We start from the raw sequence: 53017 nt of genomic DNA, 5'->3' as shown, positions 1-53017 counted from the left end.
CCTCGCCGCAACCGTCATCTTCTGGCTATGAGTCCTGAGCCTAATGCGGGAATAAGTGGAGTAGGGAATGTCAAAGACGGCTGAAGCACCAACGCAGAACCGGGTGATTGACCTGAAGTCTGGCGCTCACATGATGGTTCTCGATGCGGGAGTTTTCTGCATCTTTCATGCCGCAGGACAGCCAGATCCAGGACCTGCTGGCCTTCCAGGCGTCCGGATTTCCCGGGCTCCAGGCACCCCCCCCGGAATCGTTACCGTCAGCACATTCGAGGAAGATGGATGGATTGGGGGCGCCAATGGCGCAGCTCTGGTGCGTATTACCCGTGGGCCTGCTGCTGTCCTGGTGACCACGTATCAGGAGCCGGGCAGCCAGCACGATGCTCCCAAGCTTCAGGTGGCACAGCTTGCTGGTCCGACATCGGTTAGTCCTGCTTCTGTCGCCGTTGCACAGCCGGCGCAGAAATCTGCTGATCTGCCGACAGGTCCTGCCGAGATTTCTGCTCATGTCCAGCGTGTTGGCGATGTCGCAGCGCCAATCGGTGAATGGATGGGAACGCCGGGAAGCCAGTCCTGGATCGAAGGCTTTGCCATTGCTCCAAAAAACAGCATTCCTGCGTCTGATATCGAATATCAGGCTGTTCTGGGTAAAGGCTGGCTGTCGCCCTGGTCTGAGGGAGGACAGTATTGCGGTTCCCGCGGCATGGCGCTGCCCATTCTCGGTCTGCGTGTCCGTCTGAAGGGCGCCTCGGCAGAAACGCATCACATTCGCCTGTCTTCCACCTTTACAGATGGGTCACGTCTTGGCCCGCTCGACGGAACGGATGCACTGGAAGCAGAGAGCCTTGCTCCGCTCGAAGCCTTCCTGCTTGAAATCATTCCGAACGATGCCGCTGCAGTTCCCGCCGCCAAAAGCGAAAAGGCTCCCCGCGCCAAGTCGACAAAAGCGCCCGCAAAGCGCAAGTCTGCCTCCGCAGACTGATCGTGACGAAAACTGGCTGCCTGAATGGGGAGCCAGTTTTCTCTGACGTTCAAAAACAGGGGAAAGAGAAGCCTCTGCTTTTCCAGCCCTGAATCCAGACCCTCTTTAACGACCGGAATTTGGTGTGCGGTATCTCTTTGTTCATCAGAATTTTCCCGGTCAGTTTCTGCATTTTGTGCGTCACCTCCACGAACAGGGGGGGCACGAAATTGTCTTTATTTCCGAAGCAAACGCTGGAGAAATTCCTGGAGTAAGGCGCGCTATCTATCGCGTGCCGCGACTGCCGTCGTCCGCGACGCATCCACACCTGCGGGAATTCGAATACGGGCTCTTGCGGGCTGAAGCAGTGGCAACGGCTGCCAAGACGCTCAAGGGTCTTGGGTATGTGCCAGATATCATCATCGGCCATCATGGATGGGGCGAACTGCTGAATCTGGTCGATATTTTTCCGGGTTGCCCCATTCTGGGCTACTTCGAATTCTTCTATCACACAGATCGAAACGATGTGGGTTTTGATCCCGAGTTTCCGCCCAGCCCGGATCTGGCAGCTGCCGTACGGGTGAAGAATGCCATAAATCTTCAGGCGCTTTCCTTGCCAAATGGCTATGGTCAAACGCCAACGCAGTTCCAGAAATCTACATATCCCGGCTGGGCGCAGGACAGGATTTCCCTGTTGCGGGAGGGCGTAAATCTTGAGCTATGCCAGCCTGATGCGCAGGCGCGTCGGCGTAATCTGGTCATCAACGGTGTGAAGATTTCCCCGCGGGATGCACTGGTGACTTATGTCGCGCGTAACCTTGAACCTTACCGTGGTTTCCATAGTGTCATGCGTGCTCTTCCACGCATTCTGACCGAACGTAAGGATGCACAGATCATTCTGGTCGGAGGGGATCAGGTCAGTTACGGCGCTCCGCCCCCGGATCGTAGAAGCTGGAAAGACACCATGCTTAAGGAACTGGAGGGGAAGCTTGATCTCAGTCGCGTGCATTTTGTTGGGAAAGTTGCCTACGACGATTTTCGCAGCCTGCTCAAGCGATCAGACGCGCATTTGTATCTGACCTATCCTTTTGTTGCGTCCTGGTCCTTGCGAGAGGCCATGGCGACGGGGTGTCCGATCATCGGAAGTGATACTGCCCCAGTAAGTGAATTTATTACCGATGGCGTTACAGGGCGCTTGGTTCCATTCCTGGAGCCAGACCGGATTGCCGATGTGGTTCTTGAACTGCTGGAAGACCGAAAGCAGGCTCGCCGTCTTGGGCAGGGCGCACGGGGATATGCAGAGGCCGAACTGTCTCTTCAGGACTATCTGCAGCGCTATGATGTCTTGGTAAAGGATGTTGTCAGTAAATACGAATTTTAATGGTAGCTGCCAATAAAGGTATTCGAAAGATTTTTCGATCTACTTAGGATGGAATTTTTTATTTTCAGGGATTATACTTTATATTGAAAATAATCCCTGAAATATTTTACCAATTTTGATAATTTCAGTTTGATTATAGAATTGGAAGCTATGGAAAATTCACTGAAAGCACAGGTTAACGAGACGTCGCAAATGTAGCGGGTGATCGGAAATAAAGCCGACATTCCATGGCTCTGGCAGGTATGGTAACGTCTTTATCATAGAGAATTACAGATATGTCTGCGGCGGGTAAGCAGATGTGACAGGAGTGGTCTAGAATGTCTTTCGAAATGCTTCCTGGCTTGCATGACATCGTACATCGCTGGGTGGTGAAGAAAGATACTTCCCTGATGCCTCAGCGTTTGACCGAAGAGGATATCAATGCTCTTGCAAAAGCAAGCATTGAAACGCTGAAACAGCGTGCTCTTGGAGATCTAACCTTAGAATGGGGCAGTCTTCAGGAACTGACGTCTTCGTGGATTGTGCAGCGTGAAAGAGGCCAGATACCGTTTTCCCTCACGACAGAAGAATTTCGGAGTTTTATAAAACTGGCGCTGGAGGGATTCTTGACGCCCGTCAGGATTCCGCTCGAGTCTCAGGATATTTCTGAGACCATACTTGAGACACGTCCGGAAGCTGAAGCATTGGATGTGGATGCATTTCGGTTTGCCAGAGAACATCTGGCGCGCTGCCTCTGATACAGCAAAAAATTCTTCTCTGAAATGGAGGTAAAAAAACGGGGCAGCATGCTGCCCCGTTTTTTTTAGAGTTCTTGGAGGCAATCGCTAATCAGCTACGCTTGCCGTCATGATCGCCATCACGCATCTGACCTGTTGGCTCCTGCACATGGGCTTCAAGGAACCAGAGATGCTTGTCGAGGCCACGGGATACTTCTGTAAACAGATCAGCTGTGTCGTCGTCGCCAGCTTCATCCGTAATTTTGATGGCCTCGCGAACGTTGTTCGCAACAGTCGCGTACCGGTCAATCAGGGCGGCGATGTGGTCTGCAACGCGGTAGATGTCGGTTGGATAAGGCGTGCAGCTGCTGCTTTTTGCTACAGCCTGCACCGTTCCGTAAGCTGTTCCACCGAGCTGTGTAGCGCGCTCAGCGGTCGTATCAACGAAATCGTCAATGCTGGTACGGAAACCATCCAGCATTTCGTGTACGCCGATGAACTGCGGCCCCTTGAGATTCCAGTGAGCCTGTTTGGTGATCAGGGCGAGATCAATAAGGTCGGCCAGACGGGCGTTAAGCGTCTCGATCGAGACGCTCTTGGTGTTGTCGGCCGTGTTGTTCTGGGTGACATGACGGTTGGACTTGGTAGCCACAATAAGTCTCCTGAAACAAGGTTCGTTATCCAGAAACGCCAAATTCCCAAATGGGTTTCATAGTGTTTCCGGATCCACGAGATCGAAGAACGGCTGGTGGTCCACTGTGAAATAGCGGGGGTAAGCCGGGTCACGTTCGAAAAGTGGGTTGCTGCTCCAACGAGCCAGCATCGTCTGGGTTTCATGAAAGAAGCGGGCTTCATGTTCTGGCCGGTCGTCGCTGCCGCGGGACAGGCTCTCATGGTGGTAAGCCACGATTTCTGCGCAGAAAATGATCCGGTAACCGGCATCACGAATTTTCAGGCACAGATCGACGTCGTTATAGGCGACGGTCAGTTCCTTTTCATCGAAGCCACCGATTTCCCGGAAGACATCCGCACGGACAAGCATGGCGGCGGCCGTGACAGCTGTGACTTCATGGGACAGCATGGTCCGCCCGATAAAGCCATATTCGGAAACCGGATCGCCACGATGGACGTGTGCGCCAATGCCGGCGGGTCCAACGATCACGCCCGCATGCTGGATGGTATCGTTCGGATACAGCAGCTTTGCCCCTACAGCCCCGACATCCGGAGCTGACAGAGCTTCTCCGATGGCGATGTGCAGCCAGTCATCGTGTTCCACGAACACATCGTTGTTCATGAACATCAGGTAGTCGGCATGGGTCTGCTCAACAGCCAGATTGTTGAGGCGCGAGTAGTTGAAAGGCTCCTCGACCGTGAGAACGGAGACCTTTGGATGGGCCTGCATCTCTTCAATGAAGGCAGCCGTCTCGTCTTCCACGGACCAGTTGTTGACGAGAATGATGTCGAAAGCCTTGTAGGCTGTCTTGGTCAGAAGGGCTTCGACGCACTGGCGCGTCGTGTCCACCTGATCCTTGAACGGAATGATGATTGTGACCTTCGGCGTTTTCCGTGTCAGCCACTTGACGCCATAGAGTGTGAGGCCACGGATGGACGAGACTTTTGCTTTGACCCCACGCCGCTTGAGATGGTCATGAACGCAACGGACGCCCGCTTCGATGGCATAGGTCTTGTTTGCGACATTTACTGCCGTGGAGTTCGGGGTCTTGCGCCAGTGGTAAAGAATTTCCGGCACATGGTAGATTTCTGAAGGCTTCAGGATTTCCGTTGCCCGCAGGATGAAGTCGTGATCCTGGGCACCGTCGTAATCGGATTTCAGATGCCCGATGGCGCGCATGGTTTCGGCTTCCACCATGGTCAGGTGGCAGACATAGTTGCAGCCGAGCAGATAGCGATAATTGAAGTCCGGCTTGAGGTTTGGCTCCAGGAAGTAACCGGCCTGATCAATCTTGTCTTCATCGGAATAAAGCAGGCGCGCTCCGGTTTCACGTGCCGCGCGGACCATGACTTCAACAGAGACATCCACGAGAAGATCATCATGATCGAAGAAGACCACGTATTTTCCGCGAGCGGCATCCATGCCCGCATTGGTAGCGCCAGAGATGCCGGCATTTTTCTTTAGAGGCACTGCGCGGATGCGCTTATCTGCCTTGCAGAACTGCTCGATAATGGCCGTTGTCTGTGCGCATTTCCCTGCATCGTCGACGATGATCAGTTCCCAGTTCTGATACGTCTGGGACAGGACAGAGTTGATGGCAGCCTCAAAATCGCTCTTCAGAGGGCGATAGGTCGGGCAAAGGATGGAGACCAGAGGTTCTTCAAGACCCTTACCATCCTCAAGCTGCCGCTGACGGGCAGTCCGTTCGCGCAGAAGGGGATAATACTTCTGAGCCCAGCGGTTGTAATCTCCCAGATTGTAGCCGCGACGCGGAACCAGATCACGCACTTCCTGCCGAAGGGCTGAGAGCTGACGATGCAGTCCGTCAATCACGCCAAGCAGATCGACCAGGCGTGTTTCAAGGGCATCATCTGCAAGAGACGTGACAAACGGACTGCCGTTGAGTTCAGTGCTGTCCGGCAGGGTGACGATCTTGAACTGACGTGGCGTACTGCCGCGAAGATGCTGCGGAATGGGAATTTCGAAGCCGCAGTTGGGGTCACAGCCGAGGACAGCAGCGACGTCTCCCCGATAACGGTCAGCACGGGCCTGGGCAATCCGCACGCCGTCAACCATGACGGAGATCATGCAACCGCCATGCATCTCCGCGCCCGGGCGCTCTGCCTTCAGAAGCCAGCCTCTCAACGCTCCCTGCTTCACGCCATCCACAAAGCTCTGATACTGAGGCTGGAATTTGTGGGTAAATCTGACAACCGGAAGGGGAGTGGCGTCTGGATCTGCCGGATTGGTCAGCGGCAGTACCGAGCGGTCTGGGAGGCGAATGGACAGTTCATGCGGTTTGCCGTCGATGAATTTCTCAGGGATGGCAAATTCAAACCCAACATTTGGAATGGGCAGTCCCAGAGCAGCCTGAACATCGGGGCGGTCTTGCTCGCAGATGATCTGCATGACCTCCTGCTGATCTATCAGAACGTGCAGACGTGCCGGACCAATTCCTCTCGTATCAATAACCCAGCCCCGGGCCTGCCCATCAATGAACTGGTCAAAGTGGCCAATGAAAAGGCTCGCGGAAGCAGGTGGAGAAGGAGGTGTTGGGGCTGTCGTCATTTACTCTATCTCCCGAGCCGCGCCTGTTTCAGTTTCATGACTGGCGCAAAGATTTTCAATAACCTTAAATCAGTTATTTCAACCTGTCTTGGGGGCGTCAGGAGAGAGGAGTAAAAAAAATTATATCGTGACTGACATAAATCTTTCACAGCCCCTATCGCACGCACCGGTTGTTCTTCCTGTTCCGGAAGGCTAATGCACGGAAGTGGCGGCGTGTGCCGTCAGCCTGCACCGTTATCACAGCCAGAGCCTTTGACGCATGACACTTGCCCCAGCCAGGCAGCCCGACAAAGTCTCCGCTCCTGAGTCCAAGGAAAAGCGGAGCAGCGCGGATACCGCATTTCAGGCCATCGTCGGAGGATGCTCACTTATCGTGCTCATCGCTCTCGGCGGTCTGGTTGTTCTGATGGGGGTTGGTGGCCAGGAAGCATTCAGGACTTTTGGGCTTGGCTTTACGTTTCGCGATGTGTGGAACCCGGTTACGAACGATTATGGGGCATGGGCACCTCTTTTTGGCACGATTATCAGCACACTGATCGGTGTGCTGATTGCGATGCCTCTCGCCTTCGGAACGGCCTTCTGGCTCACCGCAATCGCACCGCCCAAGGTCGCGGCTGTTGTGGGAACAGCGGTTCAGCTTCTTGCTGCCGTGCCATCCATCATTTTTGGCATGTGGGGCTTTTTCACAATCGTGCCCTTCATGGCGCGGCATGTTCAGCCCTTTATGATGCACCACTTCCGGCATGTGCCGGGGATCAGTCTGCTGATCCACGGCGCACCATTCGGTACAGGTCTCATGACCGCAGGCATCGTCCTCGCCATGATGATCGCTCCCTTCATGACCGCCGTGATGCGGGACGTTTTTGGGGCCATGCCTGGAATGCTGCGTGAAAGTGCCTACGGACTGGGTGCAACACGCTGGGACGTCATGTGGAAAGTCGTGGTCCCCTGGTCGCGGACAGGAATGATCGGTGCGACCGTTCTGGGAATGGGGCGTGCACTGGGCGAGACCATGGCGGTTACGTTCGTGATCGGTAACGTAACGTCTGTTGGCTGGTCGTTGTTTGCTCCACGAAGCACTGTTGCGTCCCTGATTGCGCTTCAGTTTCCGGAAAGTCCGGCCGGGTCCCTGAGACTGTCTTCCCTTCTGGCTCTTGGGTTCATTCTCATGCTGCTGTCTTTTGCCAGCCTGTCTCTGGCCCGTATGCTGCGGAAGGACGGGAAATGAGCGACATGACGACGTCCTCCAGCGGCTGGGCTCCAAACGCCAACGGCGCGCGTCGCCGTCGAATGGATAAACTGGCAACACTGCTTGGAATGGTTGCGGCTGGCATTCTGGTGCTTGTTCTGACGTCCATTCTTTGGACGTTGCTGTCCCGCGGGATAAGTGGTCTTTCCGCGGCTGCAATCATGAAGCCGATGGGGCCTCCGGGCTCTGGTGGCGGTCTGGCAAATGCCATTCTCGGTAGTCTGATCCAAACCTTTCTGGCTCTTCTGATTGCAACGCCTCTTGGGCTGGGTTGTGGCATCTACCTCTCGGAATATGGAAACCGCCAGAACCGGTTCGCGTCCTGCGTCCGCTTCGTGTCGGACGTCCTGATGTCTGTTCCTTCCATTCTCGTCGGTCTGTTCGTCTATCAGATTCTCGTAGCGCCGTTTGGGCACTTCTCGGCCTTTGCCGGGTCGGTTGCGCTCGCAATTCTTGCCGTCCCCATCATTGTTCGCACGACAGAAGACATGCTTCGGCTTGTGCCGATTGCCATGCGGGAAGCCGGTGCCGCTCTTGGGGCGACACGCTGGCGGGTGACGCTGTTTCTGTGTCTGCGCTCTGCCAAGACGGGTGTTCTGACTGGTATTCTTCTGGCGCTGGCCCGCGTCAGTGGTGAAACGGCACCGCTGCTCTTTACGTCTCTGGGCAATCAGAACTGGTCCTTTAGCCTGAACCGCCCGATGGCCAGCCTGCCCGTGACGATCTATCAGTATGCAGGTGCGTCTTACGAAGACTGGGTTCAGCTCGCATGGGCAGGCGCACTGCTTGTGACCATGGGTGTTCTGGCCATCAATATTGCCGTCCGTCTTTCGGCCCGTCGCGGATGATTTTACAGGATTTCAACATGACCGAGACCAGGCCGCAGGTGGCCCTCGCTGTTCGCAACCTTAATTTCTACTACGGACAGAATCACGCCCTGCACGACATCAGCATCGATTTTCCTGCCCGGAAGGTTACGGCGATGATTGGACCCAGCGGATGTGGCAAGTCCACACTGCTGCGGATCTTCAACCGCATGTACGACCTTTACCCAGGGCAGCGGGCGACCGGAGAAGTCCTGTTCGACGGACGGAACATCCTTGAGACCGGCCTTGATCTGAATATCCTCAGGGCCCGGATCGGTATGGTTTTTCAGAAACCAACACCGTTTCCCATGTCGATCTACGACAACATCGCCTTCGGCGTGCGTTTGCATGAGCGCCTGAACAAGGCTGACATGGACGCCCGTGTGCAGGACGTTCTGACGCGCGTGGCCCTGTGGAACGAAGTGCGGGATCGGTTGAATGCTCCGGCAGCCGGCCTGTCCGGTGGCCAGCAGCAGCGCCTGTGTATTGCGCGTTCCATCGCGACACGTCCTGAGGTTCTTCTGCTCGACGAACCGACTTCCGCTCTGGATCCGATTTCGACGGCGCGTATCGAGGAATTGCTGGACGAACTCAAGGAAGAGTTCACGATCGCGATCGTTACGCACAACATGCAGCAGGCTGCACGGTGTGCGGATCAGGTTGCATTTTTCTATATGGGCCGTCTGATTGAAGTGGATACTGCGGATCGTATCTTCACGAACCCGCGCCAGCAGCAGACCCAGGACTACATCACCGGAAGATTTGGATAATCCGCCATGGCTGACAGATCTCATATCGTCAAAAGCTACGAGCAGGAGCTGGGTCAGCTCCGGTCCATGATGTCCCAGATGGGTGGCATCGTGGAAAACCAGGTGGCTCTCGCGCTTTCGGCTATCGCGGACCGGAACGAGGAGGCCGCCGATGCGGCCGCCCGTCAGGATCCCGATGTGGATGGGCTCGAACGTGACGTTGAAAGCCTCGCTATCCGTCTTCTGGCCCTGCGCAGCCCGATGGCCAGCGATCTTCGCGAAATTGTCGCGGCTCTGAAGATCACGGGCGATCTGGAGCGGATTGGCGATTATGCATCGTCCATTGCGCGCCGTTCCTTGCGGATCCGTGGTTCCGACGGTCAGATTTCGCTTTCGGGTCTGCGCAGCATGGGGCGTCTGGTACAGGACAATCTGCGCCGTTCCATTGATGCCATCACGCAGCAGGATTCCAACCGGGCCATGGAAGTCTGGCATGCGGATCGTGCCGTGGACGAGTACTACACGGCACTGTTCCGTGAACTCGTGACATACATGATGGAAGATCCCCGCAATATCCGGGCCTGTACGGAGCTTCTGTTCATTGCCAAGAACCTTGAGCGGATAGGCGACCACGCTACCAATATCGCCGAGCGGGTTTTCTATGCCGTAACGGGTGACAATCTTCCGGCAGTTCGTCCCCGCGGTGGCCCGACATCCATTGATACTACCGCCGAGCCAGACGACCGGTGAGCGGCACGACGCAGGTTAGAGCAAAGGGCCTCATCCTCGTCGTTGAGGATGATCCGGCCCTGTTGCTCATGATGCGATACAACCTCGAACAGCGAGGATATCGCGTTGAATCCGCCCCCGATGCGGAGACGGCTCTTCAGTTTCTGGAAACGGCTCGTCCGGATGCTGCCGTGCTGGACTGGATGCTGCCGGGTCTTTCCGGTCTGGATCTCTGCCGTCGTATCCGGAGTAATCCGGCGCTGCGGGACCTGCCTGTTCTTCTGCTTACGGCCCGTTCCGGTGAGCAGGACGCTATCCGCGGGCTCGATACAGGCGCAGACGACTATCTGGTCAAGCCCTGTAGCGTGGATACGCTGGATGCGCGTCTGCGTGCTTTGTTGCGACGTCATCAATCGTCTTACGATGTGTTGTCGTTTGCTGACATCACGCTCGATCCTGAAACGCATCGTGTGGAACGTGCGGGACGTCTGCTCTCTCTGGGGCCAACCGAATATCGCCTGCTGGACCTTCTGATCCGCAATCCGCGCAAGGTCTTCTCGCGAGAAGACCTGCTGCGCCGGATCTGGGGGCAGAACATTCATGTGGAAATCCGCACGATTGACGTTCATATCCGCCGCCTCCGCAAGGCCATCAACGGCCCGAACGAGCCGGACCTGGTCCGTACGGTTCGGGCTGCGGGCTATGCTCTGGATGATGGTCCGGTTACGGACGGGCTTTAACGGGTGAGGGCCGACAGTCTGGCAGCCATTCCCTATGATGGGCTGCCTCTGTGGGCTGGCCTTGCCCTGGTAGGCGGTGTCGTTGTCGGATGGGGGGCGGCGATTCTCGCGTTTCGTCGTCGTGCAATCCCACAGCCTGTCATTCCTGAATATCCCGCATTGGGGCTATCGCTTCCGCTGCCGGATGCTCCGCTCCCGATCGAGCTTTTTCCGGGCAGTGTGCTTCTGCTGGACAGGCTCGGGGCTGTGCTTCAGGCCAATGAAGAAGCCCTGACGCAGTTCGGAGACAGTGTCGGTGCGATTTTGCGGCACCCTGCTGCGCGTTCTGCGCTTTCCGCCGCCTTACGGGCTGAGCCTGAGGGAGCGGATGGCCTCCCGCCTGTATGTTCCACAACCTTCACGCTGGATGTTCCCGTCCCACGGACATTGCATCTCTCGTTGAGAGGGCTCCCAGGGGCGCAGGACCGTCATAAGCGTGTTCTGGTTGTGATGTCGGACCGTAGCGAGGCGCAGGTTCTCGACAGGATGCGGATGGATTTCGTTGCTCATGCCAGCCATGAGCTTCGTACGCCCCTTGCATCCCTGAGCGGTTTTATTGATGCGCTCCGGGCGGGAGGCACCAGTATGGATGAGGGAACGCGCCAACAGTTTCTGGATATCATGGGCCAGCAGTCATCACGTCTGAAACGGCTGATTGATCGGCTTCTCTACCTGTCCCGTGTTCAGGCTCACGAGCATCAACGACCGCGTGATGTTGTGGATGTCGCGGATCTGATGGCGATTGTTCTCGGAGAAGTCGCCCCGCGGTTCGATGAGGACGGGTGCACGCTCAATCTCGCCATTGAGGATGATCTGACAATCCGGGCGGATGAAGACGAGATGGTGCAGGTGCTTCTGAACCTGATCGAAAATGCCCTGAAATATGGTCGGGAACGGGATCAGCCTTTTGCTGTGACACTTTTTGCCCGCAGGGCGCCGGCACGGGATGATCGCTGGCCGGAAGACGGTGGCGTTCTTTTGGGGGTGGAGGACAATGGCCGAGGCATGGAAGCGCATCACCTTCCGCGCCTGACCGAACGCTTTTATCGTGTCGTGGACAAGGTGGAGCCTTCCCAACAGGGCACGGGTCTTGGCCTGTCCATCGTCCGGCATATTCTGGATCGTCATGGAGGCCGGCTACGCGTGGCGAGTGCGCCGGGGCGTGGGACGACATGTCTTGTCTGGCTTCCGCCGGTGAGCGTTGTTCAGTCCGAGACGGTATGATGGTTTTGGTCTGATCCTGACATCAGGCAAAAAAAACGCTCCCGAAGGAGCGCTTTTGGATCAACCGGCTATCAGGTTGTCTTGCGGGTTTTGCCCAGAAGAACCCATCCGCCCACAAGCACGAGCCCGATCAGCGGGGTGGCACCCATTGTAATGGTCCCATCCGGATAATCGAACGCAATCATAAGCAGTACGAATGCCAGAAAACCCAGCGTGATCCAGTTGGTGAACGGTGCGCCGGGCATGGCAAAGCTGGTTGGTGCAATGTCTCCACGGTTAATGGCTGCACGCAGGCGTTGTTGACAGAGCAGAATAAATGCCCAGGTGCTGATGATGCCAACGGCAGAGAAATTCAGAACGATTTCAAAGACGCGGGCCGGGATCAGATAGTTTAGTCCGACGCCAACAAGATAGACCGCCAGCGTTGTCAGAATACCCATGTAAGGGACTGAGCTTCGGTTCATCCTGGACAGCATCTTTGGCCCGGAGCCGCCGAGTGACAGGGCGCGCAGCACGCGGCCAGTGGAATAAAGGCCTGAGTTCAGACTGGAGAGAGCCGCTGTCAGAACCACAATGTTCATGATCGTGCCGACACCGGGAATGCCCAACGTCTGAAAGAACGTCACAAACGGGCTGACCCCGGCATGGTAGGACGTCCAAGGCAGGAGACACACCAGAAGCACAACGGAACCGACATAGAATAGCGCGATACGCCAGATGACGCTGTTGATGGCGCGGGGCAGAACTTCGCGGGCATCATGGCATTCACCCGCTGCGGTTCCAATCAGTTCGATGCCTGAATAGGCAAAAACAACACCCTGAAGCAGCAGAAACGCCGGGATAATCCCGTGCGGGAACAGGCCGCCATTTTCTGTGATGAGGTGAAGGCCTGTTGTGTGGCCACCAACGGGTACGCGGCTACCGAGGATCAGCGTTCCTGCGATGAGGAAGGCTGCGAGTGCCACGACCTTGATGAGCGAAAACCAGAATTCCATCTCGCCGAAATAACGGACGCCAATCATGTTCATGGTGCCAACGATAGCCAGTGCACCCAGCGCAAACACCCATTGTGGCACATCCACGAAAACGGCCCAGTAATGCATGTAAAGGGCCACGGCCGTGATATCGACGATACCCGTCATCGCCCAGTTCAGAAACGAAAGCCAGCCAGCCGCATACGCAGCTTTCTCGCCCAGGAATTCGCGGGCATAAGTCACGAAACTACCGCTGGTCGGGCGGTACATGACCAGTTCGCCGAGGGCGCGGAGGATCAGGAAGGAAAAGATACCGCAAACGGTATAGATCAGCGCGAGGGAAGGTCCGGCGACCTGAAGGCGCGAACCCGCACCAAGGAACAGACCCGTGCCGATGGCGCCACCGATGGCGATCATCTGGATATGTCGACGACCGAGATCCTTATGATACCCTTCCTCGCTGATGACATCTTCCGATGGGGGAGTGTAATCGTGAGCAGGGCTGGTCGTCATCTGCGCATCCTGAGAGCCGGGATCGGCGTGGTGAAAACAATGTCTTGGCGTGGATCACCTACACTTCGTGCGTGGCAGGTATGTCCAATCTGCATGGGAACATAGGGCAAACCACGCCTGTTGCCAACGCGCATTGAGTTTTCTTACGAAAATCCCGGTTTATGAGTAACTTAATGCCCAGGAGGGACGGCCATGCACGCCATACCCTGCCCTGACAAAGTATTGCAGGCCTGAGCGGCACCTGAACGGCTGATTCCTGCCAGTCTTGCCCGCCAGAAGCGCGTTCCGTGTGCGACGGTCGGCTGGATCTCGAGGCGGGAAGCCTGAAGCGGAGAGAATGCGCTCTGTCTGGCCACCGTGGCTGCGAAACGGGCCTGTCCGGGATTCGCAAAGGCGCCAACCTGAATACCCCAGTCTCCATAACTTCCAGGGGTGCGATAACTCACGCTCACGGGGTTCAGGCCAGATGAAGCCCCCGATGTTCTGGGAGGAGTGGGAATGACCGGTGGAGGCGGTAGAGAACTGCTGGACGTGTACTGTGGCTCGGGTGTCGCTGATGGCGGGGCAAGCTGGCCGGATGGAGCCGGTGTCTGAATGCAGGTGGTGTCCGGATCATAGGCACTGTTCGGGTCGCAGGGGACTGCAGGCGTTAGATCTGGCGGCATTGTATCAGACGGAACAGATGTGATGCGTCGACCCGCCCAGGCTTGCTGAACACTCTGTTGTGGAGGAGCGTAGCTGCTTGACGTCTGGTTCATGGCTAACTGGGTGGAGGTATCAGGAGCTTCTGCCACCTCCATTGGAGACGCGTTGAGCTGAGTGGTTGATGCGTAGGCTGCGAGAGGGCCGGTCATTGCCACCTGCGTCCCCAGATGCGGGGTAATGCTCGCGACATAATTAACGGTCTCGTTAGGAAGGGATCGTCCTTCATAGAGGTAATCTTCAAGGCGCTGTGGCCCGGCATTGTAGGCGGCCAGAAAAGCAGGTGCGCCATATTTGCGGGACAGGATCTGAATGTAGCCCGTGCCTGCCATGATATTGTCGTGAGGTTCGTAGGGATCAGATCCCAGCCCGAAGCGACTCTGCATTTCCGCGTAGGTCTGGGGCATCAGTTGCATCAGCCCCATGGCGCCGGCGCTGGAGGTGATGGGCTGTCCGTTGAGATACTGGTGGCCGCCCGATTCCTGATGGATCACAGCGCGAATCCACGCTTCGGGAATCGAGAAGCGATTGGCAGCCTGCTGAATGTATGGCCCCCATGGGTCACTGGCTGTTCCGGGGGCCTTGTAGGCCCCGTTTGCGGCGTAATACCGGTTGTAAGGCGAGGTCTGGGAGGCACATCCGGAAAGGAGAAATCCGGTCAGGCAAAGGGTTCCGGCATAGAGGAAAAGGTGCCTTTTTCGGGGCGTCATAAACCCAACGTTAATCTTTTGAGCTGATGATGGGATCTGTCCGAAAGAGAAGGCAGATACACGGTGACGACGGAGACTCCGGAACTTGAAACCCCTGTAAAAGGGGGCGGGAAGCGCAGGATCATCATGATTGCAGCGATCCTCTGCGTCCTGCTGGCCGGAGGAGGCGCATTCGCCTGGCAGCACTTCCATCACCCTGCGTCTCATCCTGAAAAACCTGCCTCACAACCCGAAAAGCTAACGATCATTACCATTCCCACGATGGTGTCCAATCTGGATACCGGTGAGGGCAGGGCGCGGTATATTCGGATCAGCGCGCGCCTTCAGGTTGAAGACAGCAAAGATACGGCAAAAATCGGGCCGCTGATGCCCCAGATCCAGGACGCTTTTCAGACCTGCCTTCATGGTATGCGCCCTGAAGAGCTGTCGGGCGCAGGTATCTACCGCCTCAGGGAGACGCTTTTAGCACAGGTTTCCAACATTCTTGCGCCTTTGCCGGTCCGGGATCTCTTCTTTGTAGAGTTGCTGGTGCAGTGACTGCGGAGGCGGCAAACATGGATGGCAGGCAGCCAGGTCAGGTTTCGGAAGAGGACGGCGATATGCCGACTCCCAAATTTGCTCTCTCCATGGACGACCTTGGATTCCCGGAGGAGGATGACGGTACGGGCCGCATTCTTAACCAGGCTGAAATCGATAGTCTGTTCGGAAGTGACACTCCGCTGAAGGGGGGTGGTGACGGGAGTGGTCTGGAAAGACTGATCACGACGTCTTCCGTCTCTTATGAGCGTCTGCCCATGCTGGAGGTGGTCTTTGACCGTCTCGTCCGCATCCTGACGACAAGTCTGCGGAATTTTACCAGCGACAATGTTGAAGTTTCGATGGACCGCCTGAATTCCCTGCGTTTTGGGGATTATCTGGAGAACGTCTCCGGGCAGTCGATGTTTGCGGTCTTCAAGGCGGAAGAGTGGGATAATTATGGCATTCTCATTCTCAGCTCGTCTTTGGTCTATAGTATTATCGATGCGCTGCTTGGCGGTCATGAACGCGTGCGCTCTTCCGTGAATAGCGAGGGACGGCCCGAAGGCCGGCATCACACAGCGATTGAACGCGCCCTGATCGAGCCGCTGATCCGCGTGATCCTGAGTGATCTCTCCATGAGTTTTAGCCCTCTTTGTGCCGTGAATTTCCGGCTGGATCGTCTGGAGCTGAATTCCCGCTTTGCGACCATCTCACGCGCCACGAATGGTGTGGTCATGGCCCGGTTCGGGATCGACATGGACGGCCGGGGTGGTGACGTGGATCTGATCCTGCCTCATGCGACGCTTGAGCCTGTTCGTGAGATCCTTCTCCAGCAGTTCATGGGTGAGAAATTTGGGCATGACGGGATCTGGGAAAGTCATCTTGCACAGGAACTCTGGAACACGGATGTAACCCTGGACGCTGTTCTGGAAGAGCAGACCATGAACCTTCAGGATATTCTGAGTCTTTCTCCAGGCGATCGGCTGGTGTTGCGTCGTGATCCAACTTCACTCGTGCAGATGCGATGTGGCGATAAGACGGTTTTCCGAGGGCGCGTCGGAAAAAAGCAGGGACATGTGGCTGTCCGTATCGAAGAAAATCTGATTGGAGGAGCGGCTGCTGAACGGCCCTCCGCCTATAGCTGAAAAGACGGAGCATTTTCATGGACAGGTTCCAGCTTGGGCTTGAAATCGCCCTGTCAGTGCTGCTGCTGGTGACGATTTTCTACAGCCTCTATCTTGGTCGTGCACTGGCTGTGATCCGGCGGGATCGTGGGCAGCTTGATGCGCTGATCATGAGCCTCGAAAGCAGCAGCGCGCAGGCGCAGTCGGGTATCGATCATCTTCGTCAGACAACGGAGATGGTGGGGCGTGCGCTTGGGAAGACCGTGGAATCCGGAAAGGTTCTCAAGCAGGAACTGACGGCACTGTGCGAACGCTCCGAAGCTGCTGCGCAGGTTCTTGAAGGGGGTGGTCCTACACAGCCACAACGTGCGCAGGGCCATGCATCCATGGTTCGTGCGGATGACGGGGATATTGTTGTTCCGCGTCCCTCTCTTCGGCCCCGAGTGGATGAAGGACGGTTGGGGAGTATTGGAACAACCAAAAACCCGGTTGGTAAAAGTGCAGCTGAGCGCGAACTTCTGCGCGCCCTTCGTCAGAAACAGGGGTAAGCAAAATGTTTTTTCGCCTGCTCCATATCACCTGTGGCCTGATGATCGTTCTGCTGGGCGTCAAAGTTTACGACCTGGTGGAGTATGTTGGTGCAGAGAACCCGACGGGATCGTCTCTGGTTGCATCGGCAGTAGCCCAGCCGTCAGCGGCACCTGATGTTTCCACTGACGGGCCTACTCAGAAAGTGGAAGCGCCTCGTTCAGTTGAGAAAAAGCCTGTGGCTGTTGCGGTTCCAGTGCCTGCGACAGCAGATCTGTGTAAGGCAGGAGGGTGTCAGGGCACGCCTCAGCTTCCCCAAGGCGTGGCGGCAGAGACCGTCGATCCTGCTTTGAAAGCGGAACTGAATGCCCGCCAGCAGGAACTGGATCGAAAGGCTGAGGCTCTTGATGAGAGACAGCGTCTTGTTGATGCAGGTGAGGAAGAGCTTCAACGCCGGATGACGGCCTTGCAGACGTCACGGTCACAGATTGAAGAAAGTGAGCGGCACTCTGATGAGCTTCTGAATCAGGATACGGACCGGCTTGTAAAAATCTACGAAGCCATGAAGCCTGCTGATGCCGCCGTAATTTTCAATATTCTGGATCTCCGGGTGGGTGTGGGTCTTCTGAATCGCATGAGCTCCCGCAAGGCTTCTGCAATCATGGAAGCAATGTCCCCACAGCGAGCTATTCTTGCGACACAGCTTCTTGCCAACATTCACGCCCATGTCGGCCCGCGTGGTATCAACGGATGAACGTTCGGCGGATTTCTGCCTTGGCGCTGCTGCTAATGACCTTCGCAGAAACTGCACTTGCAGGTCCATCGGTATCGTCTGCGAAAGAGCTCGCTCTTCCACAGGGGTGGTCATTTTTGAATGATCCTTCTCCGCTTCTGTCTTCCAGAGTGTCGAAAGGAAATGATCAGGTTTCGAAAGACGCAGGTGAAAAGGGCGCAGGCGTTGCCAAAATTGCTCTTCCACTGTCTTCGTCAACCCGTCAGGACGCGACCGGTTTGTGGCTGCCTCTGGGGGAACGAACTCCCATTGCGGCTTTTCGGAAAGGGACGCGGCTCGTTCTTGTCGCAGGGGGGCGCCATCCTCTCGATACTGCGGCGCTGGCCGGGATAGCTCCTTTTGGGGCGGTGCAGAGCCAGATTGTGGGCACCGCAACATTGGTGCGGATCAGTTGTCCGATCGATGCGGCTCTTACACTCAAGCCTGTCGCGGGGGGGTGGACGGTGTCTTTGGAGCCATCCGGGGGAAGCGGCACAATGCAGCTTGGCCAGGAAGGGCAGGCGCTTACCTTCACACCGCCGCAGGTCAGTGACGCCATGCAGGTTCTCACGTTTCAGGACCCTGACTCGGGCCGGCGTCTTTTGCTGGGATTGGCGCAGGCTGGTTCAGTGTCTGATGCAATGGCTCGAAGGGGGGACGGGTTTGAGATCCGTTCCAGCCTGGTAGGGGTTGTCATCGCAGCGGATTCTGACGCGCTGGAATTACGTCAGGCTTCGGGAAAATTCTTTCTGGATCGGATAGGGCCCGGAAGCATGCCTCTTCTCTCGCAGGGAAAGATGGCGGCCTATGGAGCCTCCATGGTGGGAGTCCGGTTGGGAGAAACGTCTCCAGAAGCGCTTCAGTCAGCGGCATATCATGCATGGATAGCGGCTGCCACGTCCACTGCAGGGCAGCGGTTTGATGCCAGAATTCGTCTGGCACAGGAGATGGCACGTTTGGGGAATGGACTCGAGCTTGCCCAGATTCTTCAGACGGCGCTGGAAGATCAGCCTGAAGGCATTGCACGACCCGACGTAAAACGGTTGCAGCAGATTGCTGCTGTTCTGAATGCGCGTTCTGCGGAGGATCTACAAAACGCAGAAGAGGGTTCAGCGCCTGAAGATCAGTTCTGGCGCGGGATGGTGCGAACAGTCCTCTCAGGCAGGGAGGGGGCGGTGTCGGATCAGGAACGTGCAAAGGCTGCGAAGCTCATTGCAGCAGGGCTGCCCTCCGTCGTGTCATACGCACAACCCTTACGCCATCGTCTTTTGTCCCCTGCGGCTGAATGGGTTGTTCGGTACGGAGATGACGGAGATCGTGCGGCTTTTCGGAGTATGCCAGAGAACTCAGAAACAGCTTTGGCACGCGCATTGCTTGCTGCCCATGACCACGCTTCTGATGCTGGAGAAAGACTGGAAACGCTGTCTCGAAGTGCTTCTCCGATGGTTTGGCCAGTGGCCCGGGAAGCTGCGTTGCGTCTGGCTCTTGAGACAGGTCAGATGCCGCCGAAAACTATTGGTGAACGTCTGGATGCGCTGATGCCGGCATTTCGGATGGCCGGCCGGGAGCAAGAGGCAAGGTTGCTGTCTGTAGATGCATTTGTAAAAGCGGGAGAATGGCGGAAGGCGCTTCAGGCGATACAGGATGGTCAGCAACTTTACGGGGCAACCACCTTTCCTGGTCGGGAGCGGTTCTCTGTTGTTGCTGAAGGGATCGCCTCTTACTCTCCTGACAAGGCAGATGGCGCGCTGGCTGAAGCTGATCTTTTGAAGAAAGCGGTCCTTGCCGCCACTGGAGATAGTGGCATTCAGCTCAATCTTTTGAAGGCTCTTGCCAGTCGTTATGCGGTTTTGGGTTTGCCCACAGCACAATGTGAGGCGCTTCAGGCACTTTGGCAATTTCAGCAGGGCGACGAGGCGGAGAAGACAAATCTTCAGATTGCGCGCCTGAATTTGAAAACCGGAAACTTGGATGCCGCCCTTCGCGCCCTTCCTCCTGAGGCGCCAGCAGGGATTAGCGCATTGCCCGGAGGGCATTCAGAATCTTCTGAGGTCGCCCTTATCCGTGCGAAAATTGCGCTGGCTCAGCATAATCCGCAAAAGGCGCTGGGATATTTGCAAAGTCGTGCGGAGCCAGAAGCTCTGCAGATGCAGGCTGATATTCTGGAACAGCAGAAAAATTGGGACGGCGCCGTTGCGGTTCTGAAAAATCTGCTTCAGCCATTGTTATCGGGCCAGAATGTCGCACAGAGCAGCCCTTTGACATCGACAGAGAGTGATCTTGTGTTGAGAATTGGAGCGGATGCATCCCGGGCGCACGATGATGCAACACTCGCTGCTCTGGGCAAGCAGTTTGCTGCCAGGATGAGTGGCCAGCCTTCAGCTGCGATGTTCCAGTTGTTAACAGGGGGGAAGCTATCTTCACTTCCCGCAGGAGGGTGAGGCCTAATTTACTTTTGGCTGCTATGGGCCTTCAGGAACGTGTTGACCCCGTATTCAATGAAGTGCGTAAGATTTTCGCCTTCTTTGGGAGGCTTGCAATGTGTCAGATGCGCCAGAAGAGGTCCCCCAAGTGTCATGCTGAAAAGAAGGTCTGCCGCTTCTTCTACATCGCTGATCTGAAGGTCACCTGAATCGACGTGCTTTGAAAGCCATTGCTGGACGGGAAGGGCGCGTCCGGACAAATGGAACAGGTCTGCCACAATTTGACGCACAGCTGGATTGCGCGTGGTTTCAGTAATGATGGACTTGAGCAGGCCAAGTCGCTCCTCATTAAGAAGCTGTTCAGCAATCAAAAGCATCATCAACTGCAACTGTTTGTGTAACGGGTCTGTTTCTACAGGTGTGTAGGGAATGGGAGCAAAAAGCCGCTCGATGATAAGTGTTTCGAAAAGAGACTTTTTTGACTCAAAAAATTGGTAGAGCGTCTTTTTAGACATGCCAGAGCATGACGCAATGCTGTCCATGGATGCTGCATGATACCCGTGGGTTGTCAGCATTGAGCTCGCAGCGTTCAGGATACGCGTTCTGCGTTCCACATCGTCCAGCGTACCGTTATGGTCGCAGCAGCGAAGCTTTCGGGCGTCGGACAGGGCGGCAGAACTGCTCAAGATCAACTCCGGGGATTATTCGTTCAAACCGAATTGACGATCATCAAAGAAACCGGCTAGTTTCCAGCCAACTGGAAACTGCGTGGTTTCTGTATCACAGGATAGCGGCTGTATCATGCCTTCTTTTCAGAAAACATTCTTGATGTCCTCAGCAGCTGCCGTCTCGGGGAACGATCATCATCGACGGCTGTTGCCTGGCCTGCTGTTGCCACTGCTTGTGGCTCCGCTTGTGCTCGCGGGCTGTCAAAAAAAGCAGACAGCGCCCCATATGCCGCCCCAGTCTGTTGGCGTTATCACGTTGCAAACCCAGCCTGTCACGCTGGAAACATCCCTTCCGGGTCGTACGGAAGCCTATGAACAGGCTCAGATCCGGCCGCAGGTTAACGGTGTGATTGTTTCGCGTGATTTTGAGCAGGGTGCGGACGTCAAAGCCGGTCAGCAGCTTTTTCAGGTCTACATTGCCCCATATCAGGCGGCTTACGATCAGGCCAAGGCCCAGCTTTTGAACGCTCAGGCAGCAGCAAGCCGTGCGTCGGGGCAACTGCGGCGTTATGGCCCTCTCGTAAAAGCGCATGCTGTCAGTTCACAGGATTATGACAACACGCTGGCTACGGCTCGTGAAGCCGAGGCACAGGTTGCGCAGGCGAAAGCCAATGTTGAAGCGGCCGCCGTTAATCTGAATTATACGCATGTTCGTGCGCCAATTGACGGGCGTATTGGCCGTACGCTTTATACACCGGGCGCTCTGCTGACGGCAGGCCAGACGCAGCCGATCGCTGTCGTAACACGGCTTGATCCGATTTACGTGGACGTCAATCTGGCTGCAGCGGATATGCTGCGTCTGAAGCATGAGCTTGCGATCGGGCAGGTCGAGCGCAAGGGGGATGACGCAGCTGCTGTCGGCCTGAAGCTTGAAGATGATTCCGAGTATCCGCAGCGTGGTAAGCTTCAGCTGTCGGAAGTCACGGTTGATCCGGCTACCGGTACTCTTGTCATGCGTGCTGTCTTCCCTAATCCGGATCATCTCCTGCTACCGGGAATGTTCGTACATGCGCATGTTCGCGAAGGCATTGATCCGAACGGACTTCTGGTGCCGCAGGTTGCCGTCCAGCGGGATCCCAAGGGCAATCCGTATGTCATGACTGTTGATGCTGACAACAAGGTGCAGCAGCACAGCATACAGACGAGCCGCACAATAGGAACCGACTGGCTTGTCACGGATGGCGTCAAGGCAGGCGACAAGGTGATCGTCAACGGTCTTCAGAAGATTCAGCCGGGAGCCACTGTCGCGCCTCAGGAAGCGCCTGCTCCTGCTGGAAAGGCCGGGTAACCACACATGACGCTCTCACGCTTTTTCATTGATCGGCCGATCTTTGCCTGGGTCATTGGGCTGATCATTATGCTGGTCGGTGCGGTGGCCATCACCCGCATGCCGATCGCGCAGTATCCGAGCATTGCGCCCCCGCAGATCGCTATTTCCGTCATGTATCCCGGTGCCTCTGCCGAGACGGTGAACAACACGGTTGTACGCCCGATTCTGCAGCAGATGTATGGTCTGGATCATCTCGAATATCTGTCGGCCTCCTCGTATGCGAGTGGTCAGATGGAAATCGATCTGACCTTCGAGCAGGGCACCAACCCTGACATTGCTCAGGTTCAGGTGCAGAACAAGCTTCAGCTTGCACAACCGCGACTTCCGTCTGAAGTGACGGCTCAGGGTCTGAGTGTCACGAAGGCAACCAAGAACTTCATGATGGTTCTGGCCTTCATTTCCGAAGACGGCAGCATGTCCGGTCAGGACATTGCGGACTATGTGGCCTCCAACATTTCCGATCCGCTGTCGCGTGTTTCGGGTGTGGGCGATCACACGCTGTTCGGTTCCGAATATGCGATGCGTATCTGGCTGGACCCTTCAAGGCTCTACAATTACGGCCTGACCGTCGGTGATGTAGAGGCGGCCATTCAGGCGCAGAACATTCAGGTTTCTTCTGGTGAGTTTGGTGGTCTTCCTGCCAAAAAAGGGATTGGAATTGACGCAACGGTCATTGGTCCGACGCGGCTCAGTTCTCCTGAAGAGTTCCAGAAAATTCTTCTGAAGGTTCAGCAGGATGGCAGCCAGGTTCGCCTGAGCGATGTTGCACGGGTCGAACTCGGCGCGCAGAGCTACGCGCTGGGCTCGGTTTATAACGGGCATCCTGCTGCTGCTATGGCTCTGAAGCTGGCGCCGGGCGCCAATCAGCTGAACACGGAAGCTGCTGTCCGTGCCCGAATGGGTGAACTCCAGCGTTATTTCCCGGCCGGTCTGAAGTTGGTCTACCCGCTTGATACCGAGCCCTTTATCACGCTCTCCATCAAGGAAGTCATCGAGACGCTCGCGGAAGCGATCGTGCTGGTCTTCCTCGTGATGCTGATCTTCCTGCAGAACTTTCGGGCAACGCTGATCCCGACGATTGCCGTGCCGGTTGTGCTTCTGGGGACGTTCGGCCTGCTGTCAGTGATGGGTTACAGCATCAACACCCTGACCATGCTGGCCATGGTGCTGGCTGTTGGTCTGCTGGTGGATGATGCGATCGTCGTGGTTGAGAACGTCGAGCGCGTCATGACGGACAAAGGCCTGTCTCCGAAGGAAGCAGCGCGAGTGTCCATGGATGAAATCTCGGGCGCACTGATCGGTATCGTTCTGGTGCTGACGGCCGTGTTCCTGCCGATGGCCGCGTTTGGTGGATCCACTGGCGTGATTTATCGTCAGTTCTCCATCACGATCGTTGCTGCGATGTGGCTCTCTGTCGTTGTGGCGATGGTCATGACACCTGCCCTTTGCGGTTCAATGCTCAAGCCGACGCACAAAGGGCATGATCGTGGCCCGGCTGCGTGGTTCAACCGCACCTTTGACAAGGTAACCAACGGTTATCTGGGTGGTGTGAAGCGCATGATCCGGGTGCCGGTTGTGAGCATGCTCGTGTTCGTGGTGGTGACTGCTGGTGTGGTATTCCTGTTCAGCCGCGTTCCGGGCGGGTTCCTGCCAGATGAAGACCAGGGCATCATTTTTGGCCAGGTCACAATGCGCAACAATGCCACGCAGGAGCAGACCGCAGCCGTCAACAAGAAGATCACGGACTATGTGCTGAAAACGTATGGCAATTACGTTCAGTCGGTCTTTACCATGACAGGCTTCAGTTTCGCCGGACAGGGGCAGACGGCGGGTGCATTCTTCATCCGTATGAAGCCGTGGGATCAGCGTCCGGGGTCGGCTCATACGACGATGACGGTTTCCCGCGAGATCATGATGCATTTCTGGATGGATCCGGATGCACAGATCTTTGCCGTGAACCCGCCTGCCGTGATGGAACTGGGTAACGCAACGGGTTTCGATCTGGAGCTGGAAGACACGGGCCATCTTGGACATGCAGCCCTGCTGGCTGCGCGTAATCAGGTTCTGATGGAAGCTGCCAAAAACCCGCTTCTACAGGCTGTTCGTCCGCTCGGTATGGAAGATGCTCCGCAGTTCAAGCTGGACATCAACCGTGAACGTGCGAATGCACTTGGTCTGACGAATGCGGACATCAACACGACGCTGGAAGGCGCTCTGGGCTCCATTTACGTCAACCAGTTCATGCGTGATGACCGTGTGAAGCAGGTCTATATCCAGGGGGAACCCTGGGCTCGCATGACGCCTGAGGATCTGAACCGCTGGTATGTTCGCAATACGACCGGCACGATGGTTCCGTTCAATGCGTTTGCGTCCGGAACGTGGGAGAGCGGGCCGCAGAAGGTCGAAGACTACAACGGCATGAACTCCTACGAAATCCAGGGTCAGCCGGCTGTGGGGTCGAGCTCTGGTCAGGCCATGACGGAAATGGAGAAAATCCTCGCCAAGCTGCCGCGTGGCATTAGCTACGAATGGACCGGACTGTCTTACGAGCAGCTCGCTTCCAGCGGGTCTACCGGGCCGCTTTATGCTCTGGCGGCCGTTGTGATCCTGTTCTGTCTTGCTGCGCTGTATGAAAGCTGGGCTATCCCGTTTGCAGTGCTGATGGTGCTGCCGCTGGGTGTGCTGGGCGCGATTGCGGCAACGCTGGGTCGTGGTCTTTCCAATGATGTCTATTTCCAGGTTGGTCTGCTGACGACGGTTGGTCTCTCGGTGAAGAACGCGATCCTGATCGTGGAATTCGCAAAGGCCTTCTTTGAGGAGGGGCGGTCTCTTGAAGAGGCTGTTCTGGAAGCCGGCAGGGAGCGTCTGCGCCCCATTCTCATGACGTCTATCGCCTTCGTATGCGGTGTGTTCCCGCTTGCGATTGCGACGGGGGCCGGATCTGCTGCACGTGTGGCGATTGGAACCTGCGTGGTGGGTGGCATGGTGTCGGCAACCTTGCTGGCCATTTACTTCGTGCCAGTGTTTTTTGTGGTTGTTCTGCGCCTCTTCCGTGTTGTTCGGATCCGTGATCGCAAGAACCCGTACGATCACCTGGACAATACTGCGACACCCGCCATCGAAGGGGAGAAGGGCGCATGAAGGCCCGTCTTGGATTTGCCGCACTGCTGATGTTGTCAGGGTGCAATATGGCACCTGTCTATCATCAGCCCACCCAGCCTGTGCAGAATGCTTATCCGCAGGATACAGGCTCCAAAAACGTCTCCTCGGCGGCGAAGGTCTACAATCTGGGGTGGGAAGATTTCTTTACGGATCCGCGTCTGAAAGCTCTGGTCCAGCTGGGTCTGAGAAATAACCGGGATCTTGCGGCTCAGGCTGCGGCCATTACGGTGGCGCGTGGGCAGTATGAAATTCAGAATGCCTCCCTGTTCCCGATCATCACGGCCGGGGGGCAGGGCATGTTTATGGCGCCCTCCAGCACAGCAGGTTTTTCTTTCGCTCCGGGGCTTGGAACCGGCGTTTCGACCCTGCGTCTGTATCAGACGTCCATCGGTTTCTCGTCTTACGAGGTTGATCTCTGGGGCCGTATTCGTAACTTGACGAAGCAGCAGGCCGAGACGGTTCTGAACAGTGTCGAGGGTGCGCGGAACGTTCTGATTACGACGGTCTCGCAGATCGGCACGACCTATATTCAGTGGCTTGCGGATCGGGAACAGCTTCGTGTCACGCGTGACACGCTGAAGTCCCAGCGGGATACGCTGCGCCTGACACAGCTCTCGTATGATAATGGCGAGACGGATGCCCTGACGCTGGCTCAGGTCAAGACGCAGGTTGAACAGGCTTCGGCTTACGAAGCGCAGTACATGCGTGCCGTGGCGGATGACGAGCATGCTCTTCAGGTGCTGGTTGGCGTGCCGTTGCCAGCTGATCTGCCGCCGCCAGCGCCGTTTGGCGCCCAGACGATGATCAGCGATCTGCCTGAGGGGCTGCCGTCAGACCTTCTTGCCCAGCGCCCTGATATCGTAGCGGCTGAGCACACTCTGATTGGTGCCAATGCGAATATCGGCGCGGCCCGGGCTGCGTTCTTCCCGAAGGTGACACTGACGGCGTCCGAGGGCACAAGTTCGCTTCAGTTCCGCAAGCTGTTTACACCGGGCGCAGAGACCTGGACGGTCTCTCCATCCATCAGTCTGCCAATCTTTACCTGGGGGCAGAGTGAGGGAAATCTACGGATGGCGAAGGGGCAGAAGCTCCAGTATGCTGCGCAGTATGAAAAGACCGTACAGACGGCCTTCCGGGAAGTGTCTGATGCGCTGACGGCGCGTGAGACGTACACGGCGCAGGACCGGCATATGCGGGAACTCGTCGGTCAGTCCCAGAAAGCTTATGATCTGGCCAAGATGCGTTATGACGCCGGAATCGACAGCTATCTGACCACGCTTGAGCAGCAGCGTACGCTCTATCAGGCTCAGCAGAATGCCATTCTGATTCAGGCCGCACGTTTCCAGAACCTTGTCACATTGTATCGCGCGCTGGGCGGTGGCTGGAGCCAGAAGACGGTTTCGCCTACAGTGCCTGCCGCAACGCACTGACCGGAGAGCATCATGCGCAGGATCCTGACTTCCACCCTGGCGGTTTTCGCCCTGACGGGCGCCGCCGTCGCGCAGGATGCGGATGGGGACGGCCCGAAGAAGCCGGACATGCACGAGCTGTATCGAAGCTCTTCATTGCCGAAGAGCCACGCCGACTTCAGCCGGTTTACGTACCGTCCTCCCGGGGACAAGGTGATCGAGCAGCCCGATGCGTTCCGTCTGCTGTTCCGCACGCGTGATGGACAGCCAGATGGGTATGCGGAACGCCGTGGCAATGCGGTGATCTACTATGATCGCTACGGCAAGGTCACGCATGTCCAGCCTCTGCCGGAAGACGACACAGCCTCCAACTGAGGCAGGACAGCTCGTTTCGCCCAGATCGGGCAGGCGGCGGGAGGTGGGCATAAAGCCTGTTTCCCGCCGTTTGTGTTTGTGGCGGGTTTGCCTGCGTACAGCGTTCAGGCCATCATGCGCCTTCTCCTTTTCCTGCTGGCAAAGCTGGCATTTCCCCCGGGTTTCCAATGACCGTTCCTGACATTGACCAGTTTCATGCCATTGCCATCAGCAGCCTTGCGCACAAACTGGCGGCTGAGGGGCGCAGCATCATTCACATGGAGTTCGGTCAGCCTTCGACAGGGGCGCCGCAAAAGGCTATCGAGCGTGCACAGCATGTTCTGGCGACTGATCCGATGGGGTATTGGGAAAGTCAGCTTCTGAAGGAACGCATCGCGCGGCACTATCAGGACATGTATGGCGCGCGGGTTCAGGCCGATCAGGTCATCCTGACGTGTGGGGCCTCGCCCGCTCTGGTTCTGGCGCTGACAAGCAGTTTTGTACCCGGCCAGAGGGTGGCGCTCGCCCGGCCGGGATATGTGGCGTATCGTAACACTCTGCGGGCGCTGCACATGGAAGCCATCGAGATCGAGTGCGGAGAGGCTGAGCGTTTCCAGCTTACGGCTGCTGCTGTGGCTGCGATTGAGCCCGCGCCAGATGGCCTCATTATTGCCAGCCCAGCTAATCCGACGGGTACCATTCTTGGGGATGAAGAACTCAGGGCTATCCTGGAGGTCTGCCGCGATCGTGGTATCCGCGTGGTGTCAGACGAGATCTATCACGGTCTGAGCTATGGCGACCCTGCTCATTCTGTTCTGGAATATGAGCCGTCTGCCATGGTGGTGAACAGTTTCTCTAAATATTTCAGCATGGCGCCGTGGCGTCTTGGGTGGCTGGTGGTTCCCGCGGATCGGATTGATGCGGCCCGCGCGCGGATGGGCAATCTGTTCCTGACGCCTTCTGCCCTAAGCCAGCATGCCGGTCTTGTGGCGTTTGACTGCGTGGATGAGTTGGAAGGGCATCTCGACACCTATCGTTGTAACCGCGATTTGTTGCTGGAGGCCATGCCGCAGATGGGGTTGATGCATATCGCACCGCCCGATGGGGCATTTTATATCTACGCGGATATCAGTCACCTTACGGATGATAGCTTGGAGTTTTGCCGTAGGCTGTTGCTGGAGACAGGCGTTGCCACCGCGCCGGGTGTCGATTTTGATCCAGTGAATGGGAGCCGCTTCATGCGCTTCAGTTTCGCGGTGTCCACGGACCGAATTGAAAAGGCTGTGCGGCGTATGGTGCCATGGTTCAGGGCTCAGGCCAGACGCTGATCCGTTTTTTCTGCGGCTCGCCAGCGCATCAGGCCTTGGAAGGCGAGCCCGATGAAAAACGCATACAGCACGGCAGTTGGATAAAGGTCGCGCGTGAGAAAGAGTAGCACGTAAGCTGTGTCGATCACGATCCACATCAGCCAGCTTGCAGTGTGGCGGCGGCCGGCCCAGAGCTGCGCCACGATGCTGTAACTGCTGAGCATGGCATCGGCCAGGGGTGTGGGATCGTCCGTAAACCGGGCGAGGCAGAACGTCCAGAGTCCGCCGCCGACAAGGCCCGCCAACAAACCGGCACAGGCATTATAGGTTGAAAGGGACCGGATATGGAGCGTGGCGTCTCCCTGTGTGGCATCTGTCTTCCACTGCCACCAGCCGTAAAGCAGACAGCCGCAGAAAATGGCTTGGAGGGCAGCATCAGCATAAAGCCGTGCTGTGAAGAAAACCCAGCCATAGAGAAGGGCGGCGACCAGTGAGACTGGCCAGCAGGCCAACTGGCGTTTTGCTGTCAGCCATACCCCTGCGGCGCTGAGGAGAGCGGCGAGAAGCTCGGTCAGGGACATGGGGTGATCTGTTCCAGAGTGTTTTCAAGCCACTGCAGAAGTGCCTGACCATCTGGCCCTGCGAACCAGTGGGCATGACCGAGCAGATAGTCCGAATAGGCCACGGTTGCGGAGGCTTCGTCGTGCACGAGGGTGCGGTAATACGAGACTTCCGAGAGTGCGAATTCGACATGCACCAAGGGCAGAAACGCCACGACCAGTTTGCGATCGGTCGGTGAGAGCGAGTTGATGGATTGATACCCGGTGAGAAGGGCTGTCAGTTGATCCCATGCCACCATGTAATTTGGAGCAAGCCACGTAATGGCAGTGCGCTCGATGGCGACAGCGAGGTCATAGGCCGCGCAGGTCTGGTCTGATATCCCGAAATCGAAAATCCCGCAGATTTCAGCTGAGGGCTCACGGGAGGTCCAGAACTGGTTCGAGGGGTGCCAGTCTCCATGCCCCCAAAGCGGTTCAATGTCGGGCAGAAGAGGTTTGAGACGGTTATGGAACGGCAGCAGGCTTTTGAGTTGCTGTTTCCATGAGGGGGTTGCGAAGACGGTATTGAGACCCGGTTGGGAATTGCCCCAGCGTGCAAGGCCCGTTTCAAGATCTGGATGGGTAATGGCCTGGAAACTGGAGAGCAGCAGGCGGTTATTCGGGCGGGCAGGGGCCGCGTATTTTTTTGCTGCGAGATGGAGATGCGCGAGCGTCCGGCCCGCCGTGTGGGCCTGCTCGACGCAGAAAAATGGTTCCCAGGATTGAACGTCCCGATACAGATCCAAACCCGGAAGCGGGCGGAAGACTTCGTAAGTCCATCCGTTCTCTTCCACTACCGAGCTTCCTGCGCGATCTTTCAGTGGGACCTGTACCGGCAGACCCTGTGCAGCAAGATGCGTCATGAATGCATGTTCTTCCATGAGGGCAGACTGATCGCGAAGGCGCGGATCATGCCGCTTTAGGAAGAGCACGGCTCCGTTTGTTAGCTTTACGAGGGCTGTTGCGGAGAAGGGGCGCTGGCCATGCCATAAAAGCGTATCCGGGACGGAGGGCAGGGTAAACCGTTCCAGAACATATCCAGCCTCATCCAGCGTCAGCAGCGGCCAGTGTCGTTCAGTTTGCACACCGTTGACGCCAAACTGTCCGGGAGCCGCCATGGCTTCAAAAACCTGTGGACGCTGTGAACAGGGCCGCGAAACCGCCGCCAATATAATAACTCGGGGCGCTCCCACTGATCGTGCTGCCGTAAATGCCGGTCGTGTCCTTTGCGTTCAGGGTCGGGCTGGCGACACCGGACAGGGACCGTTCATTGGTGATGTTGATGAAGTTCAGGCGCAGGGTTGGCTTGTGCAGGCGAGACAGATCACCGAAGCGATAACCGACGGAAATATCGCCGGTCGTTCGGTCTGACATCCGCTCATCATTCATGAACGTTGCGTATTGGTGCCCGGTGTAATGCAGGGTGGCCACGCCGAAGATATGCCCGTCATCGTAACTGATGCCAGCAGCGGCCTGAAGTGTCGGGCTGCGAACGGCAATCTTGCCCTTGGTGGGCAGAAGATCGCCACCTGAGGCAATGTTGTTATCAATGGTGGCGTGCAGGTATTCGCCGGAGACATAGGGGCTGAAATGATGCCAGGGGCGCAGACCGATTTCCACATCCACGCCGCGGGACGTCTGGCCTCCAGCGTTCATGGTCGTCTGGATGATGGAGCCGTTCTGGGAGGCCAGCGTTGAGATCTGACGGTTGGTGAAGTTGTAGTTGAACAGCGTCAGGCTGCCGATGATCCATTGTCCTGTGCGGCGATATCCCAGTTCTTCGGAAATGGAATATTCGTTGCGGACGTCCGCACTGCCTGTTGTGGCGAGTGCGCCGGATGTCGGGTCGTAAGTGTTGTAAAGGGCCGTCTGGTCAGGGGCACGGAAATTGGTCGTGGCGTTGAGGAAGATCTGGTTCTGCTCATCAATGCGCCAGCGGACGCCAAGACGCGGCAGAGGTTCCATGCTGTTGGAGGCTACACGATACTGAGGACCAGGAACATTGTTCGTGCCAGCGCGGCTCATCATGACGGCTTTGAAACCGGCTTCGATCGTCAGGCGATCATGCAGGAGCGAGATGTGATCGCCCACATATAGCGCGTTGGTCTGGGAAATGGTGTGGAAGCTGCCGCCCAGCAGTTTCTGCCCGTTCGCAAGATGGATCAGGTTGCTGCTGTTTTCCGCCCAGATGTCGCCTGAGGCGCCGGTGGCGGAAACGGTTGTGAAGGGCTGCTGCTCGTTGTCGTCTCCATAATCGTACCAGTAACCGAGCACGAAATCATTCCAGTCGGTTTTGTAATGCAGGGCGGAGTTAAAGCCTGAGCGATAGCTGCGCTGGGTGTAATTGGCGCGCACGACAGCGGTTCCGTCCTGTGCATTGGGCAGTGTGAGTGTGTCACTCAGGGGTTGCGTACCGTTATAGAGACCCGTTTCTGTCAGGGTAGAGCCACCCGGGACATTGCCATAAGCGAACTGTGCGTAAGGGGTGACGTCCAGCGACAGTTTATGCGTCAGATGCAGATGGATGGGGGCGCCTGCATAGAAAGTGCGTTCCGGTGCGCGCCACAGACGCCAGTAATTGACGGCATTGTCTGCGTTGGACGCGTCATAATGGCCAGCGAGATTGTTTGCGCCATGAATACCATCGGCTTTCCAGCTTTCCATCGTAACTTGCGGATAATAGCTGGTGACGGTGGTGTTGAAGGAGCCAATGAGGCTGGCGCGGTTGCCTTGGCCCCATTCCTTCAGGAACTTGAAATCGACATGCTGGCGTTTGTCACGCCCCGGTCCGCGCCAGTTGTCGCTGGCGCTGTGGGAATAGGACACGAAGCCACGAATGCCGGAATTGCCAATGTTTCCCGTTTCAAGACGAATGAATTCGCGGTTGGTGTCGAAGGAGCCATAGGAGACGCTGGCGAAACCTCCGGCTTTCTGGGACGGATCAAGAAAGGACAGGCTCATCAGGCCGCCGGCGGCGTTCAGGACAGGACTGTCCAGATCGGCCGAGCCTTGGGCGAGGGCGACCTGACTGTAATTCTCGCTATCGGCGAACTGGCTTGGATAGCCTGAATAATAGGCGACATCGTTCAGCGGCGTGCCTTCCAGCACATAGCCGATGGCGTCATTGTTCAGTCCGCGAACGGTCAGGTTGGTGTTGGGCGAAAAGCCGAACGGGTCGGATGTGGCGACATTGGCGCCGGGCAGCATGGAGGCCAACTGATAGGCCGTCGCCATTGGGAGCTGTTTGTCCATGTAATCACGGCTGACCGTACTGACGGAGCGCACGCTGTTTTCAGGGTGGATCAGGCCACCGCCGGGCTGGTGACCGGGTGCGCTGTCAGAGACGCGGTGAACGGTAATGTGCTCGGTTTTTGGGGCAGCAGGGACAGGTGGGGTGAGGGCTGTAGTATCAGCCGCCCGCACCGGGCCGGCACAGACGGTCAGGCCGAGCAGAACGGCGGGGACGGGACGCGGCCTGTATGAAAATCGGTTGCTCATGAACGTCGTGTCCCGCCTGCAAGACTGCGATCCCACCCATGCAGGGCGGGACGACGAGAGACACCGAAAATCCAGCATATGGATCTGTCAGCAGCCACCATCCCTCCGCCAGCATGAACTGGATCAGGTTCGATGGGTCACTGCGCCGGCCTGTCCCGCGACGGAACGGACCTTCAGCAGTCTCTCAGCCCTTTGGCAGGGCACCCCAAGGTGAAGACGCACTCCATCCATGGGAGGTGGGGCAATGTCAATAATTTCTTTGCTGATGAACTCATCAAAAATATGACTGAAGCAGAATCAATTTCACGAACGAAATAATGGTGCCTCCTGCATTAAATCGACAACGATTTTGGAGGACTGAAACTCATTTTTGGCAGTCAGAACCTGATCCAGGCGGTTACGGGAGCAATGTACGCAATAGCCAGAAATCAAGGTGCAGTTTTCTCGGATCGGGTTATGGTGGTGCGCCATTCCATATATGGTAAGAACTTTAAGGGCTAAAAAAGTCTTGGACACGAAAGGTCTTCAGACGTCTGTTGTGTCTCAGTCTTTATACGCTGGATACAAATCCGGATTTTCACAACGCTATTTTGACAGGACGGTATTCCAAATAGCATCCGCTCCACGATTTGCTGCACCTTTTGCTGTAGGCCCGAGTGATTTTCTGGCCCATTCTTTCTGACGGTCTATGTATAAGGCGTGCCGTGCAGATGCTGCGTGAATTGCTGGAAGAAGGTCGCGCGGGTCATTGATGACATCTCCAAGATGCCAATGGGCAAAGCTGGGGTTTTCTCGCCAGGCAAGGTTGTGCGGGTTTAAGAAGACGCATGGACGAGGAACTTCAAGAAATTCGTAGACCTGGCTACTGGCATCTCCAACATAAATATCGGCTGCTGTAGTATATGTCATATCAACGCATTGATCAGAGCCAGTGTCGACAATAATCCTGGGGGTGCTTCTGGCATTCCAGCGATCTCGCGTCGATTGTTTGCGACGTCGGAACATTTTCGTATGAGGAGCTACGATAAGGTTGAAATCTGACTGATGTGAGAACTGCTCCAGCATCGGCTCGATAAAGTGCCCCCAGGACGATAGACCGCGCGCCTTGTGGGAATTGTAAAGAACGATGGGATGACTGTTTCCAAAAAGTGGTCCATTGGTACGTGGAAGAACAGTACAGGTTTCAAGTTTTACAGACCCAATGATGGTATAATTATCGGGATTGATAAGACCATTATCCAGCATCCTCTGAGCTGATTTTTCTCCGGGAAGTAAAACATGATCGAAGGATTTGACATCATCCGTAAATCCGCGCGCGCGATCTCCGCAACCATGTGGACTGTAAATCAGTCGCGGCCGCGATATCCCAAGACGTCTGGCTGAAGACACGGTATCCTCAACCGTTACAATTGCATCGTATTTGTTAAGTTCAGTGGCGTTATCGCGAAGGACCATATCCTTGAACATTCCAAGGAGACGAATTGATTGCATGAATGCCGTAGGGAATGAGCGCCGGAGAGGGTGATATTCCATCGGGGGAGCATCCAGCGCCTTACGTACGCGCTCAAGATGATAAGGCGTCTCGGGGTCATTGTAAAAATTTGTAATATTTACGCTGTCATATTTGGCCAGTTCCAGTGCAATTGCCGCAGCGTGGTAGCACTGATATGATTCAGCAATGTACAGGAAAGCAATGTTCGTCATATCCCAGTATATGTTTTTATTACGGATAGTGAGCAAGTCTCATTGAGTACCTATAATCAAGACAAAGGATTGCTTGGGCGTGCCCTCTCAAATCTTGCGTGGCTGCTCGCGGGGAAAGGTGTGGGGGCCGTATTAAGCCTTATCTATCTTGGTTTGGCTGTCAGAACATTGAAAAGTGAGGGATTTGGTCAGTTCACACTTATTTTTGGTACGGCTCAGGCCATTGCGGCAATCGTCAGCTTTCAGACATGGCAGATCGTGATCCGCTATGGGGTGCACCACACGAAGAATGATGATAATGGCCCGCTTTCACGCTTGGCCGGATTCTGTATTGGTCTGGATATAGCTGGAGCGGGAGCGGGCTGTTTGTTGGCATGGGGGGGCGTAATCCTTCTTGCACCCTTGCTGGGGTGGTCGCAGCCCTTATCTCATGCTGCGCTGGCATTCTGCTTTGTTATGCTGCTTTCAGTTCGCTCAACAGCTGTGGGACTTTTACGATTGCATGATCGTTACGGCCTGGGGGCACTGGCAGATGCGGTGACGCCTGTGGTGCGTTTTTTCGGGGCTGTGACTGCGGTCATGCTAGACCCCACAGTCACAGGTTTTTTGATTGCATGGGCGATTGCGGACATCGTTACGGCTATTGTGTACTGGGTCTGTGTCATACGGGTGATGCCCAACTATCTAAATCTTTCAAATATGCGGCAGGGCTGGCGGGCTCCTTTGGAAAACCCTGGGATCTGGCGTTTTACGTGGCTTACAAATCTAAATTCGATTATTGGTACGGGCTGTAATAATCTGCTTGTTTTATTGGTAGGTATTTACACGGGTGCGGCGGATGCCGGTCAATACCGGCTGGCGTATCAGCTCAGTCAGGCACTTGCTCGAGTTTCAGAAATGTTCTCGCGTGCAGTTTTGCCCGAGTTGGCCCGGGCGCATGCTATGAATGAATTCAAAAGTATCCAAAAACTGTTACAGCGCTCTACGGGGTTGGCGATTGCAGCAACAGTCACAATTATCCTGATTGTCAGTGTAGCCGGTCAGCCGGTTCTGAAAATTCTGGCAGGTGCAGCTTACCTTAATGCGTTTCCTCTTCTTGTCGTTTTGGGAATTTCTGCATCATTTGATCTGATTGGTGTGAGTTTTGAACCTGCCTTGATTGCAACAGGTTATGCTGGAAGTGCATTAAAGGTTCGTCTTGCCAGGACGTTGGTGCTCTTTGCCGCTTTTGCTGTTCTGGCGCCCTTCTGGGGTGCTATGGGCGCTGCGTGGAGCACGATGATTTCATCCCTCCTGGGGCTATTACTATCGGGATGGGCCGTTTGGCGGGCAGTCGGCAGTCAAAGCCGGATGTCCAGGTTTCAGACAAGGTAGAGATCTAAAATCCTGTTTTCGGTTTTCTCAATCATCTCATTGACTTGAAATGCAGGTAAAACGGGATCGTCTGGCATGACAGTCGCGTTTGGAGCCCAAAGTAATAACAACCTGTTTGGAAAACCACGCAGAACTTAATTTTGCGCGGCTTTCCATGGCGTCGGGGGTGCAGCATCAAAGGCGTGATGCGCTCCCGTTCTTCTCTCGGCATCTCAAACGGATAATGTTTCGTCTTTCCGGTGCTTCTGGCCCCAGGTTCCGTCTGATCTGGTGTCCACACCCAGAACACGTCACTGATTTTTCAAACAGGTTCCAAAGTCTTCGTGATGGAATAACCCTCGACATCCAACGGAAGATTCCTGAGAGTGGGTGGATGCCCGTCTGTCCGCCCATCTGTTGTATTTCAGTCCGAAGGATCGCCTGTGCTCGGTGAGACCTTCCGTTCCCTGGGGCGGCCCAATTATCGTATCTGGGCCATGGGATCCGTGTGTTCCAATATTGGAACATGGATGCAGCTCACGACCCAGGACTGGCTGGTCCTTACAGAACTGACAAACCATGATGCCATGGCCATTGGCATCGTTATGGCCCTTCAGCTCGCGCCCCCGCTTCTGCTGATCCTCTGGACCGGCCTTGTTGCGGACCGGGTTGAAAAACATAAATTCCTCCTGTTTACGCAGGCAGCTTTGGGCACTCTGGCTGTTGGTCTGGGGCTTCTGGTCGTTACAGGTACGGTTCGGCTGTGGCAGGTGGATCTGTTTGCCTTTCTCAGCGGTTGCGTGGCGGCGTTTGACAGTCCGATCCGGCAGACATTTGTTGGCGAGCTTGTGGGAGAAAAGGATCTCCCGAATGCGGTTGGCATCAACTCGATGTCTTATAATGCCGGGCGCATGATCGGGCCTGCGGTGGCCGGTTTCTGTATTGCGGAGGTCGGGTCAGGCTGGTCGTTTATGCTGAATGGCCTGTCGTTTTTTGGCGTAACGGCGTCTCTTCTGCTGATCCGGAGAGATAAGCTGTTCCGTTTTGAACGTGCAAAGAAAGACGAACGCAATGCCCTGACGAGCGGGTTGCGTTATGTCTGGGCGCGGGAAGATCTGCGGACCATTCTTGTGATGCTGTTCATCATAGGCGCCTTCGGGCTGAATTTCCCGATCTTTATTGCGACCATGGCGGTCGGTGTTTTTCACGTAGGTGCCCATGGTTATGGCGTTCTGAATTCTGCCATGGCGATCGGGACGCTGCTGGGCGGGTTTTTGGCCGCACGCCGAATGCAGGCGGATTTTGATGTCCTGCTAAGGGGCTCCGTGATTTTTGGTGCGGGCTGTCTGTTTGCGGCGCTGGCACCCAGTTACTGGATCTTTGCGCTGGCTCTCATCATCACGGGAATGTCGTCCCTGACGTTCACAGCGACCAGCAACAGCTTCATGCAGCTTTCCAGCGAACCTGCGATGCGCGGGCGTGTGCTGGCGATCCGATTTGCCGTGTTTGCCGGGGCGTCTCCGTTTGGAGCGCCGGTTGTGGGATGGGTGGCCAACCAGTTCGGGCCAAGGTGGTCTCTTGGCGTTGGTGCGCTTTCAGGGTTTCTGGCCGCAGTCGTCGCGTTGCTCTACATTACCCATGTTCGCCAGCAGCAGAGTGAGAAGCATTTGTGAGGCGCTCGCTTTTTAAAACCGGACTGATGGCCTTTTGTGTCCTGGGTCTTCTGCTGACTGCGTGGTGTGGCGCTGTCGCCTGGTACGGTGTGCGATCTTCTGTTCAGCCTGCGGAAATGGCTGTGATTTTTGGAACAGCGGTAACGGATCAGGGAGTTCCGAGACCGGCTTTGCAGGATCGGTTGGAAACCGGCCTGAATCTTTGGAAAGAGCATCATGTCCGAACCCTGATGGTCAGCGGTGCCGTCGAGACGGAAAACCATCAGGATGAAGCGGAAATCATGGCGCACTGGCTGGAGGCGCATGGTGTGCCAGCGTCAGACATCATCGTCGACTCACAGGGCAACAACACCTGGCTCACCGCTTTGCATGTAGCGGAAGAGTCTCCCGATGGCGCGGTTGTCGTCTCACAATGGTTTCACATCATGCGTGCGGAATGGGCGCTGCGCCATGCAGGCGTAAACCGGGTTTCAGGCGCTTATCCAGCACGGTTTCGTGTCCCGGAACTCTGGTATCTGCTTCGGGAGGCCGTGGCGCTGCCAGTCTATGTTCTGACGAAAACGCCACCCTCCAGAGACGGAGTTTAGTAAGGAACGCCAATCTGCTCGATGGCCGTGGCGAGGGACGGTGACAGGGGCATCATGGGGGCAAGCGTGGACTGGTAGGCGTGATAAAGATCGCCTTTGCCTTTGTAGATATGTTCGGTGGGCTCGCCTTCGGGGCTGACTTCGTTGAACCAGCTTCCAAAATCGCGATCGATCAGGGTCGTATCGATGTAGTCCCAGATCGTTCTGTACCAGTGCTCGTAATTCGGATTGCCCGTGCGCTTATACAAATTGATAGCGGCTGTCAGGGCTTCGGCGTGGGCCCAGTGAACGCGGGATCGAACATGGGGTTTGTGCTCCCAGTCGATCGTGTAAACCATGCCCGGCAGGCCATCGACGTTCCAGCCGGCTTTCATGCCGGTTTCAAACAGCGCCTGTGCATCATGGAGCATCCAGCCGGGGGCTTTTTCACCGCGGCGTAGAAGGGCGGCTTCAAGTTTCACGGTCAGATGGGACCATTCCACGAAATGTCCGGGTGTCATGCCATAGGGGCGAAGATCGTCTGTGGGCTTGTCTTCATGGTAGTTCCGCAGCAGATCCCAGTCCCGGCTGAAATGTTCCGGCATGGCAAAGCCCTGCTGGGGAGCCAGTTCATGAACGAACTTTGTGACGATTCGCAGGGCGCGGTGCAGCCATTTTATATCCCCGGTAACGTCCGCCAGCGCCATGAAGGCTTCGGTGGAGTGCATGTTGCTGTTGGCGCCACGGTAGTTCTCCTCGGCTGACCAGTCGTCTGCGAAGCTTTCGCGCATGACGCCTTCTTCCTCGGACCAGAAATGCGTCTCGATCTGATGAATGGCGTCTTTGAGAAGGGTGTTTGCGTCTTCCACACCAATCAGCACAGCAGAGGAAGCTGCCAAGGCAACGAAAGCGTGGAGATAGGCTTGCTTGGAGTCATGGGGACGATCGGCAAAATGGTTCCACCCGCCATGTTCCTGATCGCGGAATGAGGTCAGAAGCGCATTGACGCCATGTGCAACAAGAGGCGCGCTGCCCGGAATGCCCTGGAGTTCTGCCGTGGCATAAGCATGGACACAACGTGCGGTAAGGGTGGCTTCCGGCTTGGCACCGTCTGGCAGGTTGCCCTGCAAATCCAGTCCTGCGAAGCCGCCGTCAATGCAGCCTTCCTTGCTGAAATCCAGCAGCCTGCGCCCCTGCATTTCGAGCCACGCCCGGTGGGATGGACGACGGATCCAGGCGTCGCGGCTCAAAAGGATTGGAGAAAGGCGGTCGGACATAAAAACTCCACACTGCGTTTGTAATCATCAGCCAGTGTCATTGAGGACGCATCAGAGACCATCGGGTTCCCGGAGGCGTGAATGCTGTGTCGCTCACGAACACGCGGGCATGTGCGGAACTGTCTTGCGTCTGGAGTTTGCTTTGCCGATACATAAGTCATGACAGAACGATCACCGATCATTGTCGCCCCCAGCCTGCTGGCTGCCGACTTCGCCCGTCTTGGAGATGAGATTGCATCCATCTCCCGTGCGCCCTGGTTGCATCTGGATGTGATGGACGGTCATTTCGTGCCGAACATCTCCTTCGGCCCACCGGTTATCGCTGCGCTGCGAAAGCACACGGACGCGAAGTTCGACGTGCATCTGATGATTGATCCGGTCGACCCGTATCTGGAAGCCACGGCAAAAGCCGGTGCGGATCACATCACGGTTCATGTGGAAAATGCACCGCATGTTCATCGGACGCTCCAGACCATCCGTGCTCTGGGTTGCCGTCCCGGAATCGCGATCTGCCCGGCAACGCCGCCGGAAGCATTGTCTCAGGTTCTGGATCTGGTGGACATCATTCTGGTCATGACCGTGAATCCGGGTTTTGGTGGTCAGAGCTTCCTGGAAAGTCAGCTTCCGAAGATCCGGACGCTGGCCCGCATGATCAAGGACAGCGGCCGGGATATTATTCTGGCAATTGATGGCGGAGTTGATCCGACGACGGCTCCGCGCGTGGTTGAAGCAGGTGCCAGAATGCTGGTGGCGGGGTCTGCAATTTTTGGAAAAGCGGATCGCGATTCAGCCATTCACGCCCTTGAAGGTCCATTCAAGGAAGACAGTGCCTGATGCCCATTAGTCGCTGGATCAAGGACGCTAAGCTTTCTTTTGCACGTTTGCCTGTTGGTGGTGCCGCCCTGGAAGGGCCTGTGTATGTTTATCGCGACCCGTGGAAAGGGGATGCCGAGCAGGGCGCCCGCCTTGTCGCGGGTCGTTTTCGGTTTGATCGACAGGATTACGATTTGCCCCGCGGCAAGTGGGAGCGTGGTCCATGGCCGGAACCTGCGAAACAGTGGCTGCACAGTTTTGCATGGCTGCGTGACCTTCGTGCTCTTGGCAGTGACGATGCCCGTCTGACAGCCCGTGCACTGGTCGGGGACTGGCTGGCGCATCCGCCGACCGATCCATTGGTGAAAGATGCCTGCGTTACCGGAGGGCGCCTTTCTTCCTGGCTGGCCAATCATGAATTCTGTCTTGCCTCTGCTGATCGGAAACTTCAGCAGAAGCTGATGGAGCGGATGCTGGTGGAAGGTCGCACCATTGCGGCCCTTCTGCCACTGGAGCCACAAGGGTGGCGTGGACTGACGGCTCTGCGTGGTCTTCTGGCGGCAGCTCTGGCCATGCCGGATCATTCTGGCTTCATGACACGGTTTCTGCGTTATCTGCCGTTTGAAATCGAACGCCTGATCCTGCCGGATGGGGTGGTGATTGAGCGTTCCCCCGAGGCGCAGTACCAGACGGCGCGTGAACTGGCGGAAATGTCCGTCATGTTCCGCACAGCCCATTCCAGTGTGCCTCCGGTTCTCGATATGGCTCTGGATCGAGTGTGCCCTGTTCTGCGTGCCATGCGGCATGGGGATGGTGGTTTGGCTGTCTTTAACGGTTCTGGAGAGCGCTACAGCGCGGCGGTGGAAGATGTTCTTGCGCTGGGATCTCGCCAGAAGCTGATTGCCCCAGCCATGCCTCAGGGTAAATTTACGCGCCTGGCGCTGGGGAAGTCTTTGCTCCTTGTGGATAGTGGGCCCCCTGCGTCTGCCGGATATGACCGCACGGCCCATGCGGGTACTTTGTCCTTCGAGTTCTCGAACCAGCGGCATCGTCTGTTCGTCAACTGTGGCAGTGCACAAACAGGCGCATGGGAACAGGCGCTTCGTGCCAGCGCGTCTCATACGGTGCTGGTTGCGGACGGTCTTTCATCATCGGATTTCGGTCTGAACGGGCATGTAACCCGTCGTCCGGCGCACGTCACGTGTGAGCACCAGACCAGCGGTGAGGCTCACTGGCTTGACCTGTCCCATGACGGGTATCACCCACCACTAGGCGTGAAATGGACGCGACGTCTGTATCTGGGAGCGGATGGTGAAGACCTGCGCGGGCAGGAGGTCCTTGAAGGCGAACGCGAAACGCCTTTTGCTCTGCGCTTTCACATTCATCCGGATGTGCGTGTCACCCGCGATGATGAGGATATCATCCTCCAGGTCGGTGGCATGATCTGGCGCTTCCGTCAGAAGGGCGGAATGCTGTTGCTGGAAGATGACGTCTATCTGGCGCGTGGCCGACGGGAAGCAACGAAGCAGATCGTGATTGCATCGCTTCGGAAGGTGGTTCCGGTCGTGGAAAAACCCGAGACGGAAAGTGCGGATAAGCCAGACGACGTGAAGCCGGAAACGCCTAAACCCGAAACGCCGCCTACCAAGCCGTTGCAGACTGTCTCCCAGACGGTGACATGGCTGCTGGAACGCATCCCGGAATAAAGGTCGTTCTGTGAAGATCCTTGAAATCACGAATGTTGATTTCTCCCTGAGACAGTTCCTGTTTCCGTTGATGAAAGCCCTGCGGGACGCCGGGCATGACGTTCAGGGGGCGTGTGCGGAAGGGCCGCATCTGGCTCCGGTACGCGCTGATGGGTTTGTGGTTCACGCGGTTCCGATGGCGCGGTCTCTGTCTCCGGTGGCGCAGCTTCGGGCGTTTGTGGCGCTCGTTCGACTGATCCGGCGGGAAAAGCCGGATGTCGTTCATGGGCACATGCCAATCAGCGGGATTCTGGCCCGGTTTGCGGCACGGCTCTGTGGCGTTCCGGTCATTGCCTATACCTGCCACGGTTTCCTGTTCAATCAACCCGGTTCTCTGGCGCGACGCCTGCTGTCTATTGTTCTGGAATGGGCAGCAGGGCGCATCACCACGCTTTACATGACCGTCTCTGTAGAAGAAGCGCGGGATGCAAGACGGCTACATTTAAACAGTCATCCCCTTGCAATCGGAAATGGGCGTGACCCGCAGCGCTATCACGCTGACCCGTTGGTCCGGGCGCGCATCCGCAAGGAGTTGGGTGTTCCGGAAGATCGGCCTGTCGTAATCGTGGTGTCCCGGCTGGTGCGCCACAAGGGGCATCCGGAACTGCTTCGGGCCATGGAAGATGTGCCGGGAGCTGAGTTGTGGGTTGTGGGTGAGCGCCTCCTTTCCGATCATGGGGACGATCTCGGACCGTCTTTTGAAAGAGCCAGAGACCGTTTGGGCGACCGTTTGCGGATGCTGGGGTATCGGGAAGATGTTCCGGACCTGCTGGCTGCGGCGGATGTGTTTGCGTTGCCAAGCCATTTTGAAGGTCTGCCTATGTCCGTCATTGAAGCGATGCTGACGGAACTGCCGGTTGTCGCCACGGATGTTCGTGGTCCGCGGGAACAGGTTGTGGACGGAGAGACCGGGTATCTGGTGCCGCCGGGCCTGTCAGCGCCATTATCCCGCGCTCTGAGGTCTTTGACGCAGGATCTGCCACGAGCCCGTACGATGGGGGAGCGCGGGCGTCAGCGGGCTGTTGCGTCTTATAGCGAAAAGCGGATCATGGATCGGGTTGTGCGGCTGATCGAGGTTGAGGGACAATAAGGCGTTGGACGGGGCATTTTGAAAAGTCTCTGGTATTCGCCTGTTATTCCGAAATGTTGATTTCCGCTCTTCAGAAAACGCACCAGAATAGATGTGTTCTATCTGGAGTGAGGGGCAATGTCTGACGGAACAAAGGTTCAGACTGAAGAAAAAAGCCGGTCTGGTATTTCTCTGGCACGCCGACAGGTGCTGTCCGGAGCCGCCGGTTTAGCCTGTCTGGGCGCGGTCAAAGCCAAGGCAGCGGCAATACCGGGGACGATAGAGCCACCGAGCGTGATCAGTCAGCCACCACGTTCCTGGGGGGCGAAAGCGGGGCCTGGCTACCTTCCGGATCCGGATGTCATTGCGATTGATCCGTCCTTCCGGGATCTGACGTATTTTGCGGCTCCGATCCGACGGGTCTGGGATCAGGGTGGTTGGCTGGAAGGCCCAGCCTGGAGCAGTGAAGGACGCTTTCTGGTTCTGAGCGATGTCATTCGTTCACGTGCTCTGCGCTATATCTGGGAAACCGGAGAAATTACGGATTTCCGGCCTGATGGATATGCAGCCAACGGCAACTGTTTTGACTTCGACGGTCGGCTTGTCGTCTGCGAAGATTTTTTCCGACGTGTGGTGCGATGGGAACATGACGGGAGTGTCAAGGTTCTCGCGGATAAGTTTGAGGGGAAGGGACTGAACTCCCCCAACGACGTGGTGCCGCACCCTGATGGTAGCCTGTGGTTCACGGATCCCGGTTATGGCACGAACATCACGGAAGGCCATGCGGATGAACCCGGTGGGCCGACCAATCCGGACGGAAAAATCCGCTGGAATATCGGCCGTGAACTGACGGGCGAAATTGGCGGGACGAAACGCCAGACTGACCATGTCTTTCGCATTTCCCCGGATGGAACACTTCAGGCCGTCCTTCAGGAAAAGGATCTGCATGATCCGAACGGCCTGTGTTTTTCTCCGGACTACAAGACGCTGTATATTGTCTCGACGCCCAAAGGGCCGGGGCAGAAGGTGGGAGGCGATCAGGCGATCCACGTCTATGACGTGAACGGTGGCAGCCTTTCCAACGGGCGTATTTTTGCGGACATGAAGCTCAATGGAGCGCAGCTTAACCCGGATGGTATCCGCGTAGATGTGTTCGGAAATCTGTGGTGTGGCGCATCGGGCCCACTTGGCCTGTGCGGGGTGTTTGTTTTCAATCCGGCCGGTAAGTTGATTGGTCGGCTTCGCTTGCCTCAGGGATGCTCGAACCTGACATTCGGTGGTCCAAAGCGCGACCATCTGTTCATGTGCGCTGCCGGGTCACTCTTCGTGCTTCAGGTGGGCGTGCAGGGCTTTGCGCCCTCCTGAACGGGTATTGCGGCTGGTGTCAGAGCCAGCCGTTCTGCCTTGCAATGCGACCGGCTTCAATTCTGTTCCGGGCATCGAGTTTCTGTACAATTTCCGAGAAATAATTGCGGACGGTTCCAGCCGAAAGGGAAAGCTCCTCGGCAATGTCCTTGTTGGTGCGCCCCGCTTCGGCCAGACGCAGCATGGACCGTTCCCGGTCTGACAGTGGATCGGGAAGAGCATCCCAGACGGCTTCCGCCAGATCGGATGCGATAGCGCGGCCGCCAGCGGCAACCTTGCGGATCGCATCGGCCAGTTGCGTAATCGGGGCGTCCTTGAGCATGTAACCGCGCACACCCGCCTGAAGCGCACGACGCAGATAGCCGGCCCGGCCAAAGGTCGTCACGATCATGACGCGGCTGGGAAGGCCCTGTTCACGAACCCGTTCGGCCAGTTCGATGCCGGTCATGTGTGGCATTTCGATATCGGTGATGATGACATCCGGGCGCAGGGTTGCGGCGAGTTGCAGGGCCTGTTGCCCGTCTGCCGCCCGTCCCACGATCTGAATGTCTTCTTCCAGGCCAAGGAGAGCTTCGAACGCATCCAGCAGCATGGCCTGGTCTTCAGCCAGAATGAGACGGATCATGGGGTAATACTCGCTGTCAGTCGAAGGCCACGGGGTGTGTGGCTTAGCATCAGGGAACCGCCCGCAGCGGCAAGTCGTGTTCTCATTCCGCGCAGGCCATTGCCTTCCTGGGGCGGTGCCGGGGACCGGCCAGAATGGGACGTGCCATCGTCCTCGATCCGGATGGCGCAGGGTTGCCCCTGTGTGTCACAGCCGAAGCTGATGGTGCAGTTCCGTGCGCCGGAGTGGCGGATTACGTTCGTGACGGCTTCACGAAGAGCCATGGCCAGCACGCTGCTCTGTGGATGGTCAGCCAGATGTTCAGCATGATGGACGGTCAGGCTGATGGAAGCGGCTTCGAGGGCTTTGCCGGCCCGATCCAGTTCATGCTGGAGGGACGCGCCATTCATGCCTGTGACCGCTTCACGCACTTCTTTCAAAGACGTTCGGGCAATCTGTGTGATGTCCTGCACTTCGCGCTGGGCACGGTCGGGCTGTGTTTCAAACAGGCGGGTGGCGAGCTCGGCTTTTACGGAAATCACGGTCAGGGAATGGCCGAGAAGGTCGTGCATGTCCCGCGCAATCCGCTCGCGCTCGGCTGTGGCGGCCAGTGTGCGGATTTCATGCTGGGCTTTACGGAGCTGAAGATTTTGAAGGCCCAGCTTCCACTGCATCCAGGTCCCGATATAGGTGATGACGCTGAAAAATGCCCCGAAACCGGCATGGAGCATGGACTTGTCCTGCAACCAGACAAAACCGAACAAGGCCCCCTGAAGTCCCAGAATGGTCAGGAGCGCTTGCCGTCGCTGTTGGAAGCACGCGCACATTGCTGTGGCATAGATGTTAAAGACCATCCAGTCTGCCTGCGTCCACGATGTGGCAAAACCCAGAAGTGCGGTGAAAATGATTTCGGGGAGGCCGTAGTAACGATCATTCCTGTAAGGCGCGAAATAGAGCAGCAGGAAGATGCCGAGTGTTGCTACGGAAAACAGGACGGCGGGCACGGTGGCTGATCCGTGGATCAGCCAGGGGATGGGATAGATCAGCAGATAGACAAGATAGGAGACCCGGTACCGGTTGAAGCTCGGCCAGTTGTCTTCCTTGCTTCCGGGAAGAGGAATGAAGGTCTCTTGTGCCATCATGAGGAGAGGGCGTTCCTTGGCTGAAAGGACAAGGTTCCGGAATTGCGCAGACGCAGGATGGAGCCGGCCCAGATTGCCAGCGCGGTTCCGAACCCTGCGACTTCAAGATGTAGCGGTTCTGGCAGCAGGAAAGAAAGAGCGGAGATACCAACGATCACACCGCCCACGATGATATGGACCGGCTCCTGCATGGCCCGGCCCATCGGGATGTAGGACAGGCCGATGATGCAGCCGAGGAGCGGGTACAGAAGTTCAGCATGATGGGCAGAGCGGACGGCTGTGATCATGACGGTGATGGCGACGATGCGCATGATTTTGACCCGTCGTAGCAGGGCGGCATCCTGCACACCCTCCGGTCTGCACTGGATCAGGTCACGATAGGCAAATCCCGCCAGAACGGTCAGGCTGATGACCGCAAGCAACGCCACCATGACGGGTTTTGGAAGCTGGGCTGCTGTGGCTCCGCGCATGGCCCAGATTGCCGCGAAGGCCAGACCGGCGGCATCGGTGAAAAGGGCTTTCCAGTTCTTCTGACGTGTCATGACCAGCGACTCCATTGTTCCGGAAAGATTATGACATACGCCATGATCTGGAACAGTGAAGGTGGTCATGACCTCACCATGACATCTGTCAGATTCAGACAGGACGGATAAGAATATGTTTCTTCTTGCCGGAAGACACCTTCAGCGTGCCGTCGCGCAGGTCACTGAGCGTGAAGAGCTGGTTTTCATCTGAAACGACAGCATCGTTCACGCGCCCACCGCCACCACGGATCAGGCGACGGGCCTCGCCACCACTGGCAGCCAGACCGGCTTCCTGAAACACGCGGAAGGCCGGGAGACCCTCTGCCAGCATGTTGGCGGGAAGATCGATTTCCGGAAGAGCGGCCGTCGTGGAGCCCTGTTCGAAGACCTTGCGGGCCGTGTCAGCTGCTTCTTCTGCTGCTGTGCGGCCATGACAGATGGCCGTGGCTTCCGTGGCAAGGATCTTCTTGGCCTCGTTGATTTCTGCCCCTTCAAGCGCACCCAGACGCTCGCATTCCTCAACAGGCAGATCCGTGAAGAGCTTGAGGAAGCGGCCAACATCGGCGTCTTCGGTGTTGCGCCAGAACTGCCAGTAATCGAAGACCGAGCGCTTTTCGGCACGTAGCCATGTGGCCCCTTGCGCGGACTTACCCATCTTCACGCCGGAAGACGTGGTGACGAGAGGTGTGGTGAGGCCAAACACCTGCTTGCCATCGGTCCGACGCGTCAGGTCGATGCCAGCGACAATGTTGCCCCACTGGTCCGAGCCGCCCATCTGAAGCACGGCACCATGCCGGCGGTTCAGTTCACGGAAATCATAGGACTGGAGAATGGAGTAGTTGAACTCCAGAAAAGTCAGCCCCTGCTCACGGTCCAGACGCTGCTTCACGCTTTCGAAAGACAGCATGCGGCTGATGGAGAAATGAACGCCGACGTCCTGCAACAGGTTGATGTAGGACAGCTTGTCCAGCCATTCCGCATTGTTGGCAAGAATGGCGCCGCTGGACGGGTCTTCATCGCTGAAGGTGATGAACTGGCGCAGAGACTGCTCAATGCCAGCGATGTTGTGCGTGATGGTCTCGTTCGTCATGAGCGAACGGGCTTCGTCACGGAAGGACGGATCACCGATCTTGGCTGTGCCGCCGCCCATCAGGGCGATCGGGCGATGACCGTGCTTCTGAAGCAGACGCAGCGCCATGATGGACATGGCATTGCCGACATGCAGGGAGTCTGCCGTTGGATCGAAGCCGACATAGGCGGTGATCGGTCCAGCCTGCATGGCGGCATCGAGGGCATCGAGGTCGGTGCACTGGAAGATCAGGCCGCGTGCCTGGGCTTCGAGAAGGAACGGACTCTTTGGCATGGATCGGTCTTGCTGCTGCACTGTCAGAAAAGAAGGGAGGGATTGTCTATCATAACATCCGCAAAAGCACGACCGCCCGGCGTACAGATGTGGGTTGCAATGTGGTGGTCATGGTTTGTCGCTTGAATGCCAGAGAGGTTGGATAATAGAGGTATGTTATATCGTAACATATTATCTGAGTGTGTTTCCGCTTATGCGTCTCCGGTTCTTCTACAAAGCCGTTCGCCCGTTTTACCCGGCTCTGGTGGGGGGCATGATGTGGAGCCCGACGCTTTTTGCTGACGAGCGAACGGAGAGTGTGAAGTCCTCGAAAGCGGAAGATATTGTGGTCACGGGGTCATATCTGGGTGGGGCAGGTAACAGGACGGCCAATCCGGTTCAGATCATTTCATCAAAAGATATTCAGAAGACCTCGGCCATTTCTCTTGGAGACTATCTGACACGATTACCCTCCGTCGGCTCATCAGGAACCCCGAACACGCGTACGAATGGCGGTGGTGGTGTGTCCTGCACGGATTTGCGGAATATGGGGCAGGGGCGTGTTCTTATTCTGATTGATGGCAAGCGCACGGCCATGAATGCGGGATCGGAATGTGTGGATCTCAACGCTATTCCCGTGCAGCAGATCGACCGGATTGAAATCCTGAAGGATGGTGGGTCTGAGCTTTACGGAGCGGATGCTGTTTCAGGTGTCATCAATATCCGGCTGAAACATGATCTGACGGGAGGCAACCTGACGATCAAGGGCGGTATCACACAATATGGCGATAGCCGCTCTGGGCTGATTTCCGGCTATAAAGGGTTCAATTTCGATCATGGGCGCGGCAACGTCACGCTGTTCGGCCAGTATGATACGACCGGGCCGATTTCTTCGCGGGATCGCCAGTGGGCTGCGCTTCCGCAGAATGATAATCCCGCATCAGGGGCTCCGAGTTTTGGCTCTTCCATCATTCCAGGCGGCGTGGCGTTTAATCCCGTAACGGGAAAGAAAATGGTCTCTGATGGAAATGGTGGTTTTCGCTCGCTCCAGTCTTCGGATCTGTACAATTTTGCCGAAGGGTCAATGCTTCAGAACTATCATCAGAACGCGGCTCTGTCTGGTGATGCCCATTACGATCTGAACGCACACGTCACACTCTATTCCAATATCCGGTACAGCCACACGACAGCGTCCCGTCAGCTCTCGCCGGCTCCGGTTCAGGGCAGTATTCCGCCGTCGAGCCTGCCGTCCTCATGGATTATCCCCGCGGATAGCCCCGATAATCCGTGGGGTAAGGATTATGCCGTGACAAAGCGGATGGAAGATGTCGGATATCGGCAGAACGATTTTGCGGTTGATACCTGGACCGTCATGGGAGGGGCGAAGGGTCGCATTGTCGGGGACTGGCAATATGATGCGTCCATGACCTATGGCGTCAGTCAGTTAACGGCGCAGACGCAGAATATGGTTAATTATCGTCACCTGCTGGAAACGACCGGAACGGAACAGCTTGATCCATCCAGTTCGTCGAGCGCGGTGCGATATAATCCGGATATCTGCGTGGCAGCGTCAGGATGCGTTCTGCAAAATCCTTTCGCGCCGTATTCGGAGCAGGCCGCGAATTACGTCCGTTTCACGCAGCATGATCATGCGGATTACCAGATGCGGGACGTCAACCTGCGCTTCCACAACAACCATGTTCTGAGCCTGCCATACCGTCACGGCGGCCAGATCGGGCTGGCATTCGGGATGGAACATAGAAGCGAACAGCTTAGCTACAAGCCCGATCCCGTTGTGGAGCGTGGGGATTCCACGGGCGCGACAACGGCTTATACGGGCGGCGGTTTCCATGTGACGGAAGGGTATGTCGAGGGGAAAATTCCACTTTTTGAAAATGCCTTTCTGGCCCGGGATCTGACCGTGGATCTTCAGGGGCGTGTCTCGGCGTATAATACGTTTGGAACGACGAAGAACTGGAAGGTTGGGCTGCACTGGGCACCTGTTCAAGACATCGCGTTTCGCGCCACACTGGGAACGTCTTACCGCCAACCGAGTATTTACAGTCTCTATGGTGGCCGCACGCTGAGTTATCCGTCTGCGTCCGACCCATGCAGTCAGGCTGGAGCCTATGGAGCGCGGGCTGGAACGGTTCGGGCAAGGTGCCTGTCTGAAGGGATTAATCCGGAGACGTTCAGTTCGGCGTTCGTGGGGCAGTTGCCCACGTTGTCAGGCGGGAATACGGCGCTGAAACCTGAAACGGGTCGCACTTACACGATTGGAACAGTCGTCACACCGCACTGGGTGCCGCATCTCTCATTGTCCGTCGAATACTGGCACTACACGTTGCAGAACATGATTTCCGCACCGGGTACGCAGTATATTCTGGACGGATGCTATACGGGTACGGAACCACAGCTGTGCTCTCTTGTGTCCCCACGGTCCACGAGCGGGCAGCTTACGGCGATTTCCGCCATTCAGCAGAATCTTGGTGGCCTGCGGACAAATGGCCTGGACATCGACCTGACATACCGGATGCGTCTGGGGCCGCAGGATAGTCTGTCTCTGTCCGAAAACTATCAGCAGTTGATCGGCTATTTTCAGCAGTACACACCCGGTGGGGCATGGCGGAATTACACGGGACGACTGCTGTATCTGTCGGGCAGCGGGATGCCTCGGGAGCGGAGTTATACCACAGTCAGTTGGCAGCATGGCGCGTTCAGCCTGACCTACATGGTGCAGTATATAGGGGGCATGCGCTGGAATGACGGCACGAACGATCTGGCCCCACAGACGGCCGGACGCACACGTTCGCCGGGTGTTTTCCTTCAGGACGTGACGCTGGGCTATCGAACGGGGCGATGGACGGTTAATATGGGCGTCAACAATCTGTTCAACCGTCAGCCACCTTTCGTTGTGGATGGCGCATCCAACACAGCGGTTGCGCAGTATTCGGGGTTTATTCCGGGCCGATATATGTTTGCTCAGGTCGGAGTGGATTTCTAAGGTTCAAAAAGAAGGAGGCATCCTTTTGGGACGCCTCCTTCGGTTTCAGTGCTTGATGGCATCAGGCAGTGCGTAAACCACAAGCTGGTCCGTGATCGGCGTCATCATGAAATGGTGCCCTCCGGCCATGATGGCAACGTACTGATGCCCGTTGGCTTCATACGTCATCGGGTTGGCCTGACCCCCACCCGGCAGCACCGTACTCCACACAACCTTGCCAGTATGTTCATCAATGGCGCGGATCATGTTGTCCGTTGCCGCTGCAATGAAAATCAGGCCACCCGCCGTCACGACGGAGCCACCATTGTTCGGAGTGCCGATTTCCCATGACAGACCCGTCGGCAGTCCCCATGGGCCGTTGGCGCGTGCTGTGCCTAGCGGATGCTGCCACAGCACCTTCTGGCCATGTTTCATGTCGATAGCCGTAATCATGCCGTAGGGCGGACGATGGCACAGTATTTTGGTGACAGGGTCCCAGAAGGGGGCAATGGCGATGGCATAGGGTGTGCCTTCCATCGGGCCGTTACCTTCTGCAGCCCCTGCGCCGGGCTTGTAGTTTGGATCGTCGATTGGCATCAGGCCTAGAGAATCCGCCTTCTTGCGCGTGATGAGCTGTGCATACATGGGCGAGGCGTTCCAGTTCGCAATCAGGATGCCAGATTGCGGATCATAGGACATGGACCCCCAATCGCTGCCGCCATTGTTGCCTGGATACATGATCCATGGCTTGTCGAGACTTGGGGCTGTGAACTCACCATCATAATGCGCACTGCGGAACTTGATGCGGCAGTAAAGCTGATCCAGCGGGGACATGCCCCACATGTCCTTTTCCTTCAGCTCCGGCATCCGAAGAGCAGGCATTCCAACGGACCAGGGCTGCGTAGGCGCGCGACTGTCTCCGGGCACATTCCCTGCAGGAGCGGGGCGTTCCTCAACCGGCAGGATCGGCTTGCCGGTACGGCGGTCCAGTACGAAGGTCTGGCCACGTTTGGTCGGCACAATTAGGGCTGGTGTAGGTGTGCCGTCCGAACCCGGCATATCCATCATCGTGACCTGAGAACCCATGTCATAGTCCCAGACGTCCTTGCGGGTGGTCTGATACACCCAGCGTGGGGAGCCGGTTTTGACGTCCAGCGCTACGACGGATGTTGAAACTGCATTTTCCGCCGGGCTGCGCAGACCGCTGAAATAGTCGCCGCCGGAATTGCCTGTCGGGACGTAAACCAGACCCTGCTCGTTATCGCCTGTCATGGCGGCCCAGGAATTTGGCGTTCCACGGCTGTAATGACGGTTGTCCGTGGGCTGGCTGTGATCGTCCGGATTGCCGACATCCCAGGCCCAGACGAACTTCCCGCTTTCCGCATCATAGCCCCGGATCACGCCTGATGGTGCCCAGCGGCGCTGACCGTCCAGCACTTCGTGGTTGACGACTACAACGCCGTTCACAACTGGTGGGGGTGCCGTCATGGCAACAAAGCCCGGAACGGATTCACCGAGGCCTTGCATCAGGTTGACCTGACCGTTGTGGCCGAAAGCCGGACAGAATTCGCCGGTTGCCGCATCGACGGCGACGAGGCGCATATCCAGCGTGCCTTCGATGATGCGATTATGGCAGGGTTCGCCCTCCGGCACGACGGAAGACATGAAATACGTTACGCCTTTGCAGGCTGCCGTGTACGGAATGGCTTCATATTTGACGCCAAGGTTGCGACGCCAGATCTCCTTACCCGTCGCAGGATCGAGTTTCATGATGTCGTTCTGCGCCGAGCACATATAGAGGCCGTCTCCCACCTTGATCGGTGTGGTTTCTGCGGCCCATTTGTTGGCCTGTCCGGGACGCGGATAGCTGCCGGTATGATACACGAACGCTGGTTCAAGGCGCTTTACTGTCTCCGGGTTCAGTTCCGTCAGAGGGGAATAGCGCGTGGCCTTGTCATCCCGTCCATAAGCGGGCCAGTCCTCACGGGCCGGGTTTGCGCTTTGCTGCGGAGCCATGGCTGGCACCTGCGAGGCATCGATTGACTCAATATCCGGCAGGTTGGCCGCATTCACACCCGGCGCCTGTGGGGCATAGGGCGACGGTCCTGCGAAATAGCTTGGGTTGGGGGGTGTGTTTTCCTTTGGCTCATCTGCATTGCCAGGGCCGGGAATGGTCGCGGAAGGCGGACCGCCCGATCCTGCGGGTGCGAACTGAGCGTGAGAAGCGAGCGGCGAACAGGCAAGGGCGAGCCCTGCGGCTGTTGCGAGCAGGTAAGGCCGGCGCATCAGACGGCTCCTCTGAGAGTACGACGG

Annotated in this window: 42 protein-coding genes and 1 riboswitch; of the genes, 27 read left to right on the top strand and 15 right to left on the bottom strand. The window is 56.8% G+C overall.

Annotated elements, in window-relative coordinates; genetic code table 11:
- Positions 1-67: 67 nt before the first annotated feature.
- The 3 genes from B7444_RS12085 (at position 68) to B7444_RS12075 (ending at position 3076) form a co-directional block, all read left to right on the top strand.
- Positions 68-979 carry a hypothetical protein gene (locus B7444_RS12085; protein ID WP_007281588.1) on the top strand — a complete coding sequence of 304 codons (912 nt, stop codon included), beginning with the start codon at positions 68-70 and terminating at the stop codon, positions 977-979.
- Positions 980-1103: 124 nt separating this feature from the next.
- Positions 1104-2339 carry a glycosyltransferase family 4 protein gene (locus B7444_RS12080; protein WP_007281587.1) on the top strand — a complete coding sequence of 412 codons (1236 nt, stop codon included), beginning with the start codon at positions 1104-1106 and terminating at the stop codon, positions 2337-2339.
- 317 nt (positions 2340-2656) lie between these two features.
- Complete coding sequence (locus tag B7444_RS12075) at positions 2657-3076, top strand: hypothetical protein (protein ID WP_007281586.1); 420 nt, start codon at positions 2657-2659, stop codon at positions 3074-3076.
- A 91-nt stretch (positions 3077-3167) separates the two neighbouring features.
- On the opposite strand, the gene dps is transcribed toward B7444_RS12075, so the two are convergent.
- Together dps and B7444_RS12065 are read right to left on the bottom strand one after the other, a co-directional pair.
- Positions 3168-3707: a DNA starvation/stationary phase protection protein Dps gene (gene dps, locus B7444_RS12070; protein ID WP_007281585.1), complete on the bottom strand. Its 540-nt coding sequence runs from the start codon at positions 3705-3707 to the stop codon at positions 3168-3170.
- Between the two features lie 57 nt (positions 3708-3764).
- Positions 3765-6296, bottom strand: coding sequence for a glycosyltransferase family 2 protein (locus tag B7444_RS12065; protein ID WP_007281584.1), 2532 nt, complete (start codon positions 6294-6296; stop codon positions 3765-3767).
- A gap of 259 nt (positions 6297-6555) precedes the next feature.
- Between B7444_RS12065 and pstC the strand changes: the two genes are divergently transcribed.
- The 6 genes from pstC to B7444_RS12035 are packed head-to-tail and all read left to right on the top strand — an operon-like array spanning position 6556 to position 11892.
- Entirely contained in the window at positions 6556-7524 is a 969-nt protein-coding gene (gene pstC / locus B7444_RS12060; RefSeq protein ID WP_007281583.1) for a phosphate ABC transporter permease subunit PstC, read from the top strand.
- A complete protein-coding gene (gene pstA, locus B7444_RS12055; protein ID WP_007281582.1) occupies positions 7521-8393 on the top strand; it encodes a phosphate ABC transporter permease PstA in 873 nt (290 codons plus the stop codon). Before pstC ends, pstA begins: the two co-directional genes overlap by 4 nt.
- Before the next feature lie 17 nt (positions 8394-8410).
- Positions 8411-9181 (top strand): phosphate ABC transporter ATP-binding protein PstB, encoded by a 771-nt coding sequence (gene pstB, locus B7444_RS12050; protein ID WP_016737842.1) that lies wholly within the window; start codon positions 8411-8413, stop codon positions 9179-9181.
- A gap of 6 nt (positions 9182-9187) precedes the next feature.
- Positions 9188-9910, top strand: a complete 723-nt coding sequence (phoU, locus tag B7444_RS12045) for a phosphate signaling complex protein PhoU (RefSeq protein ID WP_007281580.1) — start codon at positions 9188-9190, stop codon at positions 9908-9910.
- Complete coding sequence (locus tag B7444_RS12040) at positions 9907-10629, top strand: response regulator (protein WP_007281579.1); 723 nt, start codon at positions 9907-9909, stop codon at positions 10627-10629. Before phoU ends, B7444_RS12040 begins: the two co-directional genes overlap by 4 nt.
- A gap of 3 nt (positions 10630-10632) precedes the next feature.
- Complete coding sequence (locus B7444_RS12035; RefSeq protein WP_007281578.1) at positions 10633-11892, top strand: sensor histidine kinase; 1260 nt, start codon at positions 10633-10635, stop codon at positions 11890-11892.
- Positions 11893-11963: 71 nt separating this feature from the next.
- Here the strand turns inward: B7444_RS12035 and B7444_RS12030 are convergent, their stop codons facing one another.
- Both B7444_RS12030 and B7444_RS12025 read right to left on the bottom strand, forming a co-directional pair.
- On the bottom strand, positions 11964-13379 hold the full coding sequence (locus tag B7444_RS12030; RefSeq protein WP_007281577.1) for an amino acid permease: 1416 nt from the start codon (positions 13377-13379) through the stop codon (positions 11964-11966).
- 170 nt (positions 13380-13549) lie between these two features.
- Entirely contained in the window at positions 13550-14791 is a 1242-nt protein-coding gene (locus B7444_RS12025; protein ID WP_007281576.1) for a lytic transglycosylase domain-containing protein, read from the bottom strand.
- Positions 14792-14854: 63 nt separating this feature from the next.
- Between B7444_RS12025 and B7444_RS12020 the strand changes: the two genes are divergently transcribed.
- The 5 genes from B7444_RS12020 to B7444_RS12000 all read left to right on the top strand — a co-directional run bounded on the left by B7444_RS12020 (position 14855) and on the right by B7444_RS12000 (position 20175).
- On the top strand, positions 14855-15328 hold the full coding sequence (locus tag B7444_RS12020; RefSeq protein WP_007281575.1) for a flagellar basal body-associated FliL family protein: 474 nt from the start codon (positions 14855-14857) through the stop codon (positions 15326-15328).
- A 17-nt stretch (positions 15329-15345) separates the two neighbouring features.
- Entirely contained in the window at positions 15346-16455 is a 1110-nt protein-coding gene (fliM, locus tag B7444_RS12015; RefSeq protein ID WP_007281574.1) for a flagellar motor switch protein FliM, read from the top strand.
- A 17-nt stretch (positions 16456-16472) separates the two neighbouring features.
- A complete protein-coding gene (locus tag B7444_RS12010) occupies positions 16473-16982 on the top strand; it encodes a DUF6468 domain-containing protein (protein ID WP_007281573.1) in 510 nt (169 codons plus the stop codon).
- A 5-nt stretch (positions 16983-16987) separates the two neighbouring features.
- A complete protein-coding gene (locus B7444_RS12005) occupies positions 16988-17716 on the top strand; it encodes a MotE family protein (RefSeq protein ID WP_007281572.1) in 729 nt (242 codons plus the stop codon).
- Positions 17717-17832: 116 nt separating this feature from the next.
- Positions 17833-20175 carry a tetratricopeptide repeat protein gene (locus B7444_RS12000; protein ID WP_252365385.1) on the top strand — a complete coding sequence of 781 codons (2343 nt, stop codon included), beginning with the start codon at positions 17833-17835 and terminating at the stop codon, positions 20173-20175.
- A gap of 8 nt (positions 20176-20183) precedes the next feature.
- Here the strand turns inward: B7444_RS12000 and B7444_RS11995 are convergent, their stop codons facing one another.
- Positions 20184-20843, bottom strand: a complete 660-nt coding sequence (locus B7444_RS11995) for a TetR/AcrR family transcriptional regulator (RefSeq protein WP_007281570.1) — start codon at positions 20841-20843, stop codon at positions 20184-20186.
- Between the two features lie 115 nt (positions 20844-20958).
- Here B7444_RS11995 and B7444_RS11990 point away from each other — a divergent pair, with 115 nt between their 5' ends.
- The 5 genes from B7444_RS11990 (at position 20959) to B7444_RS11970 (ending at position 28468) form a co-directional block, all read left to right on the top strand.
- On the top strand, positions 20959-22173 hold the full coding sequence (locus B7444_RS11990) for an efflux RND transporter periplasmic adaptor subunit (RefSeq protein WP_007281569.1): 1215 nt from the start codon (positions 20959-20961) through the stop codon (positions 22171-22173).
- Positions 22174-22179: 6 nt separating this feature from the next.
- Entirely contained in the window at positions 22180-25356 is a 3177-nt protein-coding gene (locus tag B7444_RS11985; RefSeq protein WP_007281568.1) for an efflux RND transporter permease subunit, read from the top strand.
- Positions 25353-26807 carry an efflux transporter outer membrane subunit gene (locus tag B7444_RS11980; RefSeq protein ID WP_007281567.1) on the top strand — a complete coding sequence of 485 codons (1455 nt, stop codon included), beginning with the start codon at positions 25353-25355 and terminating at the stop codon, positions 26805-26807. The genes B7444_RS11985 and B7444_RS11980 overlap by 4 nt, the downstream gene beginning before the upstream one ends.
- A gap of 12 nt (positions 26808-26819) precedes the next feature.
- Complete coding sequence (locus B7444_RS11975; RefSeq protein WP_007281566.1) at positions 26820-27161, top strand: hypothetical protein; 342 nt, start codon at positions 26820-26822, stop codon at positions 27159-27161.
- Positions 27162-27328: 167 nt separating this feature from the next.
- The gene (locus B7444_RS11970) at positions 27329-28468 is read left to right on the top strand and encodes a pyridoxal phosphate-dependent aminotransferase (RefSeq protein ID WP_007281565.1); all 1140 of its coding nucleotides are present in this window, start codon (positions 27329-27331) and stop codon (positions 28466-28468) included.
- Here the strand turns inward: B7444_RS11970 and pnuC are convergent.
- The 4 genes from pnuC to B7444_RS11945 form a co-directional block, all read right to left on the bottom strand.
- A complete protein-coding gene (pnuC, locus tag B7444_RS11965; protein WP_007281564.1) occupies positions 28453-29028 on the bottom strand; it encodes a nicotinamide riboside transporter PnuC in 576 nt (191 codons plus the stop codon). The genes B7444_RS11970 and pnuC overlap by 16 nt on opposite strands.
- Positions 29019-30164 carry a phosphotransferase enzyme family protein gene (locus B7444_RS11960; RefSeq protein WP_007281563.1) on the bottom strand — a complete coding sequence of 382 codons (1146 nt, stop codon included), beginning with the start codon at positions 30162-30164 and terminating at the stop codon, positions 29019-29021. Before B7444_RS11960 ends, pnuC begins: the two co-directional genes overlap by 10 nt.
- Before the next feature lie 4 nt (positions 30165-30168).
- Positions 30169-32544 carry a TonB-dependent receptor gene (locus B7444_RS11955; protein WP_007281562.1) on the bottom strand — a complete coding sequence of 792 codons (2376 nt, stop codon included), beginning with the start codon at positions 32542-32544 and terminating at the stop codon, positions 30169-30171.
- A gap of 83 nt (positions 32545-32627) precedes the next feature.
- A riboswitch (TPP riboswitch) is annotated at positions 32628-32762 on the bottom strand.
- 367 nt (positions 32763-33129) lie between these two features.
- Positions 33130-34248 carry a hypothetical protein gene (locus B7444_RS11945; protein WP_007281559.1) on the bottom strand — a complete coding sequence of 373 codons (1119 nt, stop codon included), beginning with the start codon at positions 34246-34248 and terminating at the stop codon, positions 33130-33132.
- Between the two features lie 42 nt (positions 34249-34290).
- Here B7444_RS11945 and B7444_RS11940 point away from each other — a divergent pair, with 42 nt between their 5' ends.
- From B7444_RS11940 to B7444_RS11930, 3 genes are all read left to right on the top strand, one after another.
- On the top strand, positions 34291-35622 hold the full coding sequence (locus tag B7444_RS11940) for a lipopolysaccharide biosynthesis protein (protein ID WP_231502809.1): 1332 nt from the start codon (positions 34291-34293) through the stop codon (positions 35620-35622).
- Positions 35623-36044: 422 nt separating this feature from the next.
- Positions 36045-37274, top strand: a complete 1230-nt coding sequence (locus B7444_RS11935; RefSeq protein WP_007281557.1) for an MFS transporter — start codon at positions 36045-36047, stop codon at positions 37272-37274.
- 26 nt (positions 37275-37300) lie between these two features.
- Positions 37301-37861: a YdcF family protein gene (locus B7444_RS11930; RefSeq protein ID WP_007281556.1), complete on the top strand. Its 561-nt coding sequence runs from the start codon at positions 37301-37303 to the stop codon at positions 37859-37861.
- Here the strand turns inward: B7444_RS11930 and B7444_RS11925 are convergent.
- Positions 37858-39117 (bottom strand): AGE family epimerase/isomerase, encoded by a 1260-nt coding sequence (locus B7444_RS11925; protein WP_007281555.1) that lies wholly within the window; start codon positions 39115-39117, stop codon positions 37858-37860. The two genes, B7444_RS11930 and B7444_RS11925, sit on opposite strands and share 4 nt — an antisense overlap.
- A gap of 159 nt (positions 39118-39276) precedes the next feature.
- Here B7444_RS11925 and rpe point away from each other — a divergent pair, with 159 nt between their 5' ends.
- The 4 genes from rpe (at position 39277) to B7444_RS11905 (ending at position 44109) form a co-directional block, all read left to right on the top strand.
- Complete coding sequence (gene rpe, locus B7444_RS11920; protein ID WP_007281553.1) at positions 39277-39951, top strand: ribulose-phosphate 3-epimerase; 675 nt, start codon at positions 39277-39279, stop codon at positions 39949-39951.
- Positions 39951-41636, top strand: a complete 1686-nt coding sequence (locus tag B7444_RS11915) for a heparinase II/III family protein (RefSeq protein WP_007281552.1) — start codon at positions 39951-39953, stop codon at positions 41634-41636. Before rpe ends, B7444_RS11915 begins: the two co-directional genes overlap by 1 nt.
- 10 nt (positions 41637-41646) lie before the next feature.
- Complete coding sequence (locus B7444_RS11910; protein WP_007281551.1) at positions 41647-42765, top strand: glycosyltransferase family 4 protein; 1119 nt, start codon at positions 41647-41649, stop codon at positions 42763-42765.
- A gap of 117 nt (positions 42766-42882) precedes the next feature.
- A complete protein-coding gene (locus tag B7444_RS11905; protein ID WP_007281550.1) occupies positions 42883-44109 on the top strand; it encodes an SMP-30/gluconolactonase/LRE family protein in 1227 nt (408 codons plus the stop codon).
- A 19-nt stretch (positions 44110-44128) separates the two neighbouring features.
- Here B7444_RS11905 and B7444_RS11900 read toward each other — a convergent pair whose 3' ends face one another.
- The 4 genes from B7444_RS11900 to tyrS are packed head-to-tail and all read right to left on the bottom strand — an operon-like array spanning position 44129 to position 47742.
- On the bottom strand, positions 44129-44734 hold the full coding sequence (locus B7444_RS11900) for a response regulator transcription factor (RefSeq protein WP_007281549.1): 606 nt from the start codon (positions 44732-44734) through the stop codon (positions 44129-44131).
- Entirely contained in the window at positions 44731-45855 is a 1125-nt protein-coding gene (locus B7444_RS11895; RefSeq protein WP_007281548.1) for a sensor histidine kinase, read from the bottom strand. Before B7444_RS11895 ends, B7444_RS11900 begins: the two co-directional genes overlap by 4 nt.
- A complete protein-coding gene (locus B7444_RS11890; protein WP_007281547.1) occupies positions 45852-46466 on the bottom strand; it encodes a hypothetical protein in 615 nt (204 codons plus the stop codon). The genes B7444_RS11895 and B7444_RS11890 overlap by 4 nt, the downstream gene beginning before the upstream one ends.
- A 25-nt stretch (positions 46467-46491) precedes the next feature.
- Positions 46492-47742, bottom strand: coding sequence for a tyrosine--tRNA ligase (gene tyrS / locus B7444_RS11885; protein ID WP_007281546.1), 1251 nt, complete (start codon positions 47740-47742; stop codon positions 46492-46494).
- A 193-nt stretch (positions 47743-47935) separates the two neighbouring features.
- Here tyrS and B7444_RS11875 point away from each other — a divergent pair, with 193 nt between their 5' ends.
- The gene (locus B7444_RS11875; RefSeq protein ID WP_007281544.1) at positions 47936-50725 is read left to right on the top strand and encodes a TonB-dependent receptor domain-containing protein; all 2790 of its coding nucleotides are present in this window, start codon (positions 47936-47938) and stop codon (positions 50723-50725) included.
- Positions 50726-50770: 45 nt separating this feature from the next.
- Here the strand turns inward: B7444_RS11875 and B7444_RS11870 are convergent, their stop codons facing one another.
- Positions 50771-52990, bottom strand: coding sequence for a pyrroloquinoline quinone-dependent dehydrogenase (locus tag B7444_RS11870; protein ID WP_007281543.1), 2220 nt, complete (start codon positions 52988-52990; stop codon positions 50771-50773).
- Between the last annotated feature and the right edge of the window lie 27 nt (positions 52991-53017).

The sequence above is a fragment of the Gluconobacter thailandicus F149-1 = NBRC 100600 genome (assembly GCF_000964465.1).
Taxonomy (GTDB): Bacteria; Pseudomonadota; Alphaproteobacteria; order Acetobacterales; family Acetobacteraceae; genus Gluconobacter; species Gluconobacter thailandicus.
This window is presented reverse-complemented; position numbering and strand designations above follow the sequence as displayed.

Coding starts and splice junctions, on each gene's coding strand:
- B7444_RS11930 (WP_007281556.1), top strand. CDS start 37,301: ATGGCCTTTTGTGTCCTGGGTCTTCTGCTGACTGCGTGGTGTGGCGCT.
- pnuC (WP_007281564.1), bottom strand. CDS start 29,028: ATGTCCCTGACCGAGCTTCTCGCCGCTCTCCTCAGCGCCGCAGGGGTA.
- B7444_RS12065 (WP_007281584.1), bottom strand. CDS start 6,296: ATGACGACAGCCCCAACACCTCCTTCTCCACCTGCTTCCGCGAGCCTT.
- B7444_RS11945 (WP_007281559.1), bottom strand. CDS start 34,248: ATGACGAACATTGCTTTCCTGTACATTGCTGAATCATATCAGTGCTAC.
- B7444_RS12085 (WP_007281588.1), top strand. CDS start 68: ATGTCAAAGACGGCTGAAGCACCAACGCAGAACCGGGTGATTGACCTG.
- B7444_RS11975 (WP_007281566.1), top strand. CDS start 26,820: ATGCGCAGGATCCTGACTTCCACCCTGGCGGTTTTCGCCCTGACGGGC.
- B7444_RS12010 (WP_007281573.1), top strand. CDS start 16,473: ATGGACAGGTTCCAGCTTGGGCTTGAAATCGCCCTGTCAGTGCTGCTG.
- B7444_RS12030 (WP_007281577.1), bottom strand. CDS start 13,379: ATGACGACCAGCCCTGCTCACGATTACACTCCCCCATCGGAAGATGTC.
- B7444_RS11890 (WP_007281547.1), bottom strand. CDS start 46,466: ATGACCACCTTCACTGTTCCAGATCATGGCGTATGTCATAATCTTTCC.
- pstA (WP_007281582.1), top strand. CDS start 7,521: ATGAGCGACATGACGACGTCCTCCAGCGGCTGGGCTCCAAACGCCAAC.
- pstB (WP_016737842.1), top strand. CDS start 8,411: ATGACCGAGACCAGGCCGCAGGTGGCCCTCGCTGTTCGCAACCTTAAT.
- B7444_RS12075 (WP_007281586.1), top strand. CDS start 2,657: ATGTCTTTCGAAATGCTTCCTGGCTTGCATGACATCGTACATCGCTGG.
- B7444_RS12005 (WP_007281572.1), top strand. CDS start 16,988: ATGTTTTTTCGCCTGCTCCATATCACCTGTGGCCTGATGATCGTTCTG.
- B7444_RS11905 (WP_007281550.1), top strand. CDS start 42,883: ATGTCTGACGGAACAAAGGTTCAGACTGAAGAAAAAAGCCGGTCTGGT.
- B7444_RS11985 (WP_007281568.1), top strand. CDS start 22,180: ATGACGCTCTCACGCTTTTTCATTGATCGGCCGATCTTTGCCTGGGTC.
- B7444_RS11990 (WP_007281569.1), top strand. CDS start 20,959: ATGCCTTCTTTTCAGAAAACATTCTTGATGTCCTCAGCAGCTGCCGTC.
- tyrS (WP_007281546.1), bottom strand. CDS start 47,742: ATGCCAAAGAGTCCGTTCCTTCTCGAAGCCCAGGCACGCGGCCTGATC.
- B7444_RS11915 (WP_007281552.1), top strand. CDS start 39,951: ATGCCCATTAGTCGCTGGATCAAGGACGCTAAGCTTTCTTTTGCACGT.
- fliM (WP_007281574.1), top strand. CDS start 15,346: ATGGATGGCAGGCAGCCAGGTCAGGTTTCGGAAGAGGACGGCGATATG.
- B7444_RS11895 (WP_007281548.1), bottom strand. CDS start 45,855: ATGATGGCACAAGAGACCTTCATTCCTCTTCCCGGAAGCAAGGAAGAC.
- B7444_RS11955 (WP_007281562.1), bottom strand. CDS start 32,544: ATGAGCAACCGATTTTCATACAGGCCGCGTCCCGTCCCCGCCGTTCTG.
- B7444_RS11960 (WP_007281563.1), bottom strand. CDS start 30,164: ATGGCGGCTCCCGGACAGTTTGGCGTCAACGGTGTGCAAACTGAACGA.
- pstC (WP_007281583.1), top strand. CDS start 6,556: ATGACACTTGCCCCAGCCAGGCAGCCCGACAAAGTCTCCGCTCCTGAG.
- B7444_RS11870 (WP_007281543.1), bottom strand. CDS start 52,990: ATGCGCCGGCCTTACCTGCTCGCAACAGCCGCAGGGCTCGCCCTTGCC.
- rpe (WP_007281553.1), top strand. CDS start 39,277: ATGACAGAACGATCACCGATCATTGTCGCCCCCAGCCTGCTGGCTGCC.
- B7444_RS11900 (WP_007281549.1), bottom strand. CDS start 44,734: ATGATCCGTCTCATTCTGGCTGAAGACCAGGCCATGCTGCTGGATGCG.
- B7444_RS11980 (WP_007281567.1), top strand. CDS start 25,353: ATGAAGGCCCGTCTTGGATTTGCCGCACTGCTGATGTTGTCAGGGTGC.
- phoU (WP_007281580.1), top strand. CDS start 9,188: ATGGCTGACAGATCTCATATCGTCAAAAGCTACGAGCAGGAGCTGGGT.
- B7444_RS11875 (WP_007281544.1), top strand. CDS start 47,936: ATGCGTCTCCGGTTCTTCTACAAAGCCGTTCGCCCGTTTTACCCGGCT.
- B7444_RS11970 (WP_007281565.1), top strand. CDS start 27,329: ATGACCGTTCCTGACATTGACCAGTTTCATGCCATTGCCATCAGCAGC.
- B7444_RS11925 (WP_007281555.1), bottom strand. CDS start 39,117: ATGTCCGACCGCCTTTCTCCAATCCTTTTGAGCCGCGACGCCTGGATC.
- B7444_RS12025 (WP_007281576.1), bottom strand. CDS start 14,791: ATGACGCCCCGAAAAAGGCACCTTTTCCTCTATGCCGGAACCCTTTGC.